Source organism: Thermomonospora sp. CIF 1 (genome assembly GCF_001896795.1).
GTDB classification, from domain to species: Bacteria; Actinomycetota; Actinomycetes; order Streptosporangiales; family Streptosporangiaceae; genus Thermomonospora; species Thermomonospora curvata.
The window spans coordinates 1-56,922 of sequence record NZ_MOYN02000004.1; the positions used below are offsets into that span (position 1 = coordinate 1).

The following is a 56,922-nucleotide window of genomic DNA, read 5'->3' on the forward strand; positions in this document are numbered from 1 at the left end:
GGAGGTGATCGAGGACGGCAGGCTCGCCGTGTCCGAGATCGCCACCAACGCGTTGCGGCATGCCCGGCCCGCACCGGGTGCCGCTCCGGTCGTCCCGCCGGAGCTGTGGGTCTGGGCGCGGACCGTGCCCGCCCCTCAGCTCGTCGTCTCCGTCTTCGACGGCGCCCGCTCCCTGCCGCCCCGGCCCGGCCGGGGCGGCCTGCTGGAGGAGTCCGGCAAAGGGCTGGCCCTGGTCGCCGAGGTCGCCGCCGACTGGGGGTATGGGCCGTCCCGTTCCCTGCTGGCCGACCCTCCCGTTCCGGGCAAGGCGGTCTGGTTCGCCCTGCCGCTGCCACCCGATTGGCCCGGCCGTACGGTCACCGTTCACCCTGATGCCGCCGCGCGCTGCTTAATGCGGGTGCTGGCCCGCCGCGGCCTGCACGGCAGGCACAGTGGCACCGGTGCCCTGTCGGTGCTGGAGCTTCCCGGGCTCAACGTGTGGGTTCTGCCCGGCTGCTTTTCCTGGCAGCCTCGTCCCGATCGGCTGATCCGCCATCCCCTCATCGATCTGCAGGAGACCGCCGAGCGGATCATCCGTCATCTGGACGGCTCCTCTTCTTCGATGCCTGCTTCTTGAGGGGTTCGCTGCGCCGCCGGTCCGTCTAGGGAAGCCGAGGGCTTGTCAAAGACGCGAGTGCCCTGCCGGGACGGTCCTTCTCGCTGTCGCTTTCACTCCTGACTGTCACTGCTCATCCGGAGATCTTAACTACTGTGAGTCATCTATAAGTAACGACGGGTAGTTAAAGTTTGTCGCTCGGTGACAGATCCGGCCGGGAGGTCACCGAGGGGCGGATCGCCGGAAGATGCGAAAGGAGCGCAGAAGGCGATGGTGGGCACCAGGGTGCACTGGACGGGAGTCTTAGCGGGAAGCGCCGTCCTGGCGGGTGCTCTGTGGACGCCCGCGGTCGGGCAAGAGACCGTCCTCCCGGAGGGAAGGTGGGCTCCGGTGGCCGTGCGGGCTCCGGCCGGTGCGCAGGCCGGGCGTCTTTCGCAGGTCGAGCGCCGCGATCAGGCCGGCGGTGCGCTCTTTCGGGCGGGGCCGGCGCGGCTGGTGCTTCCGGCGGTGCCCGCGGACGTCCCGAGGCGGACGATGACCGGGATGGCCGGTGGTGTGCCGGCCAGCAGGGCGGTGGGCAGGGTGTTCTTCACCGACGCGGCGTCGGGGCGCCGTTCCTCCTGCTCGGCCTCGGTGGTCGCCAGCGACTCGGGGAACCTGCTCCTCACCGCGGGGCATTGCGTGTACAGCCGCGGCTGGCACCGTGACTGGATCTTCGTCCCCTCCTATGACCAGGGCAAGCGGCCCTTTGGGGTGTGGCGGGCGGAGTGGTTCGTCACCCCCTCCCGGTGGATCACCCATGGACGGCCTGAGGACGATGTGGCCTTCGTGAAGGTGGCCTCGTCCGGGGGCGTCAGGATTCTCGACAGGGTCGGCGGCAACGGCATCCGGCCGGGGGCCGCCACGGGCAGGCGGCGGACGGTCCTCGGCTACCCGTTCCTGCCGCCCTACCGGGGCGACCGGCAGCACTACTGCGAAGGCGTCACCCGGTCGGAAGGGCGGCGCATGCGGATGGCGTGCCGGCTCACCACCGGTGCCAGCGGCGGTCCCTGGCTGGACTCCTATGACCGTTCGACCGGGTTCGGTTACATCGGCGGTGTCACCACGAACACCGATCTGGCCAACACCACGCTGTGGAGCCCGCTGCTTGGCGGGGACGTGTGGACGCTCTACCGGTACGCCGATCAGCTTCGGTGAAATCACCGGCGAAGCGCCCCGCCGCCCGGGAGGAGATCCCCGGGCTGCGGGGCGCTGCGGGTGTCAGCGGGCGGTGCCTGCGGGCGGGTCCAGCCACAGGCGCGGGGCGGCCGGGTCGCCGAGCCGCCGCAGGAAGGACACCACCCCGGAAGTCCCGATCGACCAGCCGCCGCTGCTTCCGTGCAGGGAGGTGTCGGGGAACACCGGGGCCTCGGGGGAGCCGCCGGCGCGGGCGAGGATGAGGTCGGCGATCCGGTCCGCCCACTGGGCGTACGTCCGGTCACCGGTGATCTGGCACAGGTCGAGGAAGAGTTCCCCGATGCCCGCCAGCCCGCAGCACTGGGTGAGGGCGTACATGCGCGGCGCCAGCTCCAGGCAGGCCGCGGCGGCCTCGCGGGCCGCCTGCAGGTGGTCGTCGGCGCCCAGGTCGCGTCCGGTCCGGGCGAGGGCGGCGCCGATCCCGGCCAGTCCCTGGCAGAACGAGGCGTGCATCGGCTTGGCCGATACCGCCCGGGCGGCCTCCAGCAGCGGCGGCAGGTGCTCAAGGAGCGTGTCGCATCCTTTGTGCAGGGCGGCCTCGGTGGCCGTCTCGCCGGTGGCCGCGTGGTGGTCGCGCAGGAAGTGGACGATGCCGGCCAGGCCGTGCGCGAAGCCCAGGGTGCGGGAGACCGCCCCGCAGTCGGCGTAGTCGGGCGGGTTCTCCTGCAGTTCGGCCGTCAGGTCGCGGGCCAGGAGCCGCCGGGCGCAGGCGTCGGCCAGTTCCAGGCGGCCGGCGTCTTTGGTGAGCCGCCACAGCAGCAGCTGGCCGGTGCCGATGCCGGCCAGTCCGGTGTGCTGGTCGGTGGCGGTGATCCGGGAGAGGACGGGACGGGCCAGCGGCTCGGCGATCTTCAGGAGGGTCTCGTCGCCGAGGGTCGCTCCGGCTTCGGCGATGAAGACGGCGATGCCGGTGTCGCCGGTGTACAGTCCCGGGCGGCCGTTGCGCAGCGCCCGGAAGCCGCCGGTCCAGTAGGCCAGGCCGCGTGCCAGGGCGCGGGACGGTTCGTCGTGCCGCAGCAGTTCCATGCCCATTCCGGCGGCGCCCCGGTAGAGGTTGATGGGGCTGCCCACCAGGCCGCCGGTGAAGTCTTTCCCGCTCATGAGGTCGGCGGCGTGGCGGGACAGTTCGGTGAGGCTGTGGGCGATGGCCGCCTCCAGGCGGCGGGCCCGCTGCCGGGCAGAAGGCGGCGGCGGGGGCGGGGCGTCGGTGAAGCGGCCGGCGCGGATGTCGTCGGCGGCGGCCCGGCGCCGGGCGGGGTCGGGGTCGAGCAGGCCGAGGATCGTCCCGCTCATGCCGCCCCGGCCGGCCAGTACCTCGGCGGCGCGGCGGGGGTCGTGGTTGCCGGGGTCGCCGGTCATCCAGGTGGGCGGCAGGCCGGTGGCGGCGTAGAACAGGGTGGCGCCGAGGGAGTAGTAGTCGGCTTCGACGGTGGCCGGTTCGTCGCGTTCCTGTTCGGGTGGGCTGTAGCCGGGGGTCCAGCCGTACAGTTGCGGGTCTTCGGCGTGGCTGATTTCGAAGTCCACCAGGCGGGGGCGGCCGGTGGCGTCGTCGAGGACGACGTTGGTGGGGGTCAGGTCGCGGACCAGCACGCCGCGCCGGTGCACGTGGTCCAGCAGTTCCAGCAGGGCCGTGGCCAGGGCGCGCAGGCTTCGTCCGGGCGGTGCCGGGTCGGCGACGTACAGGCCGTTCTCGGCGACGTCCTGGCCGAGGGCCAGGGCGCCCAGGTCGGTGATGGCCAGGTATTCGCGGTCTTCGTGGCGGAAGTGGTCGATCACTTTCGGTACGTCGTCCAGGTCGCGCAGCAGGTGCAGGACGTACCGTTCGTTGCGCAGCCGCAGGCGGGAGTCGCGTCCCAGGGCGTCTTCGTTGACGTGGGCCCGTGCCTCTTTGATGATCACCGGCCGGTTGTCGGTGGTGTCGATCGCCCGGTATACGCAGCCTTTTCCGTTGCGGGTCAGGCCGCGTACCACTCGGTAGCGTCCGCCCAGCAGGACGGGGGCGGCCGGGCCGTCGGACGGTGCGGGGTGGGGGGTGGCGCCGGTGAGCGGGTCGGGGGACCAGTGGGGTTGCCAGAAGGAGTCGTCGGCGGCGCCCGGGTGGGTGTTGCCCTGCGGGTCGGTGACCACGAGTTCCAGGTCGCCGTCGTCGTTGATGTCGTAGCAGGGGTGGAAGGGGCCGTAGCGGTAGTAGACGGGGGCGTCGGGCCGTACCCGCCGGTCGCTGCAGATGCGGGGGCCTTCCATGCCCGCCAGGTCTTCGGCGAGCCGGCGGGCCAGGGGTGCCACGTCCTCGGGGGACGGGTAGATCGTCACGGCCTTGCCGATGGAGCCGGGGTGGTTGTTGGCGGAGTTGAGGTCTTGCAGGTGCCGTCCGGAGCGGACGACTTTGAAGTGGCAGGGGACGGCGAGGACGGCGGGCAGCATGCGCCGGATCGTCTCCTGCAGGGTGGCGGGCCGGGCCGACAGGTGGATCTTCCAGCCCTGGCGGGGGAGGTGGAAGGCGGGGTCGTCCACGGCCAGCCAGACGCCGCGGGCGTGTATCTGGCGGCCGGCGCCGGTGACCGGGCCGGTGAGTTCGGCGCGCAGTTCCTGCTCGGTCGGGGTGGCGGGTGCGTGGGACACGTTGGGTGGCCTCTTCCTGGTGGTGCGGTGGCGTGGCGGCCCGGGCAAGCGGCCGAGGGGCCACTGAGTTCGGCAGCCCCTCGGTTTCGCCCGGCGGTGTGGTCGCCGGGTGTCAGGCGATGTCAGGCCTGGGTGCTGAAGTCGTCACACAGGACCGTCCGGCCCCAGTGGCAGACGGTGCAGCTCCCCGCCTGGAAGGCCGGGGCCTCCGACGGCACGGTGGCCAGGGCGTCCAGGTTGGTGGTGCCGGCGTCGCGCGGTTCGAGAAGTGCGGACACAGTGACCTCCTGATGTCGCTTTGTGTGTCCTTGCGATTACAGAACGTAACATCGCTGGGTGGGATGTCCATCCGGGTCGTGCCAGTTGGCGCCTGTGGATCCGCAAAGGGTGCGAGCGGGGGAAAAGGGGTCACATGTTCACAAGGTCGGGCGATGGCGGGAGAGTGCCGTGGTGGCCGCTGCGGGCGATGCGTCTGGAGCGTGCGCCGTTTCGGGGGTTCGCCGTCTGCCGGCCGGTTGGGTGCGCGGTTACCGCCCGGCGGGCCGGTGACCTCTTCCCGGTGGCACGGCCGGGGGCAGTGGCCCGTGCAGCGGCCGAGGGGCCGCCGAACTCGGCGACCCCTCGGTTTCGTCCGGTGATCTGCTCACCGGGTCGTCAGGCAGGAGGTCAGGACCTGGTGCTGAAGTCGTCGCACAGGATCGTGTAGCCCCAGTGACAGACCGTGCAGGTTCCTGCCTGGTGGGCGGGGGCCTCCGAGGGCACCGCGGCCAGGGCGTCCAGGTTGGTGGCGCCGGCGTCGCGCGGTTCGAGGAGAGCAGACATGAAGACCTCCTGCTGTTGCTTGGGGTGTTCTTGTAATTACAAAGAGTAACATGGTCGGGGCGATTGTCCACTGAGAAACGTCAGGTGGTTTTTACAAGCCCGTGAATGGCTCGGGTAAAGAGGAGATAAGGCCACATGGTCACCAGATCCGGTCATGGTGAGCGGAGCGCTGCCGTGACCGCCGGGGACACCGCGTCCGACACGCCCGCCGCTCCGGTCATCCATGCCCGCGCCCTGGCCAAGTCCTACCCGGGCGGGCCGGCCGTGCGCGGAGTCGACCTGTCGGTCGCCGCGGGCGAGACCTTCGGGTTCCTCGGCCCCAACGGGGCGGGGAAGACCACCACCATCGCCATGCTGTGCACCCTGACCGCCCCCTCGGGGGGACGGGCCGAGATCGCCGGCCACGACGTGGTCACCGAGGCCCACCAGGTGCGGCGGCACATCGGCCTGGTCTTCCAGGACACCACCCTCGACCTGGGCCTCACCGCCTGGGAGAACCTGCGCTTCCACGCCCGCCTGTACGGCGTCCCGGCCGCCGCCGCCCGCGAACGCGCCCGGATGCTGCTGGACCTGGTGGGCCTGGGCGGGCGGCGCGACGACCTGGTGGGCACCTTCTCCGGCGGGATGAAACGCCGCCTGGAAGTGGTGCGCGCCCTCATGCACCGCCCGCGCGTGCTGTTTCTGGATGAGCCGACCATCGGGCTCGACCCCCACACCCGCGCCCAGATCTGGGAGCACCTGCGCCTGCTGCGCGAACGCGAACGGATCACCGTGTTCTTGACCACGCACTACCTGGACGAGGCCGAGCACTGCGACCGCATAGCCATCATCGACGACGGGCGCATCATCGCCGAGGGCACGCCCGCGGAGCTGAAGACCGTGGTCGGCGCCGACCGCATCGAACTGCGCTCCAGCGACGACCGGGCGGCCGCGGCGCAACTGCGCGACCTTTTCGGCCTGGAGGCCACGGTGACCGAACGCGGGCTGTCGGTGCGGGTCGCCGACGGGGCCGCCTTCGTCCCGCGGATGTGCGCGGCTTTGACGGTCCCCATCGAGTCGGTCACGGTCGTGCGTCCCAGCCTCGATGACGTGTTCTTCCACTACACCGGCCGCACCATCCGCGAGGAGGGCGGGCGATGACGGCGCCGGCCACGGCCCCCCGGGCGTCCCGGTACGCCGACGAGCTGGCCGCCCTCGGCGTGGTGTGGCAGCGCGACATGCTGCACTACGTCCGCGACCGCCTGAAGATCGTGGTCACGGTGCTCCAGCCGGTGCTGATGCTGCTGGCGCTGGGGGCGGGACTGGCCGCGCTGCTGCCGGCCTCCCCGGGCGGCGCCGACTACCGGACGTTCCTGTTCCCCGGCATGCTGGTGATGACGGTCCAGGCGCCGGCGATCTCGGCCGGGGTCGCGCTGGTCACCGACCGCCAGGCCGGCTTTTTGCGCGAGATGATCGTCGCCCCGGTGCGCCGGGAGACGCTGCTGGTCGGCCGGTGCCTGGGCGGTGCGACCATCGCCGCCTGCCAGGGCGCCCTGCTGCTGCCGCTGGCCGGGATCGCGCACCTGCCTTATGACCCCGTCCTGCTGGCCCTGCTGCTGGGGGAGCTGGCCGTCGTCGCCTTGGCGATGACCGCGCTGGGCGTGCTGCTGGCGGTGACGATCACCCGTACCGAGTCCTTTTACGCGGTGCTGAGCGTGCTGACGATGCCGCTGATCTTCCTGTCCGGGGCGATGTTCCCGGTGCAGGGGCTGCCCGGCTGGCTGTCGTGGGCGGTGCTGATCAACCCGGTCAGCTACGCGGTGGACGCGCTGCGCCGGACGATCACCGGGTATCTGCCCGGCCCGGTCCCGCCGCAGTTGTTCGACGGGCCGCGCTGGGGCGGGTGGAGCCCGCCGGTGGCCCTCGAGCTGGCCGGTATCGCCGTGCTCGGGGCCGTCATGCTGGTGTGGGCGAGCCGGCGTTTCGGCCGGCTCGGGTGAGCGGCCCGCGTTCGTCCCGGGGTGAGACCTCGTCCTCGCCCCGGTGAAAACGGCCCGAAGAGGGTATGGCACTCTCCGTATTTGATCACTCACTTATGGTGATGATCGGGGGAGTCGTCGATGTGCGTCATCTCTCCTTCCGGCTCTCGCTCCCCGACCGCGGCCGGCGCCGTCCCCGCGGTGCCCGGCGTTCATGTCTTTGAGTCCGTCTCCGGGCCGGGTGCGAGCGCGTCACCGGTGAGGCGCCGGCCTGCGGGGCGATTCGGGACTTTGCCGGTTGCTGCGTGTAAGCGGTGGCCCGGCTCGCTCGACGATCGGCTGAGCTGCGGGGAACGGTGGCTTTGCCCGGGCCGTGGGGTGGATTCGAGACCAATGGGTCGTTTTGCGTGCTGCTCTCGGGCGGTGCCGCGGCCAGGGACGGTTTGTGCTTTCGCCTGTGGTGGTCTGGCTGTCGCGCGCCGGTCTCGGTTCGAGGGTGGGGCGGGGCTCGGCCTGTCTAGCGGCCATGCCGGTATCGATCGACATTGATATTGCTCTTTGTCGATAGATGGTGACTCTGAGTGACATAGGGGGGAAGGGAGAGATCGGGCGGGCCGCCATCGGTGGCTCGAGGCCCCCGGGAGGGCACCCGCCCGCACACCAGGGACACCAGGAGGAAAAGGACATGATCTCAGCGCGACAGGCGATCACCATGGGAACGTCCGTGGCGGCGGTCACCGCCGTGCTGTCCGCTCTGCCCACGGCTTCCGCCGCATCGATCGGACGTCCGGCCGACTGCCACCTGCGCGGGCAGAACTACGCCGAAGGGGCGGTCTTCTACCCCAGGGAGAACGGCACCGGGTGGGTGTGCAGGAACGGACAGTGGGTGAGACTGCTGCCGTCGAAACAGAGGCCGCAGATGCAGCACTCTCAAGGGGTGCTGTCGCCGCAGCAGGGGCAGCAGGTGCAGCGGCCTCGGGTGGTGCTGTCGCCGCAGCAGGCCGACCAGGCGAGGCGGGCCTTCTATGAGCAGTGGGCCTACAAGCTGCCGCACGTCCAGCAGTCCCGGCAGATCTGGCAGGTGCAGCAGCCCCAGCAGGGGCGGCATGAGATCCAGCAGCCCGCGCAGATGCGGCAGCCTCTGCAGGTGCAGCAGCCTCAGGCGGTGCTGCTGCCGCAGCAGATGGAGCGGGCAGGACAGATCTTCCAACGGCAGGGGACGCATGAGCTGGCGCACATGCAGCAGCCCCAGCAGGCCCGGCAAGGACAGCAGGCCCGACAAGAGCGACAAGCTCGACAAGAGCAGCAGGCGCAGCTAGCGCAACAGGCGCAGCGGCCTCGGATGGTGATGTCGCCGCAGCAGGCCGACCAGGCCAGGCGGGCCTTCTATGAGCAGTGGGCCTACAAGCTGCCGCACGTCCAGCAGTCCCAGCAGGCCCAGCAGGCATGGCAGGCGCTGCAAGCCCAGCAGGCCCAGCAAGCTCCACAGTCCCAGCAGTCCCAACAGATTCAGCAGATTCAGCAGGCCCAAGAGGCCCAGCAGGCTCAGGAAGGACGATCGGCTCAGCGGGGTCGGCAGGCCCAGCAGAACCGACAGGCCCAGCAGAACCGACAGGCCCAGCAGAACCGGCAGGCCCAGCAGAACCGGCAGGCCCAGCAGAACCAGCAAGCTCAGCAGAACCGGCAGGCCCAGCAGAACCGGCAGGCCCAGCAGGCCCAGGCACAACAGAACCAGCAGGCTCAGCAGGCCCGGGCTCAGCAGAACAAGCAGAGCCAGCAGGCCCAGCAGCCGCAGCAGATCCAGCGAGCCGACCAGGAGGTGCAGCAAGAGCAGCAGGCCCGGTAGCGGCGGCAGCGGCCCCAGCCAGGAGGCCCTGGCCAGGAACAGATAACAGCGACCCGGCCCAGGGAGGGTGAAATGCGCGGCCGAACAGGCGCGCTGTGCCCGCCCTGGGCTTTCGCATGCCCTGTCCCGGCACGAAGGCGTGGTGTACCGGTACGTGTGGCAGCCCCATGGCGCCACATGCCTCGCCCCGGTACGAGGACGTGGTGTACCGGTGTGTGGCAGGCCCATGGTGCTGCATCACCGTTCCGGTGCGGAGATGTGGCGGGTCGGTGCTTGTGGCAGGTTCGGGGGCTGCGTGCCCTGGCCCGGCACGAGGGCGTGGCGTATCGGTGCGTGTGGCAGGCCCATGGTGCTGCATCGCCGGCCCGGTGCGGAGGCGTGGCCTTTCGTCCGGGACCAAGGAGCAGCGCCGCGGAAGGCGGCGGCAGGGCGCCGGGATCAGGACGGGGTGGGCGACGGGTTCAGCAGTGACAGCACCGAAGGCTGGAGCAGGTCGCGGACCTTGGCATAGGGGGCGGTGAAGGTCAGGGTCTGGCAGCCGTCGCTGCCGCTCACGTGCCAGGCCAGTTCGAAGGCGCTGGGAGTGAAGAACGCGCTGAGCATCGGCGGTTCCCGGTCGCCGGCCGGGGCGGTCCAGTCGCCGAAGTGCTTCCTGGTGAACCGGCCCTCGGGTGCGCAGTTCGACCACGGCGGGTCCGGCTCGCGCTGGACGACCAGGCTCTGCAGCCTGCTCAGGCCCGTGGGCGTCAGGGTCTGCGGGCGGAACACGTCGGTGGCGGTGAGCCTGCGTCCGGTGCGCAGGTCGATGGTGACGACCTCTCCGGCGGGCATCCCGTCGGCCGCCTGGCACCAGTCGCTCCACAGCCGGTAGCGCACCGAGACCAGCGCGGGGCCGCGCACCCCCAGGCGGACGGTGGAGTAGATCTGCGTGGGACGTCCCTCGCATGCCGTCCTGCTTCGGACGGCGTGCTCGCGGCCCATCTTGATGAGCCGGTCCAGCGGGGCCCGCAGCGCGCGGTTGATCCGCTGCTGCAGCGCGGCGTCGCGCAGGCCGCTGACCCGCACGTACTGGGCGTTCTGGAGCACCACCCGCGGGTTGGCGCTCGTCCAGCTCTCGGTGGCCGTGGTGACGACGGCGGCGGGGGACGGCCGCGGGGCGGGGGAGGCATCCCGGGTCGCGTAGGTCACCGTGCCGGCCGAGGCGGCGACCACGGCGGTGCCGGCCACCGCGATCGTCACCTTGCCCGCCGCGGTGGCCAGCAGCCCCTGGCCCACCGAGGAGGCCACCGAGCCGCCCGCCACGGCCGCCCCCGCCGGGGTCACGGCCAGCGCGGTCAGCGGGAACAGGGAGGCCAGCGCCACGGCGGCGCCCGCCAGCGCCCCGATGCCGCGCCGCTCCCAGTCCGGCCCGTAGGCGGCGCGGGCGGTGGCCTCCAGCTCGGCCACGAACGCGGCGGCCCCGGGCGGGCGCTGCCCGGGGTCCTTGGCCATGCCCCGGGCGATCAGGGGCCGCAGCGGCTCGGGCACGTCGTCCAGCGGGACGGGGACGTTCAGGTGGTGGTGCATCAGCGCGGCCGCCTCCACGCCCGCGAAGGGCCGCCGTCCGGTCACGCATTCGAGGAAGACGCCGGTGGCGGCGTACACGTCCGTGGCCGGTGAGGCCGGTTCGCCGCGCCACTGCTCGGGGGCCATGTAGGCGGGGGTGCCGGAGGACGAGCCCTGCCCGGCCAGCGCCGCCACGCCGAAGTCGACGAGCTTGCTCAGCCCGTCCTCGCGCACCACGACGTTGGCCGGTTTGTAGTCGCGGTGCACCACGCCCACCGAGTGCGCGGCGGCCAGCCCGAGCAGCGACCCTTTCAGCACGGTCAGCGCCGCCTCGGGGGCCAGTGCGCCGTGCTTGTCGAGGATCGCGCGCAGCGACACCCCGTTGACCGCCTCCATGACGATCGCCGCGCCCTGGGGGGTTTCCACGAACTGGTAGAGCCGCACGACGTGGGGGCTGCGCAGCCGTCCCAGCATCTGGGCCTCGGCGCGCAGCCCGGCCAGGGCCTCCGGGGCGGCCCGCTCCAGGTATTTGATCGCCACCAGGGCACCGGACTTGCGGTGACGGGCCAGCACCACGCGTCCCTGGGCGCCGCGCCCCAGTTCCCGGGTCTCGGTGAACTCCGTCAGGCTCCAGGTCTGTTTCATGCGGCCACCACTTCGTCGTTGACCGAGTGTCTCGGGTGGTGTGACGGCCGCATCGTCTGATCTTGTTCGCTCATGATCGTGGTGGGTCTCGGTTACCTCCGGTACCCCTGCGGACGCCCCGGCAAGCAACGGATCAGCCCATGGCCGGGTCATGAGACGAGCACTTGCCGCCGGGGCGTTCGGCCTCGCCGGAGCACCGGTGCCGACGGGATGTGCTCCGAAGTGCTCCCTTGCGGACGCCGGGCCGGGCGTCTACGTCGTTTCGTTCCAGGCCCCGGCGTCGTCCCTGACCGCGATGCCACTGTCTCGGCCTGCGGAGACGGCGTGTTGAGGAAGGCTCACTCCGCCAGGCGGCGCAGTGTCTGCATGGCCTCGCGTTCCAGACGTGAAAGGTCGCCGAGGAGGTCACCGGCCTGGTCCAGGCACTGCGCGTCGCCTGATTCGCCGGCTTTGGCGATCAGCGTCGCGGTCTCCGTCCACAGGGTGGCCGCCTCGGCGTACAGCCTGTGCCCGGTGCGCAGGTGATCGCTGTCGATCGATTGGGCGCATTCGGCGAGGAAGTCGCGGTAGAGGTTGCGGAACAGGGCGCCGCCGGTGCCGCCCTTCTCCATCAGGAAGGCGGCCTGCGGCAGATCCCGCCGGGGGTCGCCGGCGCGCTGGAGCCAGGTGCGCACCAGCTTCCCGGCCTTCTCGATGCCCCGGTACCCCAGGTTGGCGATCGGCGGGTTGAGGAAGGCGTCGGCGCAGGCGGTGATGGCGGGGACGATCCGGCTCTGCGGGGAGGGCGCGTCCTTGGGAACGGTGAGGGTGAAGGAACGGTGCTTGGCGGCCATCGGCCCGCGCGCGGCCCTGGCCCGGGCGAGACCGTCCAGGCTGGTGGTCACCGCCCCGCCTTGGGAGTCGGTGTCCACCAGGTAGGCGGTGCGGTCGTCGTAGCCGTACATGGCCACGATGTGACCGGCGAAGTGCACCTTCGGGGTGAAGTAGTCCAGGTGGTGGCTGTCGAGCTGCAACCCGACCGGACGGCCGGCGTCGATGGCGGACGCCACGTTCTCCCAGGCCTTGCGGGGCGAGGAGGTTTCGTGGACCGCAAGCTCCAGCCCCAGCCGGGCGGCCAGGTTCTTGGTGAGCTCGAACGGCTTGACCCGTCCCCCGAGGAAGGGAAAGTCCAGGTTCTTGCCGTCCCAGTAGATGAAGGACAACCCAGAGCCGAGGCCGAACAGCATGGGCTCGGACAGGTCGAGCCCTTGGTGCCGCAGCAGCACCCCCAGCGCGGTCGTCTCGCAGTGCTGCATGCCGCGGGCGTCGATGTCTATCAGCGTGGTCATGGCCTGACCTCCGGGGCGGGAATGGCCGCTTGGGTCGTCGGTTCTTTTCGGGGCGCTTGCCCCGGCTCGGCGTGCACGTCCTCATCGTGGACGCTCCCACTATGGGAGAGTCCACCGCTGTGTCTCCTGGTCCAGCTCCTCCTGCGCCCGTATTACGCGGTTGCGTGAGGGACGGGCCATCATCACCGCCCTCGCCGGCCGGCGCTGACGGCGGACGGTGAAGCCCACCAAGGCGTTTTTTCCGCCTCCTCGGACGCCTGGAGGCGACCATGCAGGTCACGGAGCCACACTGGACACCGTCCCCGTGCCGGGCCCGCGGCGTCCTGACCGGATCGGGGACAAGCGACCGCTGTAGATGATCGCCGAGATCGGTTGCGGCGCCAGGCGCCTCAACGGACCCGAACGAAAGATCGAGGGCAGCAGCCGGCGGATGCTCACCGTCACCCTGCACGGCCTGGAAGGCGAGGGGATCGTCCATCCGGTGATGCCGCCCGCGCGGCCGAGCCGTTCAAATGAGCCCGCCCGCCGAAGCTCGTCCTGCTTTAGGGACGCCCGCAAGCGCACAGCCGGGCCGCTCATCTTCGGCGCCGGAGTGGGTAGGACGGCCCTGCCGGCACTGGGCCGGTCCGGCCGTCCTTGAGCGGGGAGGCATGTCATGGCGCAGCCTTCGCAGACCTCCACGGCGCCCGTGGTCGTCGGCACCGACGGCTCCGCCGGAGCCGAGCACGCCGTCGCATGGGCCGCCGACGAGGCGATGCTCCGGGGACGGCCGCTGCGCATCGTCCACGCGGTGCAGCCCTGGGGGATGGGCACCGCGGTGGTGGTGGGCTCGGCGGATCTGATGGTCTCGCTGGAGGGTTCGGGACGGCTCGTCCTGGAGGAGGCCGAACGGCTGGCCCGGCGGCGCCACCCGGAGCTGGAGGTCGGCACCGAGCTGGTCATGGGGTCGCCCGAGCAGGCCCTGCAGGGGCAGGCGGACACCGCCTTTGAGATCGTCGTCGGCTCCCACGGCACGGGGGGCTTCGCCGGTCTGCTGCTGGGCTCGACGGGGCTGCATGTGGCCGGTCATACGCCCGGCCCGGTGGTCATCGTGCGCGGGGAGGCCGGCGGGCCGGCCCATGGCGAGGTGGTCGCCGGGATCGACCCGTCCGTCGAGAGCCGGGGCGTTTTGGAGTACGCCTTCGAGGCGGCCTCGCTGCGCAAGGCGAGGCTGCGGGCGGTGCACGGGTGGCGGCTGCCGGCCCGCATCGCCGACGGGGTGGACGCCGAGCAGACCGCCCGGTCCCTGCGGCGGTCGATCGAGGAGGCCATCGCCCCGCTGCGGGACCGCTACCCGGAGCTGGAGACGGTGATCGACGTCGTCCGTGATCACCCGGTGCACGCGCTGACCGTGGCCTCGCAGCGGGCCGATCTGGTCGCCGTGGGCGCCCATGACCGGCGCGGGCTGCGCGCCCTGCGGCTGGGGTCGGTCAGCCACGGCATCGTTCACCACGCCCGCTGCCCGGTCGCGATCGTGCGTCCCGGTGTGGTTTCTCACACTTCAGGCGATCCGGCGTCCTGAGGGCGGGTGCGTAGCAGGAGGTCGTCGCCGGGGCGGGCGGGCCGTTGCCGAATCGTTGGATGCCGGACGCTTCCGGAGATCAGTGAATCTTGCTAGCTTAGGCAAGCCTTACCTAAATAATCTGCCCTATGCGGTGACAGCCATACACAAGGAAGGACACGCATCCCCCATGCGTACGATGATGCGGCGGCTGGCCGCGACCAGTGCGCTCGTGCTGAGCCTGGGCCTGGTGGCGGCCTGCGGCGGTGACTCTGAGGACGAACCGGCCGCCTCCGGGACGGGCCAGGGCGCCTTCCCGGTCACCCTCACCCACAAGCTCGGCACCACCACGATCAAGGAACCGCCCAAGCGCATCGTCGCGCTCGGCGAGGTCGACCAGGACACTCTGCTGGCGCTGGGCGTGCAGCCGGTCGGCATGGCAGAACTGACCGGCGTGCAAAAGGACGGGCTGGCCCCCTGGACCGCTCCCAAGGTCAAGGACCCCAAGCCCAAGATGCTGCGGGCCACCGACTCGGGGTTCAACCTGGATGAGATCGCCGCGCTCAAGCCCGACCTGATCCTGGCCGGCGGCGACTACTACATCGACAAGGCCTACGACAAGCTCTCCAAGCTGGCCCCCACCACGGCCTACCAGACCGGCCCGTATGAGGACTCCTGGCAGATGATCGCCCGCCAGGTCGCCCAGGCCATCGGCCGTCCCGCCGACGGGGAGAAGCTGGTCGCCGAGGTCGAGGCCAAGCTCAACGAGGTCAAGGACAAGTACCCGCAGCTGCAGGGCAAGGAGTTCGCCTTCACCAGCACCTTCCCCAACGGCAACCTCGGGGTGATGAAGTCCACCGAGGACATCTCCGTCAAGACCCTCAACGGGTTCGGGATGGTGCTGCCCGAGCAGATCAAGAACCTGCCCGGTGACAGCTTCGCCGTCGAGCTGAGCACCGAAAAGCTCGGCGTGCTGGATGTGGACGTGCTGATCTCGCACTACAACAACGACACCGCCCTGCAGCGCAAGTTCGAGCAGAACAAGCTGTTCTCCAGCCTGGATGTGGTCAAGCGCGGCTCGTACGTGGCGCTGGACCTGCAGTCGTTCTGGCCGCTGCGCACTCCCACCCCGCTGTCGGCCCCCTACGTGGTCGACAACGTCGTTCCCAAGATCGCCGAAGCCGCGGCCAAGGCCGACTGACCCCGCCCGGCGCCGGGACGGCGGGGGACCGGCCCCGCCGTCCCGGGCCGGGACGCCCGTGGTGACGACGCAAGGAGGCACCCCGATGACCAACCCGTTCGAGGACCCCGAGGCCGACTACCTGGTGCTCGTCAACGCCGAGGGCCGGCACTCCCTGTGGCCGGTGTTCGCCGCCGTCCCCGCCGGATGGTCCACCGCGTTCGGGCCCGACCGCCGCGAGGCGTGCCTGGAGTATGTCCGCACCCACTGGACGGACCTGCGTCCGCGCAGTCTGATCGAGGCGCATCAGTGAGCTACCGGCACTTTTCCGCCCAGGTCACCCGGGTCACGCCGCTGACCCCGCACATGACCCGCATCACTTTGGGCGGGCTGGAGGACTTCCCCGGCGCGGGACTGGACCACCGCGTCAAAGTCTTCTTCCCGCTGCCGGGCGAGGACCGTCCCGTCTACCCCACCGGCGACGACTGGTGGGAGCGCTGGCAGAGGGAGCCGGTGCGGGCGGTCTTCCGCACCTACACCATCCGCCGGCACCGCCCCGAGCTGGGCGAGGTCGACATCGACTTCGTGCTGCACGGGGACGAGGGGCCCGGGTCCCGCTGGGCGAGCAACGCCCGGCCCGGCGACCACGTGGGGCTGTGGGGGCCGCGCGCCGAGTACGCTCCGCCGCCCGGCACCGACTGGGTGCTGCTGGCCGGGGACGAGACCGCGCTGCCCGCCATCGGAGCCATCCTCGAGTCGCTGCCGCGGGACGCCACCGCCCGGGTGTTCGTGGAGGTCGCCTCCCCCGAGGAGCGGCAGCACCTCGATGCGCCCAAAGGGGCCGAGGTGAGGTGGGTGCACCGCAGCGACGGGGAGTCGCTGCTCGCCGCCGTCCGTGAGGCGGGCCTGCCGCCTGGACGCCCTTATGCCTGGGTGGCGGCCGAGTCGTCGGCCGTCAAGCAGATCCGCCGCCACCTGGTCGACGACCGCGGCATCGACCGGGAGGCCATCTACTTCTCCGGCTACTGGAAACGCGGCGCCGCCCAGGAGTGACCGGGGCTTCCCGTGCGCGGGGAGGGCATCGGGTCCCTGGGCGCGTGCCGTCTCAAAGCCCTGAGAGATCGGGTGGCGTCCGTGGGCGTCGGCTGAGCGCTTATGCCGGGAGCCCGGCGGCTTGGCCGGCCGGTTGTGCGCGGCAGGAGGCCCGGCCGGGTCTTCTGCGGCCCTGCCGGTCGTGTGCGGGGCGGCCTGTCCTTGAGCGCGGGCCGTCAGAGCTTCCGGGACGGCGAGGATGCGGCGTCGTCCGTCAAGATCGGGCTGAATGCGTATACCGGGGGATCCGAGCGGCTGGTCGTGCGCAGAACGTCCCGTAGCGGCCGCCGCAGAACACCTGACATGCCTCGGCCCGGACGGTGGAGGGACACCGTCCGGGCCGAGGGGCTTTCTCAGCAGTTGCCGGTGGCGCGTTTCCCGGCGAAGCGGTCGCCGAGCCAGTCGGTGACGTCGCCGGCGGCCAGCCAGTCGGTGGTCAGGTGCTCACCGGCGTAGAGGCGCCATTGGGTGGTGATGCCGGCCTGGCAGTAGCGCCGGCGGGTGCCGTCCTCGGCCTCGTGCGGGATGATCTCCTCCAGCAGTCCGCGGTACTGCAGCACCGGGAAGCCGATCTTGTAGGGGGCGCCGGAGGCGGGGGTGCCGATGCCCACGCCGAGCTTCTGGGCGTCGATGATCTCACCCCAGGTGGTGCCGTCGGGGCCGGCCAGGGCGTAGATCCGGGGCAGGGTCAGCCGGTCGGTGGTGAAGTCCTCCAGCTTGCGGAAGGCGAAGGCGCCCAGCGTCCCGAACAGGCAGTTGCTCTTGACCTCCTGGACCGCACGCCGGCCCCGGTCGTTGAGCAGCTCGTCGAAGGGCATCTGCGGGTAGGCGGCGCTCAGCCCGACCACCGCGTCGGCCAGGAACCCGGCGAAGGGACCGCCGTTGAGCCGTTCGGCGACCAGCTTCAGGTCGCCGGGCACGCCGCCGGCGGCGGCGCCCACCACGTTCAGCTCGGGGGCGTAGGAGGAGGCCAGCTGCGCGGCCCACAGGGTGTTGAAGCCGCCCTCGGAGTAACCGGCGAGGCCGACCTTGCCGTCGGCGGTGAGCGAGCCGCCGGGGATCTGCCGCGCGGCGCGCACCGCGTCCAAGATCGCATGCCCGGCGTTCAGGCCCACCGTGTAGGTGTGGACCTGGCCGTTCATGTAGCCGACCCCGTCGGAGGCGGCGATCGCGAACCCGGCCTCCAGGAACTTGCGCAGGTTGCCGGCCTCATAGGAGTCGACCTGGGCGCCGGCCATCTGCTTGGAGAGCGCGCACTGCGACCCGGAGCCGAGCGTGCCGGGGCTGAAGGCCACCGTGGGACGGGATCCGCCGCGCGTCCACGCCTTGTCCGGGATCGCCACGAACCCCGATACCGCGATCTTGTCGCCGCGTACGTCGGTGGAGACGTACTTGATCTTCCAGGCCTTCATCTTGACGCCGGGGATCAGCGGCAGCGAGGTCTGCCGGCAGGCGAGCAGGTCCCCGGGGTCGCCGGTGATGGTCTGCGGGACGGTGTAGATGTCCTCGTCGCTGCTTTGGCACAGCGACGGTGCCGCGGCGGCGGCCGGCGGCGCCACCAGGGCGGTGCCGGCCACGGCCGCTCCGGTGAGCATGCAGGTCAGCAGTCGTGCAAGTCGCATCGTCACTCCACTGGGGTGGCGCGCCGGACGGGCGAGCGGGGGCGATCGCCGTCCGGCGGGAAAAGTGGGCACTGACGACTGTGACTCAGGGTGGAAAAGGGTGGTATGAAGCCGTCTCATGCATTGCCATGCGCGTTTAGCATCTGATTCACAATCCAGAATCGGATTCTGGATGAGCGGCTTTCGGCCGTGGTTCGCCCAACCCTCCCGGGGAGAAGCGTTTCCGCAGGTGGCAGGCGCTTGCCAGGGGACGCTCCCGGGGCCGTCGAGTATGGGACGGGCAGCGGGGCCGAGCATGCCATCGCCCCAAGAGAGGGGCTATTTGAAAAACCCGACGGCTTTTCAGTGACCGTTCATCGCCGTGGCGGCCGTCCCTTCCAAGAGATGAACGCCTCAGTGGCCGCCATCCGGCCATCGCATAGACCTATGGGTCGGGTGAAGAAAAAATCGGCGGTGCGGCACCGCAGAGGCGGCCTCGCCGAGACCGCGATGCCCGAGGCGCAGGGCAAAAGGCTCACCCCTCGGGTGTGGCCTCGTGGCCCGGGAGGCCGTGGGTGCGGCGCTCCTCCTTCATGCGGGCTTCATGCAGGTGCCGCCGGCCGCCGGTCAGCTCGTCGCGGACGCGGCGTTCGAACGCCCGGAACGGCTCGTAGTAGGTGTCGTCGAACTCCTCCACGACCTGGAAGGTCCACCGGCCCGGCAGCACGTTGCGGCCCATGATCTGCCGTCTCAGCTCCTCGGCCAGCTGCCGGTGACCGGCCCGGGCCAGCAGGTCGGCCGCGTCCTCGACGGCGAAGTCGGCGCCGCCGATGAGCTGGTGGAAGGAGTACAGGTGCCCGCGGGCGCGCTCGACGGTCTCCAGCGCCTCGCTCAGTTTGCCGACCGCCTCGATCGTGGCGTCATCGGGTTGCCCGGACGGACCAGTGGCGTGCGTCATGCCCGGCCGATACCCGTCTTGGCGGGTCTGCAACGCACGGGGCCGCCGGAGCGGGACGCCCGCCGCGGGTCGGCGCCACCGCTTCGGAAGCGTTGCGCGCCGCGTCACGGGGCCGTTGGAACGGCGAGACCGCGATTCCTCGTGTGCGGTGACGAAAAGACGCTGTGAGGCCCTACAACTCCCGCCCCCCTGTGCCGTCTTGCGGCGACAACAAACGGTCGTCTCGCACAGGACTGGTGATTTCACCGATTTCGAGATGCCCTTTTCGCGCTCAAACTCCTCGCTAGTCCGACCACCCGGTCATGGAGGGCCGAGCGGTCGGCGTGGTCCCTCCCGCCCCTCCAAGGGGACCGGCTCGCGGACTCAAGGCCCGTGAGCCATCGCAGGAAAGGAAGTCCGGTCCGATGAAGCGCACCCTCAAGAGGGCCCTCAGCCTGCTGCCCGCCGCAGCGCTGGCCGCCAGCGCCCTGGTCGCCGCCTCCCCCGCACAGGCGGCGGCCAACCCCTACCAGCGGGGTCCCAACCCCACGGAGGCCAGCATCACCGCCGCCCGCGGGCCGTTCAACACCGCTGAGATCACCGTCTCGCGGCTGAGCGTGTCCGGCTTCGGCGGAGGCAAGATCTACTACCCGACCACCACCAGCGAGGGCACCTTCGGCGCCATCGCCATCTCGCCCGGCTTCACCGCCTACTGGTCCAGCCTGGAGTGGCTGGGCCACCGGCTGGCCTCCCAGGGCTTCGTGGTCATCGGCATCGAGACCAACACCACCCTGGACCAGCCCGACCAGCGCGGTCAGCAGCTGCTGGCCGCCCTGGACTACCTGACCCAGCGCAGCGCGGTCCGCGACCGGGTGGACGCCTCGCGCCTGGCGGTGGCCGGCCACTCGATGGGCGGCGGCGGCTCGCTGGAGGCCGCCAAGGCCCGCACCTCGCTGAAGGCCGCCATCCCGCTGGCCCCCTGGAACCTGGACAAGACCTGGCCGGAAGTGCGCACCCCGACCCTGATCATCGGTGGTGAGCTCGACGCCGTCGCGCCGGTCGCCACGCACTCCATCCCGTTCTACAACAGCTTGTCCAACGCGCCGGAGAAGGCCTACCTGGAGCTGGACAACGCCAGCCACTTCTTCCCGAACGTCACCAACACCCAGATGGCCAAGTACATGATCGCCTGGATGAAGCGGTTCATCGACGATGACACCCGCTACACCCAGTTCCTGTGCCCGCCGCCCAGCACCGGCCTGCTGTCGGACTTCTCCGACGCCCGCTTCACCTGCCCTATGTGATCACTGAACCTTCTCCGGCACGCGACCTGAGATCCGGGGACGGGCCTCAGCGGTGTCCACGACCACGTCCTTCCAGGTCACCGCATCGCCCTTGACCGCCCAAGGCCCGTCCCCGCCGGGAGAGGCGGCGTGCGGAAAAGGTTCACCGCGGCCCCGCCGGCACAAGGCGGGGCCGCCCCCGTCCCCGGCGGCGGCCGTTCTCCTCGCGGCCGCCGCCGGCCTTTTCACAGACGGAATGCAGATCATCACCCGGCCGGAAGACACAGTGCCGTCCATGGACTGGGCGGCATGACGAGCGCACCGGCCGAGAGCGGCAGGTCGGCCTGCCCAGGCCGCAGAGCGGGGCCAAGCCCCGGCACCTGCTGGTCACCCTGCTCGGCGACTACTGGAGCGGACGGCCCGAGCACCTGCCCTCGGCCGCGCTGGTCGCCCTGTTCGGCGAGTTCGGCATCTCCCCGGCCGCCGCCCGCGCGGCGCTGCACCGGGCCGGCCGGGGCGTCGTCGGCGCGGCGGAGGCGCTGCGGGCCCGCACCGAGCTGATGTACGACCGGCTGCACTTTCCCGGCCTCGACCCCAAGCCGCCCGAGGAGCTGCTGCCGGACGACTGGCCGCGCCGGCGCGCCCATGAGGTCTTCGGCGAGCTGTATGACGCTTTCGGGCCGCCGGCGGAGATCCGCGTCCGGCAGACCGTCGCGCGTTCCGCCCCCGAACTGGCGCCGCTCGTCCGCCACCACACCCACCGGGACTCCTGAGCGTCGGGGCGGCCGACCGGCCCCGGTCGCCCGCAGGGCCTGCGGGATGCACCGGTGACCTGGGCGGACGGCGCATCTGCACCGGCGGGCGGGCAAGGCGAAGGACCGTGGTCCCCGGCCGGGGGCCACGGCCCTCACGCGAAGGTCACGGGCAGGAGCCGACGAGTTCGCAGTGGCCGGGGCCGGTCTGCAGCAGGCTGCGCCTGACCGGGCTGCCGCGGGTCCCCATGTAGCCGTTGGAGCCGTTGGCGTAGACCGGCAGAACGGTGCGCGCCCGGCCCGCGCTGACGTGCTCGCCGTTGGTGGCGGTGCAGCACGGCCGCCCGCCGGGCTCTGCGGGCTCACCCGGGCCGGAGGCGCCCAGGCCGAAGAACCCGGCGGCGTGGTACGGCCCGCAGATCAGGCCATAACCCACCGACGCCGTTGCCGCCGTGCCAGATCTGGACGCGGGGCCGCGGCCCGCTATGGCCGGGGTGGGCCGGGCGGATGCGGTCCGCCCCACTGCCGGGGCGGGACGGTGAAGTAGGAGCCGGAGCACGGGCCGAAGGCGCCGGTGGTGAAGTGGTCCTCCTCGGTGTCGGCGCGGCCGTAGGGCATGCCGAAGAAGACCGCGCCGGCGGCGAAGACGTCCGGGTAGGCGGCGGGCATGACGTTGGTGGCCGCGCCGCCGCCGTGGAACAGCACCACCACGGGCGCGTCGCGCGGCGCCGGGGACGAGCACGGACGCACGACGCTCCGCGAAGCGCCGACCACCCGAAAGCAGTGCATATCGAGGAGCGTTCGGTAGATGAACTGTCGCGTGATGGCGAAAGGCGGACAATGGCCCGGCCCCAGAGGTGGGGACGCCCCCGGCCCCGCTCCGCAAGACTTGTCGGCCGAACACAAACCTCTGGGAGACGACCCGAAGGACTGGGCGGATGAACCTTGACGGCATCGACTGGCGACGTCTCAAGCACGCCTACGGCAGGGCCACGGCCATCCCCCGCCTGCTGCGCGAGGCGGCTTCAGACGACGCCGGCCAGGCCGGGGAGGCGGTCGAGAGACTGGAGTCGGTGCTGTGGGAGACCGAGGAGGCGATGGTCTATTCGGCGAGCCCGGCCGTCGTCCCGTTCCTGGCCGAGCTGGCGGCTGCGCCGCGAACCCACCATCGGCCGCGGCTGCTCCGCCTCATGTTCGATATCGCCGACGCGGTGTGGGAGCTGGAGGAGATCGCCGCTCTGGGCGGCGACAGCGACCTTCTCAACTTTCCCGCCCAGCTGGAATGGGCGCGCGCCGCCCGGACCGCGGTCCAGGCTCAGGCGCCGACGCTGGCGCGGCTGCTGGAGGACGGGGACCCGGAGGTCCGTGCCGAAGCCGCTCGCATCCTGGCCCGCTTTCCCGGCCACGACTCAGATCCGCTTCCGGCCCTGCAGGACAGGGCGGCTCGCGAGGAGGACGTCGGCACCGCCGCGAGCATGATCCTCTCGGTGGGGGAGCTGGCCCGCCGGCGCCGGCAGCGGCCGGTCGCCTGGCTGCGGGAACGGCTCCGGGCGGCGCGGGCGCGGGAGGTCCGCGTGGCGGCGGGCGTGGCCCTGGCGCGTTGCGGGGCGGGGCTCGACGACGCCGCATGCGAGGCGATCGGCGCGGAGCTGAGAGCCGAGCGGTCCGCACTTGATGATCAACCGTGGACGTCCTCCCAGGGCCGCGCCGAGTTCCTGCTGTCGGCTCTCAGCGACGACGCAGACACTCATCTCGCCGTCGCGGTGCAGGCGCTGCGAACCACCGACTCCGCCGAACGCCTCAAGGCGCTCCCACTGGCCGGTGAGGTGATGCTGACCTGGCGTGCCGGCCCGCAGACCTTGCTGCCGTCACTGGTGGAACTGTGCGCCGATCCCGAGGCGTCCGTGCGCATCGCCGCCACCCGGCAGATCGTGCAAGGCGGGCCGCGCATCGCGGATGTGGCCGATCGGCTGGCCGAACTGCTGGACGATCCGGAAGCGGAGGTCAGCGGGAACGCCGCCTGGGCGTTGAGCCTCGTCGGTGACGCCCGGGCGATCCCCACGGTGACCGCCGAGCTGGCCGAGCCGCGGCTGCCGATCCCCATCGGCCGCGCGCTGGAAGGCCTGCGGGGCGCCGCCCAAGAGCTGATCCCGCACGTCGCCGCGTATCTGCGGGCGCCGCGGCAGAACCCCGAGCTCCCCGGCGACACGCTGATCGGCGTGCTGATCGGGCTGAGGTCCTGGGGCCCCCGGGCATTGCCGCTGCTGCCGGAGCTGATCGGAGTGCTGGAACGCGGAACGGCGGTCCCCGCCTGTGCGTGGACCCTGGGAACCCTCGGCTCCGCCGCCGCCGCGGCCGTCCCGCATTTGCGCGGCCTCCTGGAGCCGGACGCCGACCCCATCGCCCGGGACGCGGCGGCCTGGGCCCTGTGGCAGATCACCGGGGACGCCGAGGAACCGCTGCGAGTGCTGGGCGAGGGCCTGAAAGGCGGACTGTCCGACCACGCAGTCGAGCTGTTGTGCGGACTCGGTGACCGGGCCGCTCCAGTGGTGAAGCTGATCAGAAGGCATCTGAAAAGTTCGTTGTACGGCACGGGCGCGGCCTGCGCCCTGTATCGCATCACCGGCGACGCCGAACGGACCCTTCCCCGCCTGATCGAGGGCGTCGAGGCCACACCGGTCGGGATGCTGGCGGTGCAGTGCCTGGGCGACATCGGCCCTGCCGCCGCCCCTGCTCTCGCCGCCATCGAGGAGATCGCCACCAGTCCCCGCGTGCTGGCCACCCGTATCGAAAAAGATCTGATCGCCACCGATCTGGCCTACCGGGACATGGCCGTGGCCGCCGCAGAACGCATCCGGCGATGAGCCTTTTTCAACACGACGTTCCCGCAGGCGGGGACGGGGCCTCGAAGTCGAGAACGATGCTGTGACCTGCAATGTCATGACCTCGGATATCGCTCTGGAGGCCGTCTCCGGTTCCCAAGACCACGTGCTGGAATAAGGTTCACTGGGAACCGCGATGTGGCGATTTCTTGATCGGCTGAGAGAACCGCTCGATCGGAACAGATGGCGCCGCCTGAGCCACGCCTATGGCAGCGCCGCCGACTTGCCCGACCGGCTGCGCGCGCTCGCCTCCGATGATCCGCAGGTCGCCGAAAAAGCGCTGTTCGACCTGAACGGCGCCCTGCACCGCCCGTCCTTCACAAGACGACGCGGCCCCGGCGCGCCGGGGAGGCGAAGGCCGGTCGCATAAGGGACCGGCTTCGCCCCCTCCCGGCGCGTGCGGTTTCAGGCCGCCTTCGAGGCGGGCTGCTCGATCTCCAGCCGGACGGCCGGGGGCCGGTGCAGCGTGTTGTGCACGGTGCAGCCCTCCATCGCCCGCTTCAGCCCCTCCAGGTGGGTGGCGGGCAGGTCGGTCGGGCAGCGGACCTGCAGCCGCACCCGGGGGATCCGGGCGGGGCGGGCCATGGACATCGTGTAGTCGGCGGTGACCTCCAGGCCCTCGCTGCGCAGCCCGTGCCTGGCCAGGTAGCGGCGGCCGTAGTGGGCCGCGCAGGCGGCCAGGCTCGCGACGAACAGCTCCACGGGCGTGGGGCCGGCGTCCCGGCCCCCCGACCGGTACGGCTGGTCGACGCGGATGACATGGTCGCGAACCAGGATCGCGAACTCGTCGCCCTCCTGGTGGAGGACCGTGATCTCGTCCAATGCGCCCGCCTCCCTCATGGGGCCGATCTGACCGGTTCACAACCAGGTTTCCCCAGGTCAGCGAGGTGTTCGCAGGGACGAAGGTCCTCTGGGGCGACCTCGATCGGCCCGCTAGATGAGACCGAGGGTCAGCATCGCCTCGGCCACCCGGGTGAAGCCGTCGATGTTGGCCCCGGCCACGTAGTCGCCCGGCATGCCGTAGGCGTCGGCGGTCTCCAGGCAGCGGGTGTGGATGTCCTGCATGATCTGGCGCAGGCGGTTCTCGGAGTACTCAAACGACCAGGAGTCGCGGCTGGCGTTCTGCTGCATCTCCAGGGCGCTGGTGGCCACCCCGCCGGCGTTGGCCGCCTTGCCCGGCCCGAAGGCCACCCCGGCCTCCCGGAAGATGCGGATCGCCTCGGGCATGGTGGGCATGTTGGCGCCCTCGCCCACCGCGATGCAGCCGTTGCCGACCATGGTGCGGGCGTCGGCGCCGGTGATCTCGTTCTGGGTGGCCGACGGCAGCGCCACCTCGCAGGGGACCTCCCAGACGCTGCGGCCGGGGACGAAGACCGCGCCGCTGCCGGCCCGCGCCTTGGCGTACTCGGAGATCCGCTGCCGGCGGACCTCCTTGATCTCCTTCAGCAGCGGCAGGTCGATGCCCTTTTCGTCCAGCACGTAGCCGGAGGAGTCCGAGCAGGCCACCACGACGCCGCCGAGCTGGGTGACCTTCTCGATGGCGTAGATGGCCACGTTGCCGGACCCGGAGACGACCACCCGCCGCCCGTCGAAGGAGGCGCCGCGGGCCTTGAGCATCTCATCCACGAAGAAGGCCAGCCCGTACCCGGTGGCCTCCGGGCGCACCTGCGCCCCGCCCACCAGCAGCGGCTTGCCGGTCAGCACCCCGGACTCGTAGCGGTTGGTGATGCGCTTGTACTGGCCGAACAGGTAGCCGACCTCGCGGGAGCCCACCCCGATGTCCCCGGCCGGGACGTCGGTGTGCTCGCCCAGGTACCGGTACAGCTCGGTCATGAAGCTCTGGCAGAAGCGCATGATCTCCGCGTCCGAGCGGCCCTTGGGGTCGAAGTCGGAGCCGCCCTTGCCGCCCCCGATGGGCAGGCCGGTCAGGCTGTTTTTGAAGATCTGCTCAAAGCCCAGGAACTTCACGATGCCCAGGTTCACCGAGGGGTGGAAGCGCAGGCCCCCCTTGTAGGGGCCCAGGGCGCTGTTGAACTCGACCCGGAACCCCCGGTTGACGTGGACCTCGCCCTTGTCGTCGGTCCACGGCACCCGGAAGATGATCTGCCGTTCCGGTTCGCAGATCCGCTCGATGATCTTTGCCTCGGTGAACTCCGGGTGCTTGGCGATCACCGGCCCCACGCTCTCGAACACCTCGCGTACGGCCTGGTGGAACTCCAGCTCACCAGGGTTGCGCCGGACGACCTCCTCAAAGATCGGCTCAAGCCTCTCGTGCACGTGTATTTCCTCCCAACAAGTTCCTCATCAGCCTAGTTGTGCCTGATCACAGCCCGTCATCGGGGCAGGTCCCGACTTCCGGGACGCCCGGGGCCGTCCAGTGGAGAGGCGGAGGATCCGGTGCTCTGGCGGGTCCGGGCGGCGGTGGGACGGCCGCATGGACGGTACCGGCGGGCAGGGGTGTGGTCCCGTGCCCCGCCGGACGTGCTGCCGGGGCCCACCGCAGCTCCTGAGGCTGCCTACCCGGAACGGGCCCGCGCAGACCGCGGCGGAAAGAAGTGAACGCTTTTCAGGCGCGTGGCCCAGGAAGCCGGGGGCGGGGGCCCGGGCGGTGCCGGCTGCCGCGATGCCCCGTCTCAAGCCGCGGCGACGGCGTGTTGAAAAAGCCGCCGAGCGGGCGGCGGCGCGGGAGGACATTCCGGCGGAGAACGGCCGGGAAGGCCGAAGGGGGAAGAACGAATCCGCCGGGGCCGACCCGGGATTCCCGCGAGTGCGGAGAAAAGCGGGCTCATATCGAACGTCCCAGGTCAACTGCGGTGAAACTTCCTCAAGGCGCTCGTGGGGCGGGGGAGCTGCCGGGGGAATACCGTTTCCGGGAATCCTCTTTGCGCGTCCGTCTCTTGGCGTCCTTGGCGGCGCTGCTACTTTCGGTGCCCATTCGGTCGGACACAAAGGAGCACCGATGGTCAAAGCTTCGTATCGTGCGGCACTCGTCGGGACCGTCGCGGCCGGCTGCCTGGCGTTCGGCGCGGCGGCGGCGCACGCGGACTTCGGCACCTCGGCGGAGTTCCGGGACAACGCGTTCAACGTCAAGGTCGACCGGCAGCGGGTTCCCGACAGGACCACCGACGGCAATCCCGTCACCGCCCTGCTGGGCGGCCTGCTCGGCGGGAACCTGCCCGTCCTGAACTGACCCCGCGCCGGATCGGCCGCGGCGTCGCCCGCCGCGCGCCCGGCGGGGTTCCGCCGGCGGGCGCCGAACCTTTCAACGCGGCGTTCCCGCAGGTCGAAGCGGACGTGTCGGATTCGGCGGCGCGGTGGCCCGGGCGGGCGAAGGCGGGCGCCGTGTCGGCTTCCGCGCCCGGCGCCGCAGGGGGCGCTCAGCCGAATGCAGGTGGCCCGGCGGAGGAATCCGCCGGGCCACCTGGGCTTTTGGAGCCCCGTTCTTGCGGCTCGCCCCACCGACCTCCCCGAAAGCCCCTCCCCATCTCGCCCCGCGAACCCATTAACGGTCTTCCCTAAATCCTGTGATCTAAAGACCGAAAAGTGGCGTCCCGCGTCGGAAAAAGCGCGATCATGCTGGTGCGGCGACGGACTCTCCGGCTTCGGAGAACAACAGACTGAAAATATTTCGTATCACATGACACAGTTGCTCATAATGAGCTTGGTAAGCTGCGTCATATCCAGCGGCCGGGCGCTCAGCAGCCGGAGGGGGCGGCCCTGTACCGACAGGTGCGCCGCATTGGGGGAGACCGATGGGACGCCACCCCATAGTCGTCGTGGACATCAAGGAATTCGGCAGGCGTCCCGACGGTGCCCAAAAACAGCTGCGCAAACGGCTCTACCGGGTCATGTGGAACGCGCTGGACGCCGCCGGGATCGTCCGGGAAGACGTCCACCCCCCGCAGGACCGAGGCGACGGGGCGTTCTGGATCCTGCCCACCTGGGTATCGCCGGCCGAACTGACCGGCCCGCTCGTCCGGCAACTGCACCGGGAACTGCAGCAGGACGCCGACAGCGACCCCGAAGGCGCCATGCGCGTCCGCGTGGCGCTGCACATCGGCAAAGTGAGCAAAGACAGCAACGGCTGGGTGGGAACGGATCTGAACACCGCCTGCCGCCTGGTGGACGCCGACGAGCTGCGCCGCGTGCTGGAACTGGGCGCACGCCCCCTCATGGCGTTGATCCTCTCCCGGCAGTGGCGGGAAGAAGTGCGGCACCGGCACATCGAGGGACTGGACCTGAAGTCCGGCTGGCCGGTACGCATCGCCGTCAAAGAGGTGGCGGACACCGCCTGGATCCACCTGCCGGGCCATGAAGACCTCACCGTGCGGCTGTGGCGGATCCAAAAACGGTGGGAGGAGCTGCTGGCCCTGGAAGAGCAGGTCCGCACCCGGCGCGATGAGATCGCCGAACGGCTGACCTCGGTGCCCGACATGCCCGACCCGCCGCCCGAGCTGCGCCGCGGCCGGGACCTGCTGCCGCTCTGGGAGCTGGTCGAACTGGACGCCGAGGTCTTCCAGCAGGCCACCGAGCGCTGGTGGAAGCGGATCACGAAACTGGGGCGGCGCGTCGAGAAGATGAAGGCCGAGCGCGACGAACTGCGCAAGACCATCGAGGCATTCCAGGCGAGACAGAACCAAAGCGGGCTGGCCGAGGACCTCCACCTGTCGGCGGCCTACCGCCGCGCCCGCGACCTGCTGTGGCACGCCCCCTGCGACCTGCCCCGGGCCAAAGCCGCGGTCGACGACTACATCCAGGAGATATGGCGCAAGCTGCACCATGACCTGAACGCCGGGGGGCGGGCATGACGGCGTGCGCCCAGCCCGGCTGCTCGGGGTACATCGACCAGGGCGGCTTCTGCAACGTGTGCGGCTGCGCCCCGCCCGGCCGGCCCTGGTGGCCCGTCAGCGACACCCTCCTGGGCGGCACCGTCGTCAGGCGGAGCGTGCTCGTCGGTCCCGGCCGGGCGCACATCGACGAGGCGGCCGTGCTGCCGACCGTGTCGGCCCGCGACCCGCTGGAGCTCACCCGGCCGCCGCGCCCCTCCCAGGAGTCCTCCTCGGAGCCGACGCTGCGCGAGGACGAACTGGTCGGCGACCAGTACCGGATCACCGGGACCCTGGCCCGCGGCGGGCTGGGCTGGGTCTACCTCGCCAAGGACGAGCGGGTCGGCGACCTCGTCGCGGTCAAGGGACTGATCGACCCGCACACCGACCGTGCCCGGGAGCTGGTCGACGCCGAACGCAAAGCGCTGGTCGAGCTCGACCACCCCAACATCGTCCGCATCAGGAACTTCGTGCGGCACCCCGACCCGCGCAGCGGCGAGCTCATCGACTACATCGTGATGGAGTACGTCGTCGGGCAATCCCTGCAGGAGATCGAGGGGGAGGCGCGCAGAGGCGGCCATCCGCTCGGCGGCCCGCTGCGGGCCGAGCACGTGGCCTCCTACGGCCTGGAGATCCTCGACGCGCTGGACTACCTGCACGGGCGCGGTCTGCTGTACTGCGACATGAAGCCCGCCAACGTCATCCACAGCGGCGACCAGATCAAGCTCATCGACCTGGGGGGCGTCCGCAGGATCGAGGACCGCTCCTCGCCCGTCGTCGGGACCCCCGGGTTCCAGGTCCCCATCCAGGAGATCACCGAGCAGGGCCTGACCGTGCGCTCAGACCTTTACGCGCTCGGCAAAACCCTGCAGGCGTTGCTGGACGTCGCCGAGAACGGCTCCGCCGAGGAGACCGAGTCCCTGCGCCAGGTGATCGCCCGCGCCGCCCACTCCGACCCCGAGGCCCGCTTCGGCTCCGCCGCCGAGATGGCCGAACAGCTGGGCGGCGCGCTGCGGGAGATCCTGTCGCTGTACGACGGACGTGAACGTCCCGAACCCTCGGCGTTCTTCGCCACCTCCCCGATGCCGCTGGACGGCGGGCTGGGCACCGCGCCGCCGCTGCGGTGGTGGACGGCCGGGCCGGCCCCCCGGCTCGACGAGCTGGCGAAGAACACCCCGCCGTCCGCCCCCGCGATCGCCACCGGCCTGCCGGCGCTCCGGGTGGACCCCGCCGACCCGGCGGCCGGCTTCCTGGAGACGGTCGGCGCCGACGACCTGGGCATGCTGCTGAGCAAGCTCGCCCAGTTCGACCGCGACTCCGCCGCGATCGAGCTGCTGTCCTGCCGGGCCAGGCTGCACCTGGGCGACCTGCAGGCCGCCGAGCGCCACCTGGCCAAGGCCGAGGAACTGGTGGAACCGGGCGGCCGGATGGCCTGGACCGTGCCCTGGCACCGCGGGCTGCTGGAACTGGCCCGCAGGGACGTCGCCGCCGCCCACGCCTGCTTCACCCGGGTCTACGCCGCGCTGCCCGGCGAAGGCGCCCCCAAGCTGGCGCTGGCCCTGTGCGCCGAGCACCTGGGCCGCCTCGACCAGGCCGAACGGCTCTACCGGGCGGTGTGGCTGCCGGACCGCTCCCAGGTGGGCGCCGCCTTCGGGCTGGCCCGGCTGCGCCTGGCCGCGGGACGGCGCGGCGCGGCGGTGCAGATCCTCGACGAGGTGCCCGAGTCCTCCCGCCACTACGACGCCGCCCGGCTCGCCGCGATCCGTGTCCTGCTGGGGCACCTGCCGGCCCCTCCGGACGGCAAGGCCCCGCCCACGGTCGATGACTTCCGCAAGGTGCTGGACCGGCTGCCCGGCCTGTACCTGGACGACCAGTCCCGGGATCGGCTGGTGGCCGCCGTCCGGGAGGCTGCGCTGGCCCACGCGTCCGAGCTGGAGGGGATGGACGGCGGGGCGGTGCTGGGGGCGCAGGTGACCGAGCGCGGGCTGCGCCTGCTGCTGGAGCGGTCTTTGCGCACCATCGCCCGGCAGGCGCGCGACCGCCGGGAGCACGACGCCCTCATCGACCGCGCCAACGCGATCCGGCCGTGGACGGTGGACTGAGCGACCTCAGGGGGTGGGTGCATGGAGGCCCGGAACGGTTTCACCGTGCAGGTGAGCCACAAACCGTTCCTGCCGGTGGACGATGACGAGATCCAGGCCGTGCTGACCGTCACCGCCCGGGGGACGGCGCCGCCCGCCGGGCCGCCGCGGCACGCCGAGGTCATCGTGGTGGACTGCTCCGGCTCGATGGGCGTGCCGGCGACCAAGATCTCCGCCGCCCGGCGGGCGACCGTCGCGGCGCTGCGGGACCTGCCGGACGGCACCCTGTTCGCCGTGGTGCAGGGGGCCGAGCGGGCGCGGATGGTCTACCCGGCCCACAAGCGCCTGGCCGAGGCGTCCCCGCGCACCCGGGCGGAGGCGATCGCGGCGGTGCAGCACCTGGACTCCAGCGGCGGGACCGCCATGCACACCTGGCTGGCGCGGGCCCGCCGCCTGCTGGCCGGCTCCACCGCCGACATCCGGCACGTCATCTTGCTCACCGACGGCCACAACCGGGCGGCGCAGACGGCGCTGGAGGAGGAGGTCGAGCGGTGCGTCGGGGTGTTCTCCTGCGACCCCACGGGCATCGGGGAGGACTGGGAACCCCGGGACCTGCTGATGATCGCGCGCCGGCTCGGCGGGCGGGCCCGGGCCCATGCCGACGGCGGGGCGGCGGAGCTGGAGGCCGACTTCACCGCCGTGACCCGGGCGGTGATGGCCAAACGGGTGCCCGCCGTGCGGCTGGTCGTGCGGACCCTGGCCCATGTGGAGGTCGGCTTCCTGCGGCAGATGTTCCCCACCCGGGTGGAGCTGACCCCTGAGCGGATCTCCCCGGACGGCTGCACCGTGGAGTACAACCTGGGCGCCTGGGGCGAGGAGCTCCGCGAGTACCTGATCAGCCTGCGCTTCCCCAAGACCGGCATGCCGGGCCGGTCGGCGGGCATCCGCCAGCGGCTGGCCCGGGTGGACCTGTGGGCCGGCCGGTCGGCGGGCGAGTCGCCGGACGTCTCCGCGCCGATCGCGGTGGAGTGGACCGACGATCCGCGGCGATCCACCGTGATCAACCCTCAGGTGAGCCACCATGTCACGCAGCTGGAGCTGAACGCGCTGGTGGAGATCGGGTACGCCGCCTACCGCGACGGCGACAAAGGGAACGCGGCCCGGTACTGGGCTCGCGCCCTGAAACTGGCGGCCGAGGTGGGCAACGCGGAACTCCGGCGGCGACTGCAGGAGGCGCTCTACTTCGACGGGGACGTGCCGCGTCTGCGCGAGAACGTCCGGCTCATCGACAGCAAGCTGCTGAACGTCGCCTCCAACGTCTTCATCCCCAGCAGTTCGGCCGCCTCCACCCCCGGCCGCCCGGCGCCGCCGCCCGCCCGCCGCTGCCCCGAGTGCGGCCGTCCCGTGGCCGCCGATGCGCGCCGTTGCACCGGCTGCGAGACCCGCCTGGACGACGACCCTGAGAGCGTGTGAGGGAGAGTCCGATGGCGCAGACCACCGATGCCGCCGCTCCGGCCTCCACGGCGCCGCCCAGGCGGACGCCGGCGAGCGCGACGCTGCGCACCCTGCTGGTGCAGCGGGCCTGCCTGGTGATCGTCACGCTGGTCATGCTGGTCACCTCACTGGTGACGCTGCGGGAGATGGAGCGCGGCGTGGCGGAGATGCGCACCCGCACCGCCCCCGCCGCCCTGGAGATCGGCGAGGCCCGCCGGGCGCTGGCGGCGGCCGACCGGGCCGCGCTGGCCGGTTTCGCCGAGGGCGAGTCCCGCCTCACCGGCTTCCGCCCCGGCGAGGAGTACCAGTACCAGCTCGACATCGCCAACCAGAGCCTGGCACAGGCCGCCGAGGACAACTCCGTCGGCGAGGAGGGCGGGCGCATCCTGCAGATGGTGGAGGGACTGCTGGTCTCCTACACCGGGGCGATCGGGCGGGCCGGAGCGCACTTCCAGCAGGGCCACACCGTGCTGGCCGCCTCCGACCTGTGGAACGCCACGCGCCTGATGCACTCGGAGAACGGCATCCTGGCCCAGCTCGCCGACCTGCAGGCCAAAGAGCACGCCCGCTTCCGGGCCGAGGCGTCCGCCCAATGGTGGACGGGCTGGGCGGCGCTGCTGTGGGCCGGGCCGCTGGCCGTGCTGCTGCCGTTGCTGCTGGCCTCCCAGGTCTACCTGGCGCGCCGCTTCCGGCGGGTGCTGAACCTGCCGCTGGTCCTGGCCACCGCCATCGTGGTGATCGGGGCGCCGCTGGTGGTGGTGCACGCCGCCGACTCCAGAAGCGAGCTGGCCGCGGCCCGGCGGTCGCTGGTGCAGATCACCGAGGCCGGTGACGCCGCGGTGGAGCGCGCCGGCACCCGGGGGCGGCACCTGATGGCCGGTCTGCTGGAGGACGAGTGCCCCGACGGGTGCGGCCCCACCGTGGACGAGTTCATCGAACGCCATCGGCAGAGCCTGCCGCCGGAACGGGACCAGGACTCCTCCGACCGGTCCATCGCCGACAGCAGGCGCATCGACGCGGCGATCGCGAAGGCACAGCTGAGCACGCTGACCGCCCCCGGCGTCAGCGCCGCGGCATTGGCGGTGCTCGCGCTCATCGTCTGGGGGTTCCACCCCCGCATCGGCGAATACCGGTTCGAGGCCAGGTGACGGCTCCATGGCGCACAAGGCATTCCCCCGTTCCCGCAGGCTGCTGGCGCTGCTGACCGCGCTGGTGACGGCCGTCTCGGCGGCCGGCGCGTGTTCCGTGGCCGCCGACCGTTCCGTGACCGTCCTGGGCCCCTGGAGCGGGGAGGAGGGACAGGCCTTCCGGGAGGTGCTGGACCGCTTCACCGCCCGGACCGGGATCACGGCCGCCTACCAGGGCACCTCCGCGGTCAACGAGGTGCTGCGCTCCAAGGTGCGCGAGGCCGACCCGCCGGATGTGGCGATCTCCTGGAGTCCCAGCGAGCTGTCCCGCTACGTCCGCAGCGGGCACTTGCGGCCGTTGACGAACGTGGTGGACCGGCGGCAGCAGCAGGCGTACCGGCGGCACTGGCTGCTCCCGCAGGGGGACGACATCTATGCGATCCCCATCAAGGCCAACCTCAAGAACCTGATCTGGTACCGCGTCGACGACCTCGACCGGCGGCCCGGCACCTGGGCGGAGCTGATGGAGGTCGGCGAGCGGCGCAGGGAGCGCGCCCCCTGGTGCCTGGCCCTCAACGACAGCCCGGCGGCGGGCTGGCCGGGCACCGACTGGATCGAGAACATCCTGCTGCACCAGTCCCCCGACCACTATCGCCGCTGGGCCACCGGTGACCTGAAGTGGGCGTCCCCCCAGGTCACCAGGGCCTGGGAGACCTGGGGGCAGATCGTCACCGGGGAGGGACTGGTCCAAGGCGGGGTGAACAGGGCGCTGCTGGCCGACTTCCGCGACGCCGGACGCTCGATGTTCGCCCGGCCGCCCGGCTGCATGATGGTGCACGCGCCCTCTTTCGCCGTGGACTCCTTCCGGGAGGGCGGCGATCCCGGGGGACGGCCGCTGACCCCGGGGCGGGACTTCGACTTCTTCCCGTTCCCGAGCTTTGCGGACTCCGGTGCGGGCTCCGGCGACAGACCGGCCAACGTGTCGGCCGACCTGGCGGCCATGTTCCGCGACACCCCCGAGGCCCGGCGGCTGATGGCCTTCCTGGCCTCCCCCGAGGCCCAGCGGATCTGGCCGTCCCGCCCGCACAGCAGCGCCTTCTCCCTCAACACCCAGGTGCCGGAGACCGTCTACGGGCGGGACGAGGTGCGCCGGCGGATCGCACGGCTGCTGCACGCCTCCGGCGACGCGATGTGCTTTGACGCCTCGGACGCCTTCCCGCCCACGATGCGCAGCGCCTTCAACCAGGCGGTGCTGGAGTATGTGAACGATCCCCGCCGGCTTTCCAAGCTGCTGGAGGAACTGGACCGGGTGCGCGCCGCGGTCGATCCCCAGGAGTGGGTGGTGGCCGCCTGTGCGGACGACCGCAACTGACCGGGCCGCTGCGTTCAGCTGATTTCAGGAAAACCGAGGCGTAACTTCAAGGTTACCGTTTTTCCTGTTAAAGTACGGCTCGGGCTGCCGCCGGAGGGGGAGAACGTTCGTGGTATATGGGGCCGAGCGGCGTCTGGCCGTTCTGCTATCGGCGGTCATCGTATTGACTGCGGGGATCGGTTATTTCGGTTCCGGACGGGCGAACGCGAAACCGAAATTCACGCCGCGTCCCGGGCCGGTTTTCAACAACCCCGGCGGCACCACCGCCCAGCAGTACGCGATCATGCGGCAGATCGAGCGGAACATCGACGCCTCCCCGCGCGGCTCGGTGATCCGCATCGCGATCTACAGCATCACGCTGGACCGGTTCGCCGCCAAGCTCATCGCCGCCCACCGCCGCGGGGTGCACGTGAAGGTCCTGATGGACGAGCACGCCGTCAACGGGCTGTGGAAGCGCCTGCGCTCGGCGCTGGGCGGCACCGCCACCACCAAAAGCAAAGGCAGCTTCGCCGCGCTGTGCCCCGCCGGCTGCATGGCCCCCCACTACCACAGGGAAAACCCCTCCTCGCTGCACTCCAAGTACTACCTGTTCTCCGGAGGCGGCAAGAGCAAGCGCACCGTGACCGTCTCCAGCGCCAACCCCACCAGAAGACAGGCCGAGGCCGCCTGGAACAACAGCTACACCGTGGTGGGAAATCCAGGGCTCTACAACGCCTACGTGAAGAATTTCAACGACATGGTCAAGGCGTCCAAGGGAGCCCATAAGAAGAACTACTACTGGACCCACGGAAAGAACCCCAAGGCGTATTTCTGGCCGAAGGCCCGCAGCGGCAGCGACACGATTTTGAACATGCTCAAGCTGGTGTCCTGCTCCCGCCGGCACCCCAGCCGGGTCCGCGTCGCGATGTTCCAGTGGACCGATGGCCGGATCGCCCTGGCCCGGCGCCTGGCCCGCATGGCCGACAAGGGCTGCCAGGTGACCGTGCTCTACACCCGCAGCGCGATCTCCTCCTCCGTCCGCAAGACCCTGGCCGACTCCAAGGTCACCGTCCGTGACTCCACCTACAAGACGCGTGCGGACGGGTACGCCAAGCACTACACGCACAACAAGTACGTGCTGATCGACGGCCGCTACAACGGGGTGAGCAACCGCAAGATCGTGCTGACCGGTTCGGCCAACTTCACCATCAACGGCCTCTACCACAACGACGAGGCCAACCTCCGCATCATCAGCTCGTCCGCCTACCGGGCCTACCTGAAGAACTTCCAGGACCAGCTGGCCGCCGTCCCGGCCGCAGCGGCCCGGGCCCGCGCCGAGGGCCGCCTGCCGGAGATCCCCCTGCACCCCGACGACCTGCGCGACAGCTGACCGCCCACAGCGCCCGCCGTGCCCGGGAGTCCTTCGAGGCGGTCTACTACGCGCTCCGGTGACCGGTTGCCAGAGGACGCCGGACCTTGTTCAACCCCGGGACGGGGGAGGCGATGATGGTCCGATGACCGATCGAGCCGGCACGGAAACCGAGGGGAAGGCCACGGAAGGCGGCCTCACCGGGTGGGAGGCCGCCTGCGCCGACCGCACCCGGCAGACCCCGTTCCTGGCGCTGCACGGGCCGCGGCTGCTGGCCAACGTCCAGGACATGGCCGCCCGGGTCGCCTCCCGCGGCGGGCGCTCCACACCCCACCTCAAAAGCCACAAGTGCCTGGAGGTGGCCCGCGCCCAGCGCGCGGCCGGTGCCACCAGGGCGACCGTGGCCACCGTCGCCGAGGCCGAGGTGGCCTTGGCGGCGGGGTTCGAGTCCGTCCTGGTCGCCTACCCGCCGCTGCCCGGCGAGCACACCCGGGCCCTGGCCGACCTGGCCGGACGCTGCCACGTCACCGTCACCTGCTGCCGTCCCGAGCACATCGCGGCCCTGGCCGCCACCGGGGCGCCGTTCGACGTCTACTGGGAGGTCGATTCCGGTACCCGCAGGCTCGGCACCCCGCCGGGGCCGCAGACCGCCCAGGCCGTCGCCGCCGCGCCCTTCGATGCGCGGGTCCGGCTGCGGGGACTGATGACCTTCGCCGGTCACGCCTACGGCGCCACCGGCGAGGCCGCCCTGGCCGCCGTCCGCGACCAGCAGGACCGCGCCCTGGAGGAGACCCGGCGGGCGCTGGCCGAGCGCGGCCTGGCGGCGCCGGTGCTCAGCGTCGGCGTCACCCCGCTGGCGCGGCTGGACACCGACCTGGCCGACGAGTACCGGTACGGCAACTACGTCTTCTACGACGCCACCCAGGTCGCGCTCGGCGGCCCGGACTCCTCCGCCTGCTCGCTGGCCGTCATCAGCACGGTGGTGGACGTGCCCGCCGCCGACCGGCTGGTGCTGGACGCCGGTTCCAAGAGCCTGCCCGCCGAGCGGATGACCGAGCTGACCTTGGGCTTCGGCCTGGTGGCCGGCCGCCCCGGCCTGGTGATCGAAAAGCTCTACGAGGAGCACGGCCTGGTCCGCTCGGCGGGGCCGCACGGCCTGAAGCCGGGTGATCGGGTGGCGGTGATCCCCAACCACGCCTGCACGACGGTCAACCTGTTCAGCCGGTACGTCGTCTACGACGGGGAGTCCTTCACCGACACCTGGCCCATCCGGGCGCGCCGCCGCTGACGTCCTCAGGTCGGCAGGAACCGTTCGTAAAAGACGTGCTCGGCGGGGACCCCGGCCCGTGCCGCCACCTGGACGACGGCATCGACCATGGGCGGCGGGCCGCACACGTAGATGTCGGGCGCGGCCGGCGCCTCGGCCAGGTCCGCCGCCAGCAGGTCCGCCGGGGTGCCCACCGGCCCCTGCCAGGAGGGGCCGGGCCGCCACACGCAGACCCGGTGGCTGAAGCCGGGCAGCTCGGCCGCCACCGCGTCCAGCTCGGCCGTCCCGAACACCTCTTCTTCGGTGTTGACGCCCAGCAGCAGCCGCGCCGGCTGGGGCTCCTGCCATTCGGCCATGTGCCGCACCATCGACAGCAGCGGCGCCAGGCCGGTCCCGCCGGCCACGAACCAGCGGGGCCGCAGCCCGGTTTCCCGCAGGCCGAAGGCGCCCTGCGGGCCGAACGCGGTGAGCGTCTGCCCGGGACGGGCCCGCTCCCGCAGATAGGTGGAGAACAGCCCGCCCGGCCGCAGCCGGATGTAGAACTCCATGCGGCCCTCCCAGTTGCCGGTGTTGGCCAGGGAGTAGGCCCGTTTGGCGTCGTGGCCGGGAACTTGCAGTTCCACGAACTGCCCCGGGTCGAACTGGCAGTCGGTCCCCCCGTCCTCGGTGGGCTCTGCCCGCAGCTCCAGCCGCACCGTTTCGCAGGCGACGGTCTCCAGCGCGACGATGACGGCCTGCCGCCGCGGTATCCCGCCGCGCAGGATCCGGGACCCGTCGTAGGGGAGCGTCACCGACAGCGGGCCGCGGGGGAAGGTGCGGCACAGCAGCACCTCCCCGGCGGCGCGCCGCTCCGGCGGCAGCGCCGCCGGGCTGTGGGCGCCCAGCTCGTAGTCCCCCTCGGCGACCGAGGCGTGGCAGGACCCGCAGGTGCCCTGCTTGCAGGAGGCCGGCAGGGCGGCCCCGGCCTCGGCGGCGGCCTCCAGCACGCTCCGGCCGGGCGCGCAGCCGAACTCCAGCCGCTCCCCGTCGGAGGTCACCAGCGTCACCGGCCGGACTTCCGTGGCCTCGGCGGTGGTCATGAGGCCCGTCCCAGCGCCGCGGCCAGGTCGTCCTCGGCCCGTCCGGTGGTGCGCAGCCCGAACCGCTTCACGAACGTCTCGATCAGGCCGGGGGTCAGGTAGCCCGGCAGCGTCGGGCCGAGGTGGATGTTGCGGACGCCCAGCGCCAGCAGCGTCATCAGCACCGCGGCGGCCTTCTGCTCCATCCACGACAGCGCCGGCGTCAACGGCAGCTCGTTGACGTCGCACTCGAAGGCGTCGGCCAGCGCCAGGGCGATCTTGATGGCGGAGTAGGAGTCGTTGCACTGCCCGACGTCCAGCAGCCGGGGGATGCCGGCGACCTCCCCGAAGTCGTGCTTGTTGAAGCGGTACTTGGCGCAGCCCAGCGTGAGGATCACGGTGTCGGGCGGCGCGCTCAGCGCCAGCTCGGTGTAGTAGTCGTGGCCCGGGGTGGGCCCGTCGCACCCGCCGATCAGGAAGAAGTGCCGGATGGCGCCCTGCTTGACCGCCTCCACCACCTTGTCGGCCACCGACAGCACCGCATCGCGCCCGAACCCGACCGTGATGAACTGCTCGGGCCCGTCCTCGGGGAACCCCGGCAGCGCCTTGGCGGCCTGGATCAGCGGGGCGAAGTTCCGGTCGGCGATGTGCCGCACCCCCGGCCAGCCCACCGGCCCGGCGGTGAAGATCCGGCGGCGGTAGCTGACGTGCGGCTCGATGATGCAGTTGGACGTCATCAGGATCGGGCCGGGGAAGGCGGCGAAGTCCTGCTGCTGGTCCTGCCAGGCGCCGCCGAAGTTGCCCACCAGGTGCCCATGGGCCTTCAGACGCGGGTAGGCGTGGGCGGGCAGCATTTCGCCGTGGGTGTAGACGTTGATGCCGGTGCCTTCGGTCTGCTCCAGCAGCGCGGCCAGGTCCCGCAGGTCGTGCCCGCTGACCAGGATCGCCTTGCCCGCCACCGGGGTGACGCGCACCGCGGTCGGCTGCTGGGCGCCGTAGGTGCCGGTGTTGGCCGCGTCCAGCAGCTCGATGACCTTGTGGTTCAGCCGGCCCAGGTCCAGGGCGCGCTCCAGCAGCTCGGCGACGTCGGTGGGCTCGCCCGCCAGGTAGGCCAGCGCCTCCTCCACCCCGGAGAACACCTCGGCGCTGCGGTGGCCGAGGGCGGCGGCGTGGTGGGCGTAGGCGCAGATCCCCTTCAGCACGTACAGGTGCAGGGAACGCAGCCCGACCACGTCCGGCCCGGCCGTGTCGATCCCCGCCCTGACACCGACGCCGGACGCCTGCTTCAGCAGGCCGTCCATGTCGGACGCCGGCTGCCAGGCGGCCGGCCCGGCCGGCGTCACCGGCTGCAGGCCGCGGGCGCGCGCCGCCTCCTCGTAGCGGGCCTTGACCCGGTCGCGGACGTCCGCGGCCTCCTTCAGCAGCGCGTTGAACCGGGTCGGGTTGAAGTTGACGTTGGTCAGCGTCGTGAAGACCGCGTAAAGGATGAACTCGGCCGCCTCGTCGTCGGCGGCTCCCAGGGCGCGAGCCTGGACCGCGTACTGGGCGATGCCCTTGACCGCGTGGATGAGCAGGTCCTGCAGGTCGGCGGTGACCTCGTCCTTGCCGCAGTTGCCGAGCGGGCCCGCGCAGCCGACAACGGCGCCGGAACGATCGGTCTGCTCGCACTGGTAGCAAAACACGCCGCATCTCCTGTCGCTTGTCGTCGCGTTCGGCGGCGACGCTAAACAGGACGGGACGGCGTTTCCTTGACGCAGGTCAACTCGCGGCGTCCAGCGGGTGAACTGTGGCCGAGGTCACCGTCATCTCCAGCCGGGCCTCCAGCGCGGGCACGTCGTGCAGGGTGATCCGCCGCCCCTGGACGCTGATCAGCCCCGCGGCCGACAGGTCGCGCAGGATGCGCGAGAGCGTCTCGGGCGCGATGTTGAGCCGGGAGGCCAGCACGTGCTTGCGGGTCGGCAGCGTCACCGTGCACTCGTGCGCCGGTCCGCTCTCCCCGCGGGCCTCGTGCAGCAGGAAACCGATGACGCGCTGGATGCCGGATTGCAGCGAGTAGGCCTCCACGTCCCGGATCAGCCGCCGCAGCCGCACCGCCATGTTCGCCAGCATGCGCCGGGCGAACGAGGGGTCCCGGTCCAGCAGGTCCAGCACCGCGCCGCTGGAGATCCCCAGCAGCCGGGTGGCGACCAGCGCCCCGGCGGTGACCGGGTAGCGCTGCCCGGCGAAGACCACGGCCTCGCCGAAACTTTCCCCGCTGGTGACCAGCTCCACCACTTTCTGCGTGCCGTCGGCCGCCGACACCGTCAGCTGCATCTGCCCGCGCAGCACGTAGTAGAACCCGCGGACCGGATCCCCCTGGTGGAACAGGATCTCCCCGCGTTCCAGGGAGACCGGGAAGGAACCGGCACGGATGATCTCCAACTGCTGCCGGGTCAGCCCCGAAAACAGCGGCAGCCGGGGCAGCAGCTCCGTGAGCGGCGGGTCGGTCATCTCCACCGCTTGAGCGTATCCGCCGCCGGCGCCGCCCCTCCTGCCGGTGCGAGGAGAACACTGCCGGGGCCGGACGCGGGCAAGAGGACCAGCAGGGGAGGTCTTCCATGGAGCTGGAGAGCGCGATCGAGACGACCGGCAAGGCGATCGACGCCGCCGGGGTGGCGGTCATCGTCGTGGGCGCCGTGGCCGCGACCGGGGTTTTCGCGCACCGGTTACTGCGCGGACGGGACGGGCTCCCCGCCGCCTACCGGCTTTACCGCCAAAGCCTGGGCCGGGCCATCCTGCTGGGGCTGGAGTTCCTGGTGGCCGCGGACATCATCCGCACCGTGGCCGTCTCACCCACTTTCACCAGCGTCGGAATCCTCGCCGCGATCGTCGGCGTGCGGACGTTCTTGAGCTTTTCCCTGCAGGTGGAACTGGAGGGCCGCTGGCCCTGGCAGCGCCGCGGCCTCACCGGAGGCGAACGGGGCACCTGAGCGGGGCCTGCTTTCGCGCCGGGCGCAGGACGCCTGGGGCCGCCGGGGACGGCGACGACCGTTCGGCCGACGCCGAAGGATCGGCGCCCTACCGTGGCCACCATGGGAGGAGAAGCGGACATCTCGGTTCCGGCGCGGCTCATCGCCGAGCCCGCCCGGACCCGGATGCTCACCGGCCTGATCGGCGGCCTTTCACTGCCCGCCGGGGAGCTGGCCCGCCTGGCCGGGGTGTCGGCCTCGACCGCCAGCGAACACCTCAAAGCCCTGGTCGCCGGCGGTTTCGTCACAGTGCACCGCTCCGGCCGCCACCGCTACTACACCCTGGCGAACGCCGACATCGCCCACGCCCTCGAAGCCCTGCAGGCCATCGCCCCCAGCCGCCCGGTGAACTCCCTGCGCGCCCACCGCGCCTCCGCCGACCTGCGGGCCGGCCGCCGCTGCTACGACCACATGGCCGGAGACCTGGGACTGCGGGTGACCGGCCTCCTGGTGCACACGGGCGTCCTGGAACCACTGCGCCCCGGCGCCACGGCGGCCCTGCACCTGGACGCCGCACACCCGATCATCACCCGGTTCGCCCTGCGGGACATCGGCGGCTCCCCGCGCCGCCCCCTGGCACGGGGCTGCCTGGACTGGACGGCGCGCAAACCGCACGTGGCGGGCCGGCTGGGCGCGCACCTGCTGACGCTCTTCCGGGAGCGCCAGTGGGTGACCGCCCGCCTCGGCAGCCGCGCCCTGCGCCTCACCGAGGCGGGGGAGGACGCGCTCACCTCCCTGGAGACCGGCTGAGCGGTCCTGGACGAACCCTTCCGTCACCCTCTGGGCCTGGCCGGTTCCCGGCTCGGGACGCGCTTCACTTTCGGCCGCGGGTTTTCAGCTCAGCAGTGGGAAAGGCTCAGCGGCCGCCTGGAAGGCCCGAAAACACGGCGGTGGCTGATGCCATGCCTCAAACGACGCCGCGTGCGACTCACCCGCAGACCGGCCGGTAACGGGTGGCCAGCTCTTGGACATCGCCGTAAGAGGTGGCGGGCGGCGCCGGTGACCCGTCGCGTAGGCCCACCGCCACCTCTACCGCCCGATCCAGTGCCGCCCGGTACAGCAGTGACCCGCAGCTGACCCGCCGCACGCCCAGCCGCGCCAGCTCCATCACTGAGAAATCGGAAGAGGCCAGCACATTGACGGGCACCGGCACCGCCGAGGTGATCTGCCGGATCTGCGCACCGTCCAGCCGTCCGGGCACGAACACCCCGTCCGCCCCCGCCTCGACATAGCGCACCGCCCGGTCGATGGTCGCGGTGACGGTGGCGTCCTGCCCGACCCAGAAGGTGTCGACGCGGGCGTTGACGAACAGCCCCGGGCAGCGCTCCTTGACCGCGGCGATCTTGGCTGCGTGCACCTCGACCGGAACCAGCCGCCCTGCGGTGCTGTCTTCGATGTTGACCCCATCGACCCCCAGTGAGGCCGCGTACTCGGCGACGGCCTCGGGCTCATCGGCGAACCCGTCCGCGATGTCGACCGAGACCGGACACGGCAGCCTCCGAAGCCGATGCGCCAGCCGGCGGACGGGCTCGGCGATCGCCCGCGACGCATCGGCCAGCCCGTACCGGGCCGCCACCCCCAGACTCGTGGTGCCGACCGCCGCGAAACCCGCCGCCGCCAGCGCCACCGCCGACGCCACATCCCAGGCGTTCGGCAACACCAGCGGATCACCGTCCCGGTGCAACTCCCCGAATTTCGTCCCCATGCCCCGATGCTGACCTGCCGACGTTTCGGCCTTTCCCGAACCGTGGCCGTCCGCGCCGCCAAAGCCGGCGGACGTGAAGGACGGGCCGGCAGGCGAAGAGCACCGCCCGGGCGACTTTTCAACACGCTGTCTTCGCAGAGCGCACGCGGGAACGTCGCTGTCAGGGGCGATCTGGAGTGCCGCGGTGCCGGACACCGGCGAGGCTCCCGTCCTCGGTGTCTTGGGCCACGTGCTGAAAAGTGTTCACCAGACGCTCAGCTGCGTCCCCCGCCGTCGCCGGCTCCGGTGAGGCCGCCGCGGCGGCCGAGGCGGTCGGCGGCCGCTTCGGTGAGCCGGTAGAGACGCATCGGGCGGCCGCCGCCGCGCGCTGTGGAGGTCTGCAGGTCCTCGCCCAAAGACGCCAGCGAGTTCTCCAGGTCTGCGGTCGAGCCGATGTTCTTGACCTTGGCCAAGAGGTCCGAGCGGGACAGCGGAGCGGGATGAGCGGCCAGCAGCGCCTCGATCACCTTGCGCGTGATGTGCGGTTTGGCGGCGCCGGGCCGAGCCCGGGCGGAGGGGGGCGGCGCGGCCGTGGCCATGATGTACTCGACGGAGGCGATCACGTAGGTGATGAACGCCTCGGCGCTTTGCAGGTGCTCCAGCGAGATCGCCTCCTGGTGCGCGGCCACGGCATAGAGAGCGGCGATGCGCTTGGCGTAGGGGAGTGCGCGCCCGGCGAAGGCCTCGATGAGCTCCGACCCCGTGGACAGGGCGGTGAGCCGGTCATAGAGCTGGTCGCGCCAGTAGTCGCGGGCCGCCTCGTCGAACCTGATCAAGCCGAGGCGGCGACCCCGGGCGATGGCCTCGCGCAGTTCTCCGGCGAGCCGGTCGGCGAGCGCCTCGGGCATCTCCTCGGCCAGTGGCAGCGACTGGCAGCGCTGGACGAAAACCGGCAGGAAGCGGTTGAACGTGCCGCCGGCCACGTCCGCCGTCGACAGGTTGGCGCGGAACTCATCGGGGGTGATGTGGCCGACGATCGCCAGGTGCGCGTCCTTGACGGTGGCGCAGTCGGACTTCCTCTTGACGATGACCGACAGCGTGTTGCCCTGCCAGGCGGTGCGCAGGTTCTGCCCGAGGGCGTCGTCGATGCGGGAGCGGCGCATGACCTTCGCCCACTCCTCTTCGATCATCAGGGCGGGGAAGCCGGGGCGGAGTTCCGGCTCGGCATCGTGGAGGGCGCCGTCCTCGTCGTACCAGCCGGCCTCGCGCGCCATGGCCTCCAGCTTGCCCACCAGCCCGGCTCCGGACGAGGGCGAGCCGTACAGCAGGTGGCGTTCGGTGAAGTCCGCCGAGACCCGCTGGAAGATCTCCATGGCCGCGTTGGTGGCGGTCCCCTTGCGGCCCAGCGCCGTCCGCCCGATCAGCATCGTCCACACCAGCAGCGGGTGACGGGCAGAGCCGAGGCGGATGTGCGGCCGGTGCCCGACGGCGGCCGACAGCGCCGACAGCAGGGTCGCCAGCACACCGACCGGGTCGCCTTCGGTGTAGGGATGGACCTCGCCCACCACCCGGCCCAGCAGCCCGCTGAACATGGCCTCCTCCGGCAGCGGGCCGGGCCGTTCGATCTTGTACCAGCCGGTGGCCGCCGGCTGCGGGACGGCTGCGCGCACTGGGGGCGCGGGTTCGCGGAGGTCCGGGGCGTCCGTGTCGCCGGACGTTCCTGGGGGCGCCGCCGGTGCCTGGTCGTCTTCGGCGGGCGGTGTCCACGGCGGACCGCCGAGGTCTTCTGTGCCCACAGGGCCGTTGTGGCGAGGCTGCAAGGTGCTCCGGTAGGCGGCGTCGAGGAATTTCTCGTGCGCGGGATCGGCCTCCAGGAACATGACCTTGGCCCAGCCCGGGGCGGGACGGTCGGGACGCACCGCGACCAGCACACTGGACGGGTCGGCCGCGCAGGTCGCCTGGACCCAGCGGCGGAAGGCCGCCTCGCCCGTCCCGGCCGCCAGCACCGGGTCGGCGCCCCACCGGCTCTCCTCCTCGCCGTCGAGGAAGGAGAACCGGGTGGGACTTTCTTTCTTGCGTCTGGAAGATGACGAGTTCATCTGATCAGTCGAGAAGGAAATCAAGTTCGGCGGCGGCCTCTGTGAAGGCCGCGTGCACCTCGTGGACGAACGGGTTGTCGTAGGCGGCGTGCTGGTCGGGGCGGGGGACGGCACGCGCGTAGATGTCCTCGGCCAGGATCTGCGCTCTGCGGTAGGTCGAGCCCTTGCCGTGCTCTTCGTAGGCGCGCAGCCAGTCCGCCCGTGGCTCCTGGGTGATGAGCAGGTCGGCCAGCCCGATCAGCCGCCTGGTGACGGCGTTGGAGATGGAATCGATGATGGCCTGCCGTTCCTCGGCGTCCGGTTCGGAACCGGTCCAGCGCACCGGCCGCTGCAGCGTCCGGTAGATCTCCTTCTCCAGGTGGTGGCGCAGGCTGGCCGCCGGCCGCAGGTCCCGGTACTCGTCCTCGTGGCCTTCTGACAGGCGGCGGGTGAGCGCCTTGATGGTGGCCCAGTGTTTTTTGGGGATGTCGGGTTCGAACGACAGCCCCAGCAGGCCGTTCCACAGCCTGTGGAAAGACCGGGCGGCCTCGGACACGGCCCTGGTCACCTCTTCTCTTTTGTAGACCGGCCGTGACGGCCCGACCTCCACTTCGGCCGCGTCGGCGGTCAGGGCCTCCACCAGTGCGTTGAACTCCCGGATGGTGCGCGTTGCCGCCTTATGCTTGGCCGGGTCGATGCGCCGCGGGTCGAGCCGCTTGTGGATGCCGCCGACGAAGTGGCAGGACTCATCCAGCCTGCGGCGCAGCACCCGCTCGGCCGCCCCCAGGTCTTCCCGCACCGCGTTCAGCACGTTCTCCGCCGAGTCCAGCACATGCCGCCGCCGCTCGGAGACCGTGCGCAGGTTGTCGCCTTTGACCAGGTCGAAGTGGGTGAACAGGAAGTGCAGCTTGTCGGCGTTGCCGGTGGCCGCGGCGGTGCGCATCACCGACACCGGGGCGGCCTGCATCGGCTGCTGGGCGTTGTCGACCAGGACGATCGCGTCCACCTCGTCCAGCCGTTTGCGCAGCCGGGTGGAGACCTCGCTGGCGGAGTCGTGGACGTGCCCCATGCCTTCTCCGTCGATGAGCACCAGCCGCGGGTGGGTCTCGGCCCACAGCGGACGGAACGGGCCCGCCACCCGGATCCCGTTCACCAGCGGGGTCAGCAGGGAGCCGAAGTCCTCGTGCCGGTTGCTGGAGAAGCGGTTGACGACGCCGATGAACTCGGCGCGGTCCGGGCAGTCCCAGCTCCAGCTCACCGGCCAGCCGTCGGCGTCGCGGTGCAGCTCGCCTGGGGTCAGTGATTCGAAACGCTCCTCGATCGCATCGAGCATGGCCTCGACGATCCGCGCGCAGACCGGGGAGCGGCGGATCCGGTTCTCCAGCTCGTCTTCCAGGACCTCCTCAACGCTGCGCTCTTCATCGGCGGTGATCTCCGTTTGCAGCTTGCCGACCTGGGTGTTCACCACGTGCTGGAGGGCTTCGACGGCGCCGTGGAGCATCGCGGCCGTGGCCGGGTCGCTGACGCCCTGGGGCGCGCCGGCCTCCTCGGCGGTGTCTTCGTCCAGGTCGTCGTCGTAGTCGTCCAGGTCGTCCAGCTCATCGTCGTCGGGCTGCGCGGACGGGGGACGGCCCAGCAGGTAGCTGAAGCGGTAGCGCTGGCTGACGTGGTCCAGCAGCCGGGTGTACACCACCTCCTGCGGCCGTCCTTCGAACACCGCCCGGGCCGCCTCCCAGACGTTGTCGCGCAGGTGGTCGGCGATCTCCTTGCGTTCGGCGAAGGTGACGGCGGCCCGGAAGGGCCCCTGCTCGGTGAGGATCAGCTCGGTGTCGGCGACGGTGGTCTTGGCCGTGGACGTGGAGGGGAAGCGCTCGCTTCTGGGGTCGGTGCCGAGCAGCTGCCGCACCACCGTGGTCTTGCCCGCCCCCGTGGTGCCCAGCAGCAGGACGTGCCGGTACCCCTGGTCGGCGCCCGGCAGCGGCAGCAGCTCATCGCGCAGCGCCAGGGCGGTCTTGGCCTGCGGCGGCGCCGGTTCCGGCTCGGGGGCGGGCCGGTGGATCTGCCGCCACTGGCGGGCCACCTGTTCTGCCAGCTCGTCGGACATCTGCCAGAACCCGAAGTTGCGCGGGGCCGGCAAGGGCTCGGGCAGGGGGGCCGCGTCGGCGAGCCTCCAGTGGAAGAACCGTTTGTTCGCCCACGGCCCGCATTCGCAGGGGCCGCCTTTGCAGACCTCCACCAGTCTGGCCACGGCGACCACCATCTGCCGTTCGGTGCAGGCGGCGGTGATCTGCTCGGTCCTCCACCCGGTCAGCCGGGCGGTCTCATACAGGATCGTTTGGTCGAAACCGGAGCCCGCGCAGATCGCGATCCAGCCGCGGTACGCGGTGTCCGTCATGCGGTTGTAGACGTCCTGGTACCCCTCGGAGATCGCCCATGCGGCGGGCTGGGGGACGGTCAGCGCCCAGGTGGGTTCGGACAAAGCACTCCTCGTCGGAAGGTGTCAGGCGGCGCCCGAGAAGGGCGGCGGACAGGGGGTTGTGACCTGCGGGTTCAGATTGCTGGTGTGGCGGCTGACGCCGTCTCGTCTTCTTGTGAACTCTGTCGACCAACGAGCTTTGGATTATGCAGATACACCCCTGGAAATGCAACCCTGTTCACAGCACTCGAGGCCGGTGCGCCTGCGGTTCGCCACCGCAGATGGGCCGGCTCACAGGCGAGAGCGCGATCCGCGCGATGCGCCGTTCGGCTCGCTATTCGGGGACGTGCAGGGGGCTAGGGAGAATCCGGGGGGAGATCGCGGGCCACTACCGACTGGAGCGGCTACTGGGCCGAGGCGGTTTCGCCGGGGTGCGAGTGGCCGCGGGTCTGCCGCGGGAACGGCCGGTGGCGGTGAAGTCCCTGCGCAGCCGTACTCTGGCCGCTGAACCGGCCGACCAGCCGCGGGGAGCGCCGGTGAGGCGAGTGGCGGGCTCGGGGTGCAACTGGCCGATGCCCTGGTGGCCGGGCGCCCGCTGTGCGCAGGTGATCGCATCGCAGGGTTGACGGGCCGGCGCCTGCACGTCGGAGGCCCGCGTGTTCGCGCCCGCCGCTTCGAATCCCCCGCGCTGCCTGTGCCCCGCAGGCTCGCTCAGGTCGCGTGCCGCCAGGGGTTGCCCGGAAGCCGCCGGGTGATTCCATCGCTGCCGCGCAGCAGGAGATCGGGCTCTTCGGTGGCGAACCCGATGTCGTGAAAGGCACTGTGCCCGTGGGCGGCGAAGATCTCCTGCAGCTCCTCCACATGCTCTTCGGGGACGGTGAAGATGAGCTGGAAGTCGACCGAGTCGCCCAAGAGCAGGGGGGTCAGCTCGGTGTCGCTGAGCTTGGCGACCTCCTCCACCGCGCCCACGACCGGCAGCGCGTCTTCTTCCACCGTGAAGCCGACGCCGCTGCGGGCCGCGATCGATTCGATCCCGGCCTTGAGTCCGTCCGAGGAATCCTGGCAGCTGGTCACCAGCCCGCTGGTGCTCAGGGACCGCCCTTCGGGGACCAACGCCTGGGGCCTCTTCCATGCGTTCAGCAAAAGCTCCTCAGCCTGGGGGGAGAGCCTGGTGTCGGCGACGTCCAGCTTGCCGAAGTACTTTTGTGCCGCGGCGGCGATCCCGGTCGGCCCCGTGATGCACAGCCGGTCGCCGGGACGGGCGCCGCCGCGCAGCAGCGAACGCCCCGCCTCGACGACGCCCACCGCCGATGCCGACAGGATCAGGCGTTCGGCCGTGCCGATGTCGCCGCCGACGTTGGGCGCGCCCACCCGGGCGCAGGCGTCGTTGATGCCCTGCAATACCTGGGCGAATCGTTCATCGGGCATCGTCTTGGGGTAGCGGACGACCGACAGCAGCGCGATCGGCTGGGCGCCCATGGCAGCGATGTCGCTGAAATTGGCCATCGCCAGGTAGTAGCCGATGTCGTAATCGTCGAGATAACCGAGTTCATAGAGGCCGAACTTGGGTCCCCGGACATAGTCCGAGCCCACGACCAGCTCCTGAACGCCGTCGAGGCGGAACACCGCGCAATCGTCCTGGGCATCGGCGCCGGCCAGCAGCCGTATGGTCTCCCCACCGGTGAGGCGGTGCGACCAGCCGGTTTGACCGCTGAACATCGGGCCGATGATGGTGGCCAGCCGAGTGGGCTCGTCGGATGAACGGGCGGCTTCCGACATCTCGGACTCACCTTTCTATGGTGCTTCACGAGTGGTGAGAGATATGCCATCCGGCGGTTCGCGCCAGGGTGGCTCTCAAAAGCTCCTTACGGAGCACTACGGCATAGTCCCACTCCGGATCGGCGATGCCGAGCAGCTTGCCGGCGATCGAGCGCAGGTACTGCCGACGCATCTTGCGCGCCACACCATACACCCGGTGTCTGGTGCTGTCACCGCAATAGAAGTAGGGGAGACCGCGCTCTCCCAGCCGTTTGAGATCTTTGATGCCGGTCAGCTCAAGCGCGGTCAGCCCGTCCTCGGTCATGGCCCTGTGCACTGCGTCGAGCCGAAGGGGGAGGAAGTGCATGTGGGCGTGTGTTATGCATGCTGACCCGTCCATTTCCTGCGATGACCCATGTTCCATGACGACCAGTTCGCCGAACGTCATGGAATATTGGCCGTAAATCAGTTTTAGGGCGTCCTCAACCTCTGTCGTATGGTCGCGGACCACTTCTCCGAAGCTGAGGTAGTGCTCATTGGAGACCAGCAGCAGGTGGCCCGTCGTCAGCGGTGACATGTCCGCCAGCAGAGCCAGGTTCTCGCTGCGGCAGATGATCCTGCTTCCAGGGCTCCCCTGATAGGTGCGCGAGAAGTCGGTGTCGGCCGCTCCGGACAGCTCCTGGCAGAAGTCCGCGCCGACGCAGTGAACTTTCTTCGACATGCCGTCCCCGCAGGTCGACAGGGGGTGTAGCGGTCCGGGACACCGCCGTGACCTGGAGTTCCGGGGATGCTCCCCGGCGGCTCCCCCGCCGGTGCCCGGCCGTCTCCGCCATGGAGAGGCCGGCGGGCGCCTTGATCCGGCCGGCGGGCATCGGCCGTCCCTATTGGACGGTGTACCGAGTTATTTAGAGGCAGCCGAAAATCTAGATCTTGGAACGCGCTGCCGTTGTCGCTTGCATGGGTTACATTGAAGCACACCTTTGTGTACTGGTTAAGTTCTGGGGCTGGAGTACAGGCGATGCGCTTGAGTGTGGCCAAAGGCGTGGATCGCACGGTGATCCTGCTGGCCACTGTCGCTCTGGTGAGCAACCAGTACGACTTCCCGTCCAAATCGTTTTGGGAATCGCTCGAGGACGCCCAGCCGGTTGTGCTCATCACTTTGATCGTGGTGGCGGGGATGTTCGGCGCCCTGTCCCCGTTCGAGACCTACTCCCGGCACAGCACACTCGGCAGACGGGTCGCCCTGCGCAGGCAGATTCTCACGGCGTTCGGCCAGTTGCTGGAGCTGGGCGCGGCGGCCGATCCGCCCGTGCCCATCAGCGATCCGGCACTGCACATTTGGCGCAAACGGCGCACTCTTCAGCATCCGTTGCGCGGTGAGCTGGTCAGGGTCGCCACCTACCGGCTCGGTTCCACCCCGGTGACCCGCACGATCCGTCCCACCAGGGGAGTGGGGGTCGTCGGGCTGTGCTGGCAGCTCAACCAGGAGGTGGGCGAGAACGTCGAGCGGCTCGCCGCCCAGGTGCCCGACGAGCAGAGCTTCGAGGACTACCGGCAGCGGCACGGGGCGGCGGCCGTCATGGGCTTCTCCTGGCAGGAATTCACCCGATACCGGCATCGAGGAGCGGTCTTCGCCAGCCCCATCAGGAACGCGCGTTCTAATTTCATCGGATGCGTCAGCTTCGACGCCGCACACGGCTACGATGCCCTGGATTGCCAGCGGCTGTGGCACGAGCTCAACGCGCTTTGCACGGTCATCGGGCAGGATGGATTCGAAAATGTCTGACTCGCGCCGAGACCACGGCGTGCTGCCGGATCTGGCCGAGGTCATCGCGGTGACCTGCGGCTCCTATGAGGCGAGAGCCGACGAATACGCCGACGCCACCGAAGATTACGCGAAGTTCCCCGGGCTCAGGGACGAGGTGGCGGCCTTTGAAAAGGCGCTGCCGCCGGGGCTGCCGGTGCTGGATCTGGGCTGTGGCGGCGGCCGGGACGGCAGGCTGCTGGCCGACCTGGGCCGCCGGGTGCTGGCCGCGGATTTCTCGATGGCCATGCTGCGGTGCGCCCGGTCGCGATCGCCCGGGCGGCACGCGCTGCGTTTCGTCCGGCTGAATATGCTCGACCTGCCGTTCGCCGATGACCGGTTCGCCGGCACGTGGGCCTGCGGCAGCCTGCTGCATCTGCCCTCGACCCAGTTCCCCCGCGTCCTGTCGGAGATCCTCCGGACGCTCGCCCCCGGCGGAACGGCCGCCATCAGCATGCGCGCCGGGACGGGCGAGCACTGGCGGGACGGTGGCACCCTCGCCGGCCGCCGCTGGTTCACGCTGGTCGATCCCGGCGACTTCGCCTCCCGCATGGAACGGGCGGGTTTTCGCCGGGTGCGCCTTCAGCACACCGGCCGCCAGAACTGGTTCGTGGCCCTCGGCGAGAAGTGAACCTTTTCGACTCACCCGTCTCGCCTTGCGGGGAAGGCGTACTGGAAAGCCCGGTGTGACGGTTACTTCCAGCTGTCGGGGTCCCAGTTCGGCGTGGCCTGACGGATGCCGCCGCGCGGGTCCTCCACATCGCCGAAGTAACGCGGGATCAGATGGATGTGCAAGTGATCGACGCTGCGGCCCGCAGCGCGCCCTTCGTTGATCCCGATTGTGTACCCGTGCGGCGGGTCGTAGGTTTCGACCAGTATCTTCCGCGCCTGCAAAAGCAGTGAGTACGAGTCGAGGACTTCCTGGTCGCTGAGGTCGAAGAACGACTCGACGTGTCTTTTGGGCACTATCTCCACGTGCCCGGGGGCGGACGGGTAATTGTCGTATCTGGCAAAGAATGTATCGTTTTCGCACATGATCCTGTTCAGTTTCGGATCATGGCGGCGGCAGAAGATGCATTCATCCAGAGTCACTCTGTCCTCGCCGGGAGTGCTGACCGCTGCGGGACGCTCCGCGCGGAGCCGCTTGAGCAGCTCCGGCAGGTATGTGACCAGCGGGAGTTTTCTGCTCCAGCCCCAACGGCCTGCCTGCGCGTCTGAAACGGACATGGGGGTTCGGAATCTCCTCAGCGGTCGGCAGCGCGTAACAGTAGTCTGCCCTACCTGGCGAGGACTCGGTGCGCAGGCCGCTGTGAACTTTTTCGGCGCGACATCTCTGCAGGTGGAGACGGAGATGTTGCGGTTGGCTGCGGTCTGGAACGTTGCAGGGGCGGACACCGTCGGTGAGCCCGCGGTCGGGTGTGGAGAAGGTTTAGAGGTGATTTTCTTACCAAAGTCGTCGCCGAGTGTCGTTGAGAATTGCAGTGATCTGGACAATGGGTACTGCTGTGACCGGGCTTATGGTGATGTAGCGCAGGGCGCATCGACGCCGTTTTAGCCGATGGCGCCCCTTCCCGCGGCGCGGCTGCCGCCCTGCGGCCGGTTGCGGACGCGGACGGGAACGGCGAGAGAGCCGGCAAGACGGACCGGGCCGGCGACGCCCTGCCCGGCGGAGGCGGCGGTACCCCGGGAGCACGGCGCGCAATCCGGGCCGGTGCCGGTCCACAGGCCTTCCATCCGCCGCCGCACACAGCGATCGGCGAATCGCTTTGGTCAACACCATCAACCACGAATTTCCCGAATGCGGCGTAATTCGCCCCGGTCCGCGATAGTGTCACGGCAACACCACCCGCCCCGCCGGGTGCGATCACCCGGCGGCGGACATACTGGCGGGACGGACCGGCGGGAACGAGCGGGGCGAGACGATGACCGTGGTGACGAGCGACGGCGTTCCGGCACAGGGCCAGTTGGTGACCGTGCGCAACCGGCAATGGGTGGTGGCCGACGTGGTGCGCGGCTCGGTGGCCAGCAGCGACCCCTACACCCTCACCGGCCGGCCCCAGCACCTGGTCACCCTGGTCAGCATCGAAGACGACGCCCGCGACGAGGAGCTCCGGGTCATCTGGGAGCTGGAGTACGGCACCCGCATCCACGACCAGACCCTGCTGCCCGACCCGGCCGCAGGCTTCGACGACCCGGCCGAGCTGGACGCCTTCCTCGACGCCGTCCGCTGGGGCGCCATCGCCTCGGCCGACAAGACCGCCCTGCAGGCCCCCTTCCGCTCCGGCGTCCAGATCGAGGACTACCAGCTCGACCCGGTGGTGCGCGCCCTGTCGATGCCGCGCACCAACCTGCTCATCGCCGACGACGTCGGCCTCGGCAAGACCATCGAGGCCGGCCTGGTGATGCAGGAGCTGATGCTCCGCCACCGCGCCCGCACCATGATCATCGTCTGCCCGGCCGGGCTGACCGTGCAGTGGCGCGAGGAGATGCGCGACAAGTTCGGCCTGGACTTCCGCATCGTCGATGCCGCCCTGCTCAAACGGCTGCGCCGGGAACGCGGCCTGTACGCCAACCCCTGGACCCACTACCCCCGCCTGATCGTCAGCATCGACTGGCTCAAACGCGACCGCCCCATGCGGCTGCTGCGCGACGCGCTCCCGCCCGTCCCCCGCTACCCCCGCGCCTTCGACCTGCTGGTGGTGGACGAGGCCCACATGTGCGCCCCCTCCGCCGCCGGCCGCTACCCGCTCGACACCCTCCGCACCCGGGCCATCCGCCTGCTCGCCCCGCACTGCGAGCACCGCCTGTTCCTGTCGGCCACCCCCCACAACGGCTACCTGGAGTCCTTCACCGCCCTTCTGGAGCTCCTGGACGACCAGCGTTTCGCCCGCGGCGTCAAACCACCCCCCGAGCAGCTCCAGCGCGTCATGGTCCGCCGCCTCAAGCGCGAGCTGCCCCCCAAGTGGAACGGCGAACCGGCCTTCCCCACCCGCCGCCTCGACTGCCTGGAGGTCGATTACGACGAGGAGGAACGCCGCGCCCACCACCTGCTGACCCGCTACGCGGCGAGCCGCCGCGCCCGGACCGGACGGGCCGGCGCCCCCGCCGCCGACTTCGTGACGATGCTGCTGAAGAAGCGGCTGTTCTCCTCGCCCAAGGCGTTCGCCGAGACCATCGAGACCCACCTGGCCACCATGGACGCCCGCCAGGACGCGGGTTTCGACGCGACCGCCGCCCGGGCCGGCGCACAGGTCCTGCGTCCCCTCACCGAGCGCCTGGAGGAGACCGCCGAGGACGAGGACGCCTACCGCGCCGCCGAGGCCGACGCCTTCGCCGCCGTCCGCCGCCTCTCCCCGCCCCTCACCGACGAGGAACGCGGTCTCCTCCACCGGCTGCGGGACTGGGCCCGCACCGCCCGGCACCGCCCCGACTCCAAGTTCGCCGCGCTGCGCCGCTGGCTGGACCCCATCGTCTGCCCCGGCGGCCCCGGCGCCGCGTGGACCGACGAACGGGTCATCATCTTCACCGAGTACCGCGACACCCAACGCTGGCTGCGCGACTGCCTCATCGACGCCGGCTACCCGCCGAACCGCATCGCCCTCCTGTTCGGCGGCCAGGACCCCGCCGAACGCGAGCACGTCAAGAACGTCTTCACCGAATCCCCCGGCCTGCCCGGCGGCGAGGTCCGCATCCTGCTGGCCACCGACGCCGCCAGCGAGGGCATCAACCTCCAGCGCCACTGCCACCGCCTGCTCCACTGGGAGATCCCCTGGAACCCCAACCGCCTGGAGCAGCGCAACGGCCGCATCGACCGCCACGGCCAGCGCGCCCGCGAGGTCAACGTCTTCCACTTCGTCCCCCGCGGCTGGGAACGCGCCGGTTTCACCGACGGCTCCCTGGAGGACGAGCTGCTCTTCCTCCAGCACGCCGCCCGCAAGGTCGAGCAGATCCGCGAGGACCTCGGCAGCGCCGGCGACGTCATCGCCGCCCAGGTCGAACGCAAGATGCTGGGCCGCTCCACCGACTGGGCCGGCGCCGACGCCGAGATCGACCGCCGCGCCAAGAGCGCTCGCCGCAGCCTGAAGGTCGAACGCGACCTGGCCCGCGACCTGGAACGCCTCACCGCCGCCCTGGCCGGCAGCCGCACCGAGCTGAACCTGTTCCCCGAGACCATCGAACGGGTGGTGCGCACCGCGCTGCGCCTGGCCCACCGCAAGGACCTCACCGAGGTCCCGCCCCCCGAGGGGTTCCCGGCCCGCTGCTTTCGGCTGCCGGAGCTGCCCGGCGCCTGGGCGCAGGCCCGCAACGACGGCCTGCACCACCCGCTGACCGGCGCCGAACGCCCGGTCACCTTCGACCAGGACGCCGCCGCCGGCCGCACCGACGTGGTGCTGCTGCACCTGGGCCACCGCCTGGTGCAGATGTGCCTGCGGCTGCTGCGGGCCGAGCTGTGGGCGGGCGCCACCGGCCACGGCGCCAAGCTGTCCCGCGTCACCGCCCGTCTGGTCCCCGGGGACGTGCTGCGCACTCCCGCGGTGGCCGCCCACGGCCGGCTCGTCGTCACCGGCGCCGAGGGCACCCGGCTGCACGAGGAGATCGTGGTGGCCGGCGGCCTCATCGAGGGCGGCGCCTTCGTCCGCGCCCGCGAAGAGGAGGTCGCCTCCTGGTTCAAGGCCGCCACCGCCGAACCCGTCCCCCGGCCGGTGCGGGACGAGCTGGCCGCGCTGTGGCCGAACCTGTCCGGCCCGCTCGGCGGGGCACTGCGCAGCCGCGCCCGCCGGCGCGCCCGCGGCCTGGAGAAGCTGCTGGCCCGCCGCTGCGAGGAGGAGGTCACCGCGCTGCGCACCGTCCTCACCGAGCTGCGCCGCTCCATCGAGGCCGCCCTGGACGACCGCGGCGGCGAGCAGATCAGCCTGTTCGACCTGGATGAGCGCACCCAGCTCCGCAAGGACCGCGAGGCCCTGACCGAACGTCTCCAGGCCATCCCCGTCCAGCTCGAGCAGGAGACCGCCGCGCTGCGCCGCCGCTACGCCGACCCCCGCGACCGCTGGTTCCCCGCCGCCGTGACCTTCCTGGTGCCCGCCGCGATCGCCTACCGGGCGGGGGGTGGACGCTGATGCCGCGCGCTCGGCGGCCGGCGCCCGCCGCCGGGAGAGCGCGACCCGGCCGAGGGGGCGGGAGCCCGCCGCCCGGAAGGCCGCCCCGGTCTGGCCGGGGATGCCGTCTCGCCGTCCGGTCCGACGTCATCGAGGGTGAGGGTGTGAACTGATGCCGCCTCGCAGAAGGAAGCAGCAGCCGACCGAGTCGATCGCCGATCACCACTCCGAGTGGCTGTCCCTGCTGCGCCCCGACGGCCCGTTCCTGGCGCTGTCGGTGCTCACCGAGGCGCTGCCGCAAGGCCTGGAGCAGCTGCCCGCCGACCTGCGCGACGAGATCCGCCGGGCCTGGGCACAGGTGCAGCAGGCCCCGGATCTGCTGCTGGCGGCCTGGCGGGAGAAGGTCCTGCACGACCTGCTCGGCTTCCCGCCCGACGCCCTGGTGCCCGGCGCGACCGTCGAGGCGCTGCGCGGCCACGACCTCCCGGACCTGGTGGCCTACGGGCCGGACCCGGACGGCCGCGCCATCCGGCTGCTGATCTTCACGCTCGGCTGGAACGAGCGCATCGACCGAGGGAACCCCGCCCCGCTGGAACGGGCCGCCGCGGTGTGCCGCCGCACCGGCGTGCCGCTGGCGCTGA

General features: G+C 71.1%; 49 protein-coding genes (1 of these 49 only partly in view). 27 read left to right on the forward strand and 22 right to left on the reverse strand.

Annotated elements, in window-relative coordinates:
• Window positions 1-616, forward strand: a 616-nt coding sequence (locus BUE48_RS01855) for an ATP-binding protein (protein ID WP_286988535.1), incomplete at its 5' end; no start/stop codon positions are given.
• 431 nt (window positions 617-1,047) lie between these two features.
• Here BUE48_RS01855 and BUE48_RS01860 read toward each other — a convergent pair.
• Entirely contained in the window at window positions 1,048-1,263 is a 216-nt protein-coding gene (locus BUE48_RS01860; protein ID WP_148232889.1) for a hypothetical protein, read from the reverse strand.
• Window positions 1,264-1,276: 13 nt separating this feature from the next.
• Here BUE48_RS01860 and BUE48_RS01865 point away from each other — a divergent pair, with 13 nt between their 5' ends.
• Window positions 1,277-1,792 carry a trypsin-like serine peptidase gene (locus tag BUE48_RS01865; RefSeq protein WP_148232890.1) on the forward strand — a complete coding sequence of 172 codons (516 nt, stop codon included), beginning with the start codon at window positions 1,277-1,279 and terminating at the stop codon, window positions 1,790-1,792.
• A gap of 63 nt (window positions 1,793-1,855) precedes the next feature.
• On the opposite strand, the gene lanL is transcribed toward BUE48_RS01865, so the two are convergent.
• The 3 genes from lanL to BUE48_RS01880 form a co-directional block, all read right to left on the reverse strand.
• A complete protein-coding gene (gene lanL, locus BUE48_RS01870; protein ID WP_286988536.1) occupies window positions 1,856-4,453 on the reverse strand; it encodes a class IV lanthionine synthetase LanL in 2,598 nt (865 codons plus the stop codon).
• Between the two features lie 122 nt (window positions 4,454-4,575).
• A complete protein-coding gene (locus BUE48_RS01875; protein ID WP_012850762.1) occupies window positions 4,576-4,731 on the reverse strand; it encodes a hypothetical protein in 156 nt (51 codons plus the stop codon).
• Between the two features lie 388 nt (window positions 4,732-5,119).
• Window positions 5,120-5,275 carry a hypothetical protein gene (locus BUE48_RS01880; protein ID WP_012850763.1) on the reverse strand — a complete coding sequence of 52 codons (156 nt, stop codon included), beginning with the start codon at window positions 5,273-5,275 and terminating at the stop codon, window positions 5,120-5,122.
• Between the two features lie 174 nt (window positions 5,276-5,449).
• Here BUE48_RS01880 and BUE48_RS01885 point away from each other — a divergent pair, with 174 nt between their 5' ends.
• The 3 genes from BUE48_RS01885 to BUE48_RS01895 all read left to right on the forward strand — a co-directional run bounded on the left by BUE48_RS01885 (window position 5,450) and on the right by BUE48_RS01895 (window position 9,079).
• Complete coding sequence (locus tag BUE48_RS01885) at window positions 5,450-6,415, forward strand: daunorubicin resistance protein DrrA family ABC transporter ATP-binding protein (protein WP_012850764.1); 966 nt, start codon at window positions 5,450-5,452, stop codon at window positions 6,413-6,415.
• Window positions 6,412-7,254 (forward strand): ABC transporter permease, encoded by an 843-nt coding sequence (locus tag BUE48_RS01890; RefSeq protein WP_012850765.1) that lies wholly within the window; start codon window positions 6,412-6,414, stop codon window positions 7,252-7,254. Before BUE48_RS01885 ends, BUE48_RS01890 begins: the two co-directional genes overlap by 4 nt.
• Before the next feature lie 664 nt (window positions 7,255-7,918).
• Window positions 7,919-9,079 (forward strand): hypothetical protein, encoded by a 1,161-nt coding sequence (locus BUE48_RS01895; RefSeq protein ID WP_286988539.1) that lies wholly within the window; start codon window positions 7,919-7,921, stop codon window positions 9,077-9,079.
• A 438-nt stretch (window positions 9,080-9,517) separates the two neighbouring features.
• Here BUE48_RS01895 and BUE48_RS01900 read toward each other — a convergent pair whose 3' ends face one another.
• Entirely contained in the window at window positions 9,518-11,269 is a 1,752-nt protein-coding gene (locus BUE48_RS01900) for a serine/threonine-protein kinase (RefSeq protein ID WP_286988541.1), read from the reverse strand.
• A 338-nt stretch (window positions 11,270-11,607) separates the two neighbouring features.
• Window positions 11,608-12,597: a BtrH N-terminal domain-containing protein gene (locus BUE48_RS01905; protein ID WP_286988543.1), complete on the reverse strand. Its 990-nt coding sequence runs from the start codon at window positions 12,595-12,597 to the stop codon at window positions 11,608-11,610.
• Between the two features lie 355 nt (window positions 12,598-12,952).
• On the opposite strand from BUE48_RS01905, the gene BUE48_RS01910 reads away from it, so the two are divergent.
• From BUE48_RS01910 to BUE48_RS01930, 5 genes are all read left to right on the forward strand, one after another.
• Window positions 12,953-13,237, forward strand: a complete 285-nt coding sequence (locus BUE48_RS01910; RefSeq protein ID WP_286988544.1) for a winged helix-turn-helix transcriptional regulator — start codon at window positions 12,953-12,955, stop codon at window positions 13,235-13,237.
• A 15-nt stretch (window positions 13,238-13,252) separates the two neighbouring features.
• Window positions 13,253-14,158 (forward strand): universal stress protein, encoded by a 906-nt coding sequence (locus tag BUE48_RS01915; protein ID WP_286988547.1) that lies wholly within the window; start codon window positions 13,253-13,255, stop codon window positions 14,156-14,158.
• A gap of 169 nt (window positions 14,159-14,327) precedes the next feature.
• Window positions 14,328-15,338, forward strand: coding sequence for an iron-siderophore ABC transporter substrate-binding protein (locus tag BUE48_RS01920; protein ID WP_083789744.1), 1,011 nt, complete (start codon window positions 14,328-14,330; stop codon window positions 15,336-15,338).
• An 85-nt stretch (window positions 15,339-15,423) separates the two neighbouring features.
• A complete protein-coding gene (locus BUE48_RS01925; RefSeq protein WP_012850771.1) occupies window positions 15,424-15,630 on the forward strand; it encodes an MbtH family protein in 207 nt (68 codons plus the stop codon).
• Complete coding sequence (locus BUE48_RS01930; protein ID WP_012850772.1) at window positions 15,627-16,370, forward strand: siderophore-interacting protein; 744 nt, start codon at window positions 15,627-15,629, stop codon at window positions 16,368-16,370. The genes BUE48_RS01925 and BUE48_RS01930 overlap by 4 nt, the downstream gene beginning before the upstream one ends.
• A gap of 392 nt (window positions 16,371-16,762) precedes the next feature.
• On the opposite strand, the gene BUE48_RS01935 is transcribed toward BUE48_RS01930, so the two are convergent.
• Together BUE48_RS01935 and BUE48_RS01940 are read right to left on the reverse strand one after the other, a co-directional pair.
• A complete protein-coding gene (locus BUE48_RS01935; protein ID WP_286988550.1) occupies window positions 16,763-18,031 on the reverse strand; it encodes a lipase family protein in 1,269 nt (422 codons plus the stop codon).
• 514 nt (window positions 18,032-18,545) lie between these two features.
• On the reverse strand, window positions 18,546-18,968 hold the full coding sequence (locus tag BUE48_RS01940; protein WP_012850774.1) for a hypothetical protein: 423 nt from the start codon (window positions 18,966-18,968) through the stop codon (window positions 18,546-18,548).
• Between the two features lie 404 nt (window positions 18,969-19,372).
• Between BUE48_RS01940 and BUE48_RS01945 the strand changes: the two genes are divergently transcribed.
• Both BUE48_RS01945 and BUE48_RS01950 read left to right on the forward strand, forming a co-directional pair.
• Window positions 19,373-20,251, forward strand: coding sequence for an alpha/beta hydrolase family protein (locus BUE48_RS01945; RefSeq protein WP_286988551.1), 879 nt, complete (start codon window positions 19,373-19,375; stop codon window positions 20,249-20,251).
• A 362-nt stretch (window positions 20,252-20,613) separates the two neighbouring features.
• Window positions 20,614-21,003: a PaaX family transcriptional regulator C-terminal domain-containing protein gene (locus BUE48_RS01950; RefSeq protein WP_286988579.1), complete on the forward strand. Its 390-nt coding sequence runs from the start codon at window positions 20,614-20,616 to the stop codon at window positions 21,001-21,003.
• Window positions 21,004-21,148: 145 nt separating this feature from the next.
• On the opposite strand, the gene BUE48_RS01955 is transcribed toward BUE48_RS01950, so the two are convergent.
• Both BUE48_RS01955 and BUE48_RS01960 read right to left on the reverse strand, forming a co-directional pair.
• Complete coding sequence (locus BUE48_RS01955; protein ID WP_041439208.1) at window positions 21,149-21,418, reverse strand: hypothetical protein; 270 nt, start codon at window positions 21,416-21,418, stop codon at window positions 21,149-21,151.
• A 47-nt stretch (window positions 21,419-21,465) separates the two neighbouring features.
• On the reverse strand, window positions 21,466-21,732 hold the full coding sequence (locus BUE48_RS01960) for a hypothetical protein (RefSeq protein ID WP_041439210.1): 267 nt from the start codon (window positions 21,730-21,732) through the stop codon (window positions 21,466-21,468).
• 188 nt (window positions 21,733-21,920) lie between these two features.
• Here BUE48_RS01960 and BUE48_RS01965 point away from each other — a divergent pair, with 188 nt between their 5' ends.
• Window positions 21,921-23,846, forward strand: coding sequence for a HEAT repeat domain-containing protein (locus BUE48_RS01965; RefSeq protein ID WP_286988552.1), 1,926 nt, complete (start codon window positions 21,921-21,923; stop codon window positions 23,844-23,846).
• Between the two features lie 139 nt (window positions 23,847-23,985).
• Here the strand turns inward: BUE48_RS01965 and BUE48_RS01970 are convergent, their stop codons facing one another.
• The 3 genes from BUE48_RS01970 to gdhA form a co-directional block, all read right to left on the reverse strand.
• The gene (locus tag BUE48_RS01970; RefSeq protein WP_041439212.1) at window positions 23,986-24,171 is read right to left on the reverse strand and encodes a hypothetical protein; all 186 of its coding nucleotides are present in this window, start codon (window positions 24,169-24,171) and stop codon (window positions 23,986-23,988) included.
• Window positions 24,172-24,269: 98 nt separating this feature from the next.
• Window positions 24,270-24,686, reverse strand: a complete 417-nt coding sequence (locus BUE48_RS01975; RefSeq protein WP_012850779.1) for an OsmC family protein — start codon at window positions 24,684-24,686, stop codon at window positions 24,270-24,272.
• A 111-nt stretch (window positions 24,687-24,797) separates the two neighbouring features.
• Window positions 24,798-26,141: an NADP-specific glutamate dehydrogenase gene (gdhA, locus tag BUE48_RS01980; RefSeq protein WP_012850780.1), complete on the reverse strand. Its 1,344-nt coding sequence runs from the start codon at window positions 26,139-26,141 to the stop codon at window positions 24,798-24,800.
• A 682-nt stretch (window positions 26,142-26,823) separates the two neighbouring features.
• On the opposite strand from gdhA, the gene BUE48_RS01985 reads away from it, so the two are divergent.
• The 8 genes from BUE48_RS01985 to BUE48_RS02020 all read left to right on the forward strand — a co-directional run bounded on the left by BUE48_RS01985 (window position 26,824) and on the right by BUE48_RS02020 (window position 37,400).
• Complete coding sequence (locus tag BUE48_RS01985) at window positions 26,824-27,054, forward strand: hypothetical protein (protein WP_012850781.1); 231 nt, start codon at window positions 26,824-26,826, stop codon at window positions 27,052-27,054.
• 562 nt (window positions 27,055-27,616) lie between these two features.
• Complete coding sequence (locus tag BUE48_RS01990) at window positions 27,617-28,672, forward strand: hypothetical protein (protein ID WP_012850782.1); 1,056 nt, start codon at window positions 27,617-27,619, stop codon at window positions 28,670-28,672.
• On the forward strand, window positions 28,669-30,792 hold the full coding sequence (locus BUE48_RS01995) for a serine/threonine protein kinase (RefSeq protein WP_012850783.1): 2,124 nt from the start codon (window positions 28,669-28,671) through the stop codon (window positions 30,790-30,792). The genes BUE48_RS01990 and BUE48_RS01995 overlap by 4 nt, the downstream gene beginning before the upstream one ends.
• A gap of 21 nt (window positions 30,793-30,813) precedes the next feature.
• A complete protein-coding gene (locus BUE48_RS02000; RefSeq protein WP_012850784.1) occupies window positions 30,814-32,244 on the forward strand; it encodes a vWA domain-containing protein in 1,431 nt (476 codons plus the stop codon).
• An 11-nt stretch (window positions 32,245-32,255) separates the two neighbouring features.
• On the forward strand, window positions 32,256-33,413 hold the full coding sequence (locus BUE48_RS02005; protein WP_012850785.1) for a GlnX family signal transduction membrane protein: 1,158 nt from the start codon (window positions 32,256-32,258) through the stop codon (window positions 33,411-33,413).
• A gap of 7 nt (window positions 33,414-33,420) precedes the next feature.
• Window positions 33,421-34,764, forward strand: a complete 1,344-nt coding sequence (locus BUE48_RS02010; RefSeq protein WP_286988558.1) for an ABC transporter substrate-binding protein — start codon at window positions 33,421-33,423, stop codon at window positions 34,762-34,764.
• Between the two features lie 283 nt (window positions 34,765-35,047).
• Window positions 35,048-36,133, forward strand: coding sequence for a phospholipase D-like domain-containing protein (locus tag BUE48_RS02015; RefSeq protein ID WP_169312978.1), 1,086 nt, complete (start codon window positions 35,048-35,050; stop codon window positions 36,131-36,133).
• A 124-nt stretch (window positions 36,134-36,257) separates the two neighbouring features.
• Complete coding sequence (locus BUE48_RS02020; protein WP_012850788.1) at window positions 36,258-37,400, forward strand: alanine racemase; 1,143 nt, start codon at window positions 36,258-36,260, stop codon at window positions 37,398-37,400.
• 5 nt (window positions 37,401-37,405) lie between these two features.
• Here BUE48_RS02020 and BUE48_RS02025 read toward each other — a convergent pair whose 3' ends face one another.
• From BUE48_RS02025 to BUE48_RS02035, 3 genes are all read right to left on the reverse strand, one after another.
• Window positions 37,406-38,458, reverse strand: a complete 1,053-nt coding sequence (locus BUE48_RS02025) for a 2Fe-2S iron-sulfur cluster-binding protein (protein WP_012850789.1) — start codon at window positions 38,456-38,458, stop codon at window positions 37,406-37,408.
• On the reverse strand, window positions 38,455-40,119 hold the full coding sequence (gene hcp / locus BUE48_RS02030; protein ID WP_286988560.1) for a hydroxylamine reductase: 1,665 nt from the start codon (window positions 40,117-40,119) through the stop codon (window positions 38,455-38,457). The genes BUE48_RS02025 and hcp overlap by 4 nt, the downstream gene beginning before the upstream one ends.
• A 76-nt stretch (window positions 40,120-40,195) precedes the next feature.
• Window positions 40,196-40,927, reverse strand: a complete 732-nt coding sequence (locus tag BUE48_RS02035; protein ID WP_012850791.1) for a Crp/Fnr family transcriptional regulator — start codon at window positions 40,925-40,927, stop codon at window positions 40,196-40,198.
• A gap of 107 nt (window positions 40,928-41,034) precedes the next feature.
• Here BUE48_RS02035 and BUE48_RS02040 point away from each other — a divergent pair, with 107 nt between their 5' ends.
• Both BUE48_RS02040 and BUE48_RS02045 read left to right on the forward strand, forming a co-directional pair.
• On the forward strand, window positions 41,035-41,406 hold the full coding sequence (locus BUE48_RS02040; RefSeq protein ID WP_286988562.1) for a DUF1622 domain-containing protein: 372 nt from the start codon (window positions 41,035-41,037) through the stop codon (window positions 41,404-41,406).
• 102 nt (window positions 41,407-41,508) lie between these two features.
• Window positions 41,509-42,195, forward strand: coding sequence for an ArsR/SmtB family transcription factor (locus tag BUE48_RS02045; protein WP_286988564.1), 687 nt, complete (start codon window positions 41,509-41,511; stop codon window positions 42,193-42,195).
• Between the two features lie 178 nt (window positions 42,196-42,373).
• Here BUE48_RS02045 and BUE48_RS02050 read toward each other — a convergent pair whose 3' ends face one another.
• The 5 genes from BUE48_RS02050 to BUE48_RS02070 all read right to left on the reverse strand — a co-directional run bounded on the left by BUE48_RS02050 (window position 42,374) and on the right by BUE48_RS02070 (window position 50,102).
• Window positions 42,374-43,150: an isocitrate lyase/PEP mutase family protein gene (locus tag BUE48_RS02050; RefSeq protein WP_286988565.1), complete on the reverse strand. Its 777-nt coding sequence runs from the start codon at window positions 43,148-43,150 to the stop codon at window positions 42,374-42,376.
• A 254-nt stretch (window positions 43,151-43,404) separates the two neighbouring features.
• Complete coding sequence (locus tag BUE48_RS02055) at window positions 43,405-45,228, reverse strand: DUF3987 domain-containing protein (protein ID WP_286988566.1); 1,824 nt, start codon at window positions 45,226-45,228, stop codon at window positions 43,405-43,407.
• Between the two features lie 4 nt (window positions 45,229-45,232).
• Window positions 45,233-47,686 (reverse strand): hypothetical protein, encoded by a 2,454-nt coding sequence (locus BUE48_RS02060; RefSeq protein WP_012850796.1) that lies wholly within the window; start codon window positions 47,684-47,686, stop codon window positions 45,233-45,235.
• A gap of 648 nt (window positions 47,687-48,334) precedes the next feature.
• On the reverse strand, window positions 48,335-49,402 hold the full coding sequence (gene thiL / locus BUE48_RS02065; protein WP_286988568.1) for a thiamine-phosphate kinase: 1,068 nt from the start codon (window positions 49,400-49,402) through the stop codon (window positions 48,335-48,337).
• A 25-nt stretch (window positions 49,403-49,427) separates the two neighbouring features.
• Window positions 49,428-50,102, reverse strand: coding sequence for an HIT family protein (locus BUE48_RS02070; protein WP_286988570.1), 675 nt, complete (start codon window positions 50,100-50,102; stop codon window positions 49,428-49,430).
• A gap of 297 nt (window positions 50,103-50,399) precedes the next feature.
• On the opposite strand from BUE48_RS02070, the gene BUE48_RS02075 reads away from it, so the two are divergent.
• The gene (locus BUE48_RS02075) at window positions 50,400-51,167 is read left to right on the forward strand and encodes a hypothetical protein (RefSeq protein ID WP_286988571.1); all 768 of its coding nucleotides are present in this window, start codon (window positions 50,400-50,402) and stop codon (window positions 51,165-51,167) included.
• The gene (locus tag BUE48_RS02080; RefSeq protein WP_286988573.1) at window positions 51,160-51,816 is read left to right on the forward strand and encodes a class I SAM-dependent methyltransferase; all 657 of its coding nucleotides are present in this window, start codon (window positions 51,160-51,162) and stop codon (window positions 51,814-51,816) included. Before BUE48_RS02075 ends, BUE48_RS02080 begins: the two co-directional genes overlap by 8 nt.
• Before the next feature lie 62 nt (window positions 51,817-51,878).
• On the opposite strand, the gene BUE48_RS02085 is transcribed toward BUE48_RS02080, so the two are convergent.
• On the reverse strand, window positions 51,879-52,412 hold the full coding sequence (locus tag BUE48_RS02085) for an HIT family protein (protein WP_286988574.1): 534 nt from the start codon (window positions 52,410-52,412) through the stop codon (window positions 51,879-51,881).
• A gap of 695 nt (window positions 52,413-53,107) precedes the next feature.
• Here BUE48_RS02085 and drmD point away from each other — a divergent pair.
• Window positions 53,108-56,302 (forward strand): DISARM system SNF2-like helicase DrmD, encoded by a 3,195-nt coding sequence (drmD, locus tag BUE48_RS02090; RefSeq protein ID WP_286988575.1) that lies wholly within the window; start codon window positions 53,108-53,110, stop codon window positions 56,300-56,302.
• Window positions 56,303-56,453: 151 nt separating this feature from the next.
• Window positions 56,454-56,922, forward strand: the start of a protein-coding gene (locus tag BUE48_RS02095) for a hypothetical protein (protein ID WP_286988577.1). It continues 932 nt past the right edge of the window; only the first 469 of its 1,401 coding nucleotides appear in the window; its start codon is at window positions 56,454-56,456; the stop codon falls past the right edge of the window.

Coding starts and splice junctions, on each gene's coding strand:
- BUE48_RS01985 (WP_012850781.1), top strand. CDS start 26,824: ATGGTCAAAGCTTCGTATCGTGCGGCACTCGTCGGGACCGTCGCGGCC.
- BUE48_RS02045 (WP_286988564.1), top strand. CDS start 41,509: ATGGGAGGAGAAGCGGACATCTCGGTTCCGGCGCGGCTCATCGCCGAG.
- BUE48_RS01915 (WP_286988547.1), top strand. CDS start 13,253: ATGGCGCAGCCTTCGCAGACCTCCACGGCGCCCGTGGTCGTCGGCACC.
- BUE48_RS02080 (WP_286988573.1), top strand. CDS start 51,160: ATGTCTGACTCGCGCCGAGACCACGGCGTGCTGCCGGATCTGGCCGAG.
- BUE48_RS02040 (WP_286988562.1), top strand. CDS start 41,035: ATGGAGCTGGAGAGCGCGATCGAGACGACCGGCAAGGCGATCGACGCC.
- BUE48_RS02055 (WP_286988566.1), bottom strand. CDS start 45,228: ATGAACTCGTCATCTTCCAGACGCAAGAAAGAAAGTCCCACCCGGTTC.
- BUE48_RS01995 (WP_012850783.1), top strand. CDS start 28,669: ATGACGGCGTGCGCCCAGCCCGGCTGCTCGGGGTACATCGACCAGGGC.
- BUE48_RS02020 (WP_012850788.1), top strand. CDS start 36,258: ATGACCGATCGAGCCGGCACGGAAACCGAGGGGAAGGCCACGGAAGGC.
- BUE48_RS02005 (WP_012850785.1), top strand. CDS start 32,256: ATGGCGCAGACCACCGATGCCGCCGCTCCGGCCTCCACGGCGCCGCCC.
- BUE48_RS02010 (WP_286988558.1), top strand. CDS start 33,421: ATGGCGCACAAGGCATTCCCCCGTTCCCGCAGGCTGCTGGCGCTGCTG.
- BUE48_RS01890 (WP_012850765.1), top strand. CDS start 6,412: ATGACGGCGCCGGCCACGGCCCCCCGGGCGTCCCGGTACGCCGACGAG.
- BUE48_RS01900 (WP_286988541.1), bottom strand. CDS start 11,269: ATGAAACAGACCTGGAGCCTGACGGAGTTCACCGAGACCCGGGAACTG.
- thiL (WP_286988568.1), bottom strand. CDS start 49,402: ATGTCGGAAGCCGCCCGTTCATCCGACGAGCCCACTCGGCTGGCCACC.
- BUE48_RS01910 (WP_286988544.1), top strand. CDS start 12,953: ATGATCGCCGAGATCGGTTGCGGCGCCAGGCGCCTCAACGGACCCGAA.
- BUE48_RS01935 (WP_286988550.1), bottom strand. CDS start 18,031: ATGCGACTTGCACGACTGCTGACCTGCATGCTCACCGGAGCGGCCGTG.
- BUE48_RS01945 (WP_286988551.1), top strand. CDS start 19,373: ATGAAGCGCACCCTCAAGAGGGCCCTCAGCCTGCTGCCCGCCGCAGCG.
- BUE48_RS02085 (WP_286988574.1), bottom strand. CDS start 52,412: ATGTCCGTTTCAGACGCGCAGGCAGGCCGTTGGGGCTGGAGCAGAAAA.
- BUE48_RS02035 (WP_012850791.1), bottom strand. CDS start 40,927: ATGACCGACCCGCCGCTCACGGAGCTGCTGCCCCGGCTGCCGCTGTTT.
- BUE48_RS01920 (WP_083789744.1), top strand. CDS start 14,328: ATGCGTACGATGATGCGGCGGCTGGCCGCGACCAGTGCGCTCGTGCTG.
- BUE48_RS01905 (WP_286988543.1), bottom strand. CDS start 12,597: ATGACCACGCTGATAGACATCGACGCCCGCGGCATGCAGCACTGCGAG.
- BUE48_RS01880 (WP_012850763.1), bottom strand. CDS start 5,275: ATGTCTGCTCTCCTCGAACCGCGCGACGCCGGCGCCACCAACCTGGAC.
- BUE48_RS01895 (WP_286988539.1), top strand. CDS start 7,919: ATGATCTCAGCGCGACAGGCGATCACCATGGGAACGTCCGTGGCGGCG.
- BUE48_RS02025 (WP_012850789.1), bottom strand. CDS start 38,458: ATGACCACCGCCGAGGCCACGGAAGTCCGGCCGGTGACGCTGGTGACC.
- BUE48_RS02050 (WP_286988565.1), bottom strand. CDS start 43,150: ATGGGGACGAAATTCGGGGAGTTGCACCGGGACGGTGATCCGCTGGTG.
- BUE48_RS01940 (WP_012850774.1), bottom strand. CDS start 18,968: ATGACGCACGCCACTGGTCCGTCCGGGCAACCCGATGACGCCACGATC.
- BUE48_RS02070 (WP_286988570.1), bottom strand. CDS start 50,102: ATGTCGAAGAAAGTTCACTGCGTCGGCGCGGACTTCTGCCAGGAGCTG.
- BUE48_RS02000 (WP_012850784.1), top strand. CDS start 30,814: ATGGAGGCCCGGAACGGTTTCACCGTGCAGGTGAGCCACAAACCGTTC.
- BUE48_RS01990 (WP_012850782.1), top strand. CDS start 27,617: ATGGGACGCCACCCCATAGTCGTCGTGGACATCAAGGAATTCGGCAGG.
- BUE48_RS01925 (WP_012850771.1), top strand. CDS start 15,424: ATGACCAACCCGTTCGAGGACCCCGAGGCCGACTACCTGGTGCTCGTC.
- BUE48_RS02015 (WP_169312978.1), top strand. CDS start 35,048: ATGCGGCAGATCGAGCGGAACATCGACGCCTCCCCGCGCGGCTCGGTG.
- BUE48_RS02075 (WP_286988571.1), top strand. CDS start 50,400: ATGCGCTTGAGTGTGGCCAAAGGCGTGGATCGCACGGTGATCCTGCTG.
- BUE48_RS01965 (WP_286988552.1), top strand. CDS start 21,921: ATGAACCTTGACGGCATCGACTGGCGACGTCTCAAGCACGCCTACGGC.
- drmD (WP_286988575.1), top strand. CDS start 53,108: ATGACCGTGGTGACGAGCGACGGCGTTCCGGCACAGGGCCAGTTGGTG.